57 protein-coding genes (2 of these 57 cut by a window edge) are annotated in these 55,767 nt (G+C 71.2%); 29 read left to right on the top strand and 28 right to left on the bottom strand.

The genetic code is table 11. The features are described from left to right. The 6 genes from O3438_RS04735 to O3438_RS04705 all read left to right on the top strand — a co-directional run. Positions 1–487 carry the 3' portion of an SAM-dependent methyltransferase gene (locus tag O3438_RS04735; RefSeq protein WP_269678761.1) on the top strand. The gene continues 257 nt to the left of window position 1, outside the view, so only the last 487 of its 744 coding nucleotides appear in the window; its start codon lies off the left edge, out of view; its stop codon occupies positions 485–487. Positions 488–524: 37 nt separating this feature from the next. After that, complete coding sequence (locus O3438_RS04730) at positions 525–1,334, top strand: CPBP family intramembrane glutamic endopeptidase (protein WP_269678760.1); 810 nt, start codon at positions 525–527, stop codon at positions 1,332–1,334. A 104-nt stretch (positions 1,335–1,438) separates the two neighbouring features. Next, entirely contained in the window at positions 1,439–2,152 is a 714-nt protein-coding gene (locus O3438_RS04725; RefSeq protein ID WP_269678759.1) for an alpha/beta fold hydrolase, read from the top strand. A gap of 62 nt (positions 2,153–2,214) precedes the next feature. Beyond that, entirely contained in the window at positions 2,215–3,165 is a 951-nt protein-coding gene (locus tag O3438_RS04720) for a hypothetical protein (protein ID WP_269678758.1), read from the top strand. 433 nt (positions 3,166–3,598) lie between these two features. Next, a complete protein-coding gene (locus O3438_RS34300; RefSeq protein WP_442929557.1) occupies positions 3,599–4,798 on the top strand; it encodes a ThuA domain-containing protein in 1,200 nt (399 codons plus the stop codon). A gap of 85 nt (positions 4,799–4,883) precedes the next feature. Continuing rightward, complete coding sequence (locus O3438_RS04705; RefSeq protein ID WP_269678757.1) at positions 4,884–7,715, top strand: PQQ-dependent sugar dehydrogenase; 2,832 nt, start codon at positions 4,884–4,886, stop codon at positions 7,713–7,715. A 69-nt stretch (positions 7,716–7,784) separates the two neighbouring features. Here O3438_RS04705 and O3438_RS04700 read toward each other — a convergent pair whose 3' ends face one another. The 3 genes from O3438_RS04700 to O3438_RS04690 form a co-directional block, all read right to left on the bottom strand. Then, the gene (locus O3438_RS04700; protein ID WP_269678756.1) at positions 7,785–8,729 is read right to left on the bottom strand and encodes an acyltransferase domain-containing protein; all 945 of its coding nucleotides are present in this window, start codon (positions 8,727–8,729) and stop codon (positions 7,785–7,787) included. 66 nt (positions 8,730–8,795) lie between these two features. Continuing rightward, entirely contained in the window at positions 8,796–9,380 is a 585-nt protein-coding gene (locus O3438_RS04695; protein WP_269678755.1) for a hypothetical protein, read from the bottom strand. 82 nt (positions 9,381–9,462) lie between these two features. Then, on the bottom strand, positions 9,463–9,891 hold the full coding sequence (locus O3438_RS04690) for a VOC family protein (protein WP_269678754.1): 429 nt from the start codon (positions 9,889–9,891) through the stop codon (positions 9,463–9,465). Positions 9,892–10,092: 201 nt separating this feature from the next. Between O3438_RS04690 and O3438_RS04685 the strand changes: the two genes are divergently transcribed. Next, positions 10,093–11,124, top strand: coding sequence for a trypsin-like serine peptidase (locus tag O3438_RS04685; protein ID WP_269678753.1), 1,032 nt, complete (start codon positions 10,093–10,095; stop codon positions 11,122–11,124). Between the two features lie 67 nt (positions 11,125–11,191). Next, a complete protein-coding gene (locus O3438_RS04680) occupies positions 11,192–12,136 on the top strand; it encodes an NAD-dependent epimerase/dehydratase family protein (RefSeq protein WP_269678752.1) in 945 nt (314 codons plus the stop codon). Here the strand turns inward: O3438_RS04680 and O3438_RS04675 are convergent. Both O3438_RS04675 and O3438_RS04670 read right to left on the bottom strand, forming a co-directional pair. Beyond that, positions 12,093–12,542 (bottom strand): GNAT family N-acetyltransferase, encoded by a 450-nt coding sequence (locus tag O3438_RS04675; RefSeq protein WP_269678751.1) that lies wholly within the window; start codon positions 12,540–12,542, stop codon positions 12,093–12,095. The genes O3438_RS04680 and O3438_RS04675 overlap by 44 nt on opposite strands. Positions 12,543–12,599: 57 nt before the next feature. Beyond that, positions 12,600–13,454: a LysR family transcriptional regulator gene (locus tag O3438_RS04670; protein WP_269678750.1), complete on the bottom strand. Its 855-nt coding sequence runs from the start codon at positions 13,452–13,454 to the stop codon at positions 12,600–12,602. Positions 13,455–13,591: 137 nt separating this feature from the next. On the opposite strand from O3438_RS04670, the gene O3438_RS04665 reads away from it, so the two are divergent. Further along, entirely contained in the window at positions 13,592–14,311 is a 720-nt protein-coding gene (locus O3438_RS04665; RefSeq protein WP_269678749.1) for an SDR family oxidoreductase, read from the top strand. A gap of 107 nt (positions 14,312–14,418) precedes the next feature. On the opposite strand, the gene O3438_RS04660 is transcribed toward O3438_RS04665, so the two are convergent. The 3 genes from O3438_RS04660 to O3438_RS04650 form a co-directional block, all read right to left on the bottom strand. Beyond that, a complete protein-coding gene (locus tag O3438_RS04660) occupies positions 14,419–14,859 on the bottom strand; it encodes a VOC family protein (RefSeq protein WP_269678748.1) in 441 nt (146 codons plus the stop codon). Between the two features lie 325 nt (positions 14,860–15,184). After that, positions 15,185–15,436, bottom strand: coding sequence for a hypothetical protein (locus O3438_RS04655; protein ID WP_269678747.1), 252 nt, complete (start codon positions 15,434–15,436; stop codon positions 15,185–15,187). 308 nt (positions 15,437–15,744) lie between these two features. Further along, positions 15,745–16,521 (bottom strand): hypothetical protein, encoded by a 777-nt coding sequence (locus tag O3438_RS04650; protein ID WP_269678746.1) that lies wholly within the window; start codon positions 16,519–16,521, stop codon positions 15,745–15,747. Between the two features lie 63 nt (positions 16,522–16,584). Here O3438_RS04650 and O3438_RS04645 point away from each other — a divergent pair, with 63 nt between their 5' ends. Beyond that, positions 16,585–16,995 (top strand): hypothetical protein, encoded by a 411-nt coding sequence (locus O3438_RS04645; RefSeq protein WP_269678745.1) that lies wholly within the window; start codon positions 16,585–16,587, stop codon positions 16,993–16,995. Positions 16,996–17,014: 19 nt separating this feature from the next. Here the strand turns inward: O3438_RS04645 and O3438_RS04640 are convergent, their stop codons facing one another. Together O3438_RS04640 and O3438_RS04635 are read right to left on the bottom strand one after the other, a co-directional pair. Then, positions 17,015–17,491: a hypothetical protein gene (locus O3438_RS04640; protein ID WP_269678744.1), complete on the bottom strand. Its 477-nt coding sequence runs from the start codon at positions 17,489–17,491 to the stop codon at positions 17,015–17,017. 105 nt (positions 17,492–17,596) lie between these two features. Continuing rightward, positions 17,597–18,004 carry a hypothetical protein gene (locus tag O3438_RS04635; protein WP_269678743.1) on the bottom strand — a complete coding sequence of 136 codons (408 nt, stop codon included), beginning with the start codon at positions 18,002–18,004 and terminating at the stop codon, positions 17,597–17,599. Position 18,005: 1 nt separating this feature from the next. Here O3438_RS04635 and O3438_RS04630 point away from each other — a divergent pair, with 1 nt between their 5' ends. Further along, positions 18,006–18,431 (top strand): DUF6924 domain-containing protein, encoded by a 426-nt coding sequence (locus O3438_RS04630; protein ID WP_269678742.1) that lies wholly within the window; start codon positions 18,006–18,008, stop codon positions 18,429–18,431. 78 nt (positions 18,432–18,509) lie between these two features. On the opposite strand, the gene O3438_RS04625 is transcribed toward O3438_RS04630, so the two are convergent. After that, positions 18,510–18,854 (bottom strand): hypothetical protein, encoded by a 345-nt coding sequence (locus O3438_RS04625; RefSeq protein WP_269678741.1) that lies wholly within the window; start codon positions 18,852–18,854, stop codon positions 18,510–18,512. A gap of 93 nt (positions 18,855–18,947) precedes the next feature. Between O3438_RS04625 and O3438_RS04620 the strand changes: the two genes are divergently transcribed. Further along, positions 18,948–19,445, top strand: a complete 498-nt coding sequence (locus O3438_RS04620; RefSeq protein WP_269678740.1) for an N-acetyltransferase — start codon at positions 18,948–18,950, stop codon at positions 19,443–19,445. A gap of 602 nt (positions 19,446–20,047) precedes the next feature. Here O3438_RS04620 and O3438_RS04615 read toward each other — a convergent pair. After that, positions 20,048–20,611 carry a dihydrofolate reductase family protein gene (locus O3438_RS04615; protein ID WP_269678739.1) on the bottom strand — a complete coding sequence of 188 codons (564 nt, stop codon included), beginning with the start codon at positions 20,609–20,611 and terminating at the stop codon, positions 20,048–20,050. Between the two features lie 163 nt (positions 20,612–20,774). On the opposite strand from O3438_RS04615, the gene O3438_RS04610 reads away from it, so the two are divergent. Beyond that, positions 20,775–21,416, top strand: coding sequence for a hypothetical protein (locus O3438_RS04610; protein ID WP_269678738.1), 642 nt, complete (start codon positions 20,775–20,777; stop codon positions 21,414–21,416). 101 nt (positions 21,417–21,517) lie between these two features. On the opposite strand, the gene O3438_RS04605 is transcribed toward O3438_RS04610, so the two are convergent. Both O3438_RS04605 and metH read right to left on the bottom strand, forming a co-directional pair. Beyond that, on the bottom strand, positions 21,518–21,976 hold the full coding sequence (locus tag O3438_RS04605) for a suppressor of fused domain protein (protein ID WP_269678737.1): 459 nt from the start codon (positions 21,974–21,976) through the stop codon (positions 21,518–21,520). A gap of 260 nt (positions 21,977–22,236) precedes the next feature. After that, the gene (gene metH, locus O3438_RS04600; protein WP_442929704.1) at positions 22,237–25,737 is read right to left on the bottom strand and encodes a methionine synthase; all 3,501 of its coding nucleotides are present in this window, start codon (positions 25,735–25,737) and stop codon (positions 22,237–22,239) included. Positions 25,738–26,014: 277 nt separating this feature from the next. Here metH and O3438_RS04595 point away from each other — a divergent pair, with 277 nt between their 5' ends. The 3 genes from O3438_RS04595 to O3438_RS04585 all read left to right on the top strand — a co-directional run bounded on the left by O3438_RS04595 (position 26,015) and on the right by O3438_RS04585 (position 29,267). Next, positions 26,015–26,884, top strand: coding sequence for a PAC2 family protein (locus tag O3438_RS04595; protein WP_269678735.1), 870 nt, complete (start codon positions 26,015–26,017; stop codon positions 26,882–26,884). A gap of 124 nt (positions 26,885–27,008) precedes the next feature. Then, positions 27,009–27,800 (top strand): GntR family transcriptional regulator, encoded by a 792-nt coding sequence (locus O3438_RS04590; RefSeq protein WP_088991689.1) that lies wholly within the window; start codon positions 27,009–27,011, stop codon positions 27,798–27,800. 285 nt (positions 27,801–28,085) lie between these two features. Further along, a complete protein-coding gene (locus O3438_RS04585) occupies positions 28,086–29,267 on the top strand; it encodes an alpha/beta hydrolase family protein (protein WP_269678734.1) in 1,182 nt (393 codons plus the stop codon). Positions 29,268–29,379: 112 nt separating this feature from the next. Here O3438_RS04585 and mshC read toward each other — a convergent pair whose 3' ends face one another. The 6 genes from mshC to O3438_RS04555 all read right to left on the bottom strand — a co-directional run bounded on the left by mshC (position 29,380) and on the right by O3438_RS04555 (position 35,127). Continuing rightward, entirely contained in the window at positions 29,380–30,618 is a 1,239-nt protein-coding gene (gene mshC / locus O3438_RS04580; protein WP_269678733.1) for a cysteine--1-D-myo-inosityl 2-amino-2-deoxy-alpha-D-glucopyranoside ligase, read from the bottom strand. Between the two features lie 66 nt (positions 30,619–30,684). Continuing rightward, a complete protein-coding gene (locus O3438_RS04575) occupies positions 30,685–31,503 on the bottom strand; it encodes an SCO1664 family protein (protein ID WP_269678732.1) in 819 nt (272 codons plus the stop codon). After that, the gene (locus tag O3438_RS04570) at positions 31,500–32,084 is read right to left on the bottom strand and encodes a DUF3090 domain-containing protein (protein ID WP_269678731.1); all 585 of its coding nucleotides are present in this window, start codon (positions 32,082–32,084) and stop codon (positions 31,500–31,502) included. The genes O3438_RS04575 and O3438_RS04570 overlap by 4 nt, the downstream gene beginning before the upstream one ends. Positions 32,085–32,241: 157 nt before the next feature. Next, positions 32,242–32,955 carry an MSMEG_4193 family putative phosphomutase gene (locus tag O3438_RS04565; protein WP_269678730.1) on the bottom strand — a complete coding sequence of 238 codons (714 nt, stop codon included), beginning with the start codon at positions 32,953–32,955 and terminating at the stop codon, positions 32,242–32,244. 286 nt (positions 32,956–33,241) lie between these two features. Beyond that, positions 33,242–34,078 (bottom strand): undecaprenyl-diphosphate phosphatase, encoded by an 837-nt coding sequence (locus tag O3438_RS04560; RefSeq protein ID WP_269678729.1) that lies wholly within the window; start codon positions 34,076–34,078, stop codon positions 33,242–33,244. Next, positions 34,075–35,127: an LLM class F420-dependent oxidoreductase gene (locus tag O3438_RS04555; protein ID WP_145782115.1), complete on the bottom strand. Its 1,053-nt coding sequence runs from the start codon at positions 35,125–35,127 to the stop codon at positions 34,075–34,077. The genes O3438_RS04560 and O3438_RS04555 overlap by 4 nt, the downstream gene beginning before the upstream one ends. A gap of 186 nt (positions 35,128–35,313) precedes the next feature. Between O3438_RS04555 and O3438_RS04550 the strand changes: the two genes are divergently transcribed. Then, on the top strand, positions 35,314–36,285 hold the full coding sequence (locus O3438_RS04550) for an aldo/keto reductase (protein WP_088989714.1): 972 nt from the start codon (positions 35,314–35,316) through the stop codon (positions 36,283–36,285). 36 nt (positions 36,286–36,321) lie between these two features. Here the strand turns inward: O3438_RS04550 and O3438_RS04545 are convergent, their stop codons facing one another. From O3438_RS04545 to O3438_RS04535, 3 genes are read right to left on the bottom strand one after another with little or no spacing between them, the layout of a single operon-like run. Then, entirely contained in the window at positions 36,322–37,230 is a 909-nt protein-coding gene (locus tag O3438_RS04545) for a hypothetical protein (protein ID WP_269678728.1), read from the bottom strand. Positions 37,231–37,251: 21 nt separating this feature from the next. Beyond that, on the bottom strand, positions 37,252–38,313 hold the full coding sequence (locus O3438_RS04540) for a WXG100 family type VII secretion target (protein ID WP_269678727.1): 1,062 nt from the start codon (positions 38,311–38,313) through the stop codon (positions 37,252–37,254). Beyond that, entirely contained in the window at positions 38,310–38,642 is a 333-nt protein-coding gene (locus O3438_RS04535) for a hypothetical protein (protein ID WP_269678726.1), read from the bottom strand. Before O3438_RS04535 ends, O3438_RS04540 begins: the two co-directional genes overlap by 4 nt. A gap of 93 nt (positions 38,643–38,735) precedes the next feature. Here O3438_RS04535 and O3438_RS04530 point away from each other — a divergent pair, with 93 nt between their 5' ends. From O3438_RS04530 to O3438_RS04520, 3 genes are all read left to right on the top strand, one after another. After that, on the top strand, positions 38,736–39,143 hold the full coding sequence (locus O3438_RS04530) for a YbaB/EbfC family nucleoid-associated protein (RefSeq protein ID WP_269678725.1): 408 nt from the start codon (positions 38,736–38,738) through the stop codon (positions 39,141–39,143). Next, a complete protein-coding gene (locus O3438_RS04525; RefSeq protein WP_269678724.1) occupies positions 39,140–39,856 on the top strand; it encodes an SseB family protein in 717 nt (238 codons plus the stop codon). Before O3438_RS04530 ends, O3438_RS04525 begins: the two co-directional genes overlap by 4 nt. 227 nt (positions 39,857–40,083) lie before the next feature. Further along, positions 40,084–40,275, top strand: coding sequence for a DUF5703 family protein (locus O3438_RS04520; RefSeq protein WP_088989720.1), 192 nt, complete (start codon positions 40,084–40,086; stop codon positions 40,273–40,275). A 119-nt stretch (positions 40,276–40,394) separates the two neighbouring features. Here O3438_RS04520 and O3438_RS04515 read toward each other — a convergent pair whose 3' ends face one another. Together O3438_RS04515 and O3438_RS04510 are read right to left on the bottom strand one after the other, a co-directional pair. Beyond that, positions 40,395–41,057: a hypothetical protein gene (locus O3438_RS04515; RefSeq protein WP_088989721.1), complete on the bottom strand. Its 663-nt coding sequence runs from the start codon at positions 41,055–41,057 to the stop codon at positions 40,395–40,397. A gap of 57 nt (positions 41,058–41,114) precedes the next feature. Next, positions 41,115–42,443 (bottom strand): M20/M25/M40 family metallo-hydrolase, encoded by a 1,329-nt coding sequence (locus O3438_RS04510; RefSeq protein WP_269678723.1) that lies wholly within the window; start codon positions 42,441–42,443, stop codon positions 41,115–41,117. A gap of 183 nt (positions 42,444–42,626) precedes the next feature. Here O3438_RS04510 and O3438_RS04505 point away from each other — a divergent pair, with 183 nt between their 5' ends. From O3438_RS04505 to O3438_RS04495, 3 genes are all read left to right on the top strand, one after another. Then, positions 42,627–43,235 carry a hemerythrin domain-containing protein gene (locus tag O3438_RS04505; protein WP_269678722.1) on the top strand — a complete coding sequence of 203 codons (609 nt, stop codon included), beginning with the start codon at positions 42,627–42,629 and terminating at the stop codon, positions 43,233–43,235. Positions 43,236–43,321: 86 nt separating this feature from the next. After that, complete coding sequence (locus O3438_RS04500) at positions 43,322–44,302, top strand: LysR family transcriptional regulator (protein ID WP_269678721.1); 981 nt, start codon at positions 43,322–43,324, stop codon at positions 44,300–44,302. 46 nt (positions 44,303–44,348) lie between these two features. Then, positions 44,349–44,594 (top strand): hypothetical protein, encoded by a 246-nt coding sequence (locus O3438_RS04495; RefSeq protein ID WP_088989724.1) that lies wholly within the window; start codon positions 44,349–44,351, stop codon positions 44,592–44,594. Positions 44,595–44,649: 55 nt separating this feature from the next. On the opposite strand, the gene O3438_RS04490 is transcribed toward O3438_RS04495, so the two are convergent. From O3438_RS04490 to O3438_RS04480, 3 genes are read right to left on the bottom strand one after another with little or no spacing between them, the layout of a single operon-like run. Continuing rightward, positions 44,650–45,000 (bottom strand): DUF3140 domain-containing protein, encoded by a 351-nt coding sequence (locus O3438_RS04490; protein WP_269678720.1) that lies wholly within the window; start codon positions 44,998–45,000, stop codon positions 44,650–44,652. Continuing rightward, on the bottom strand, positions 45,000–45,206 hold the full coding sequence (locus tag O3438_RS04485; RefSeq protein WP_269678719.1) for a hypothetical protein: 207 nt from the start codon (positions 45,204–45,206) through the stop codon (positions 45,000–45,002). The genes O3438_RS04490 and O3438_RS04485 overlap by 1 nt, the downstream gene beginning before the upstream one ends. Next, positions 45,203–47,761: an ATP-dependent Clp protease ATP-binding subunit gene (locus O3438_RS04480; RefSeq protein WP_269678718.1), complete on the bottom strand. Its 2,559-nt coding sequence runs from the start codon at positions 47,759–47,761 to the stop codon at positions 45,203–45,205. Before O3438_RS04480 ends, O3438_RS04485 begins: the two co-directional genes overlap by 4 nt. Positions 47,762–47,900: 139 nt before the next feature. Between O3438_RS04480 and O3438_RS04475 the strand changes: the two genes are divergently transcribed. The 6 genes from O3438_RS04475 to O3438_RS04450 all read left to right on the top strand — a co-directional run. After that, positions 47,901–48,293, top strand: coding sequence for a hypothetical protein (locus tag O3438_RS04475; RefSeq protein WP_269678717.1), 393 nt, complete (start codon positions 47,901–47,903; stop codon positions 48,291–48,293). Between the two features lie 152 nt (positions 48,294–48,445). Continuing rightward, positions 48,446–48,706, top strand: coding sequence for a hypothetical protein (locus tag O3438_RS04470; RefSeq protein WP_088989728.1), 261 nt, complete (start codon positions 48,446–48,448; stop codon positions 48,704–48,706). 6 nt (positions 48,707–48,712) lie between these two features. Further along, entirely contained in the window at positions 48,713–49,807 is a 1,095-nt protein-coding gene (locus O3438_RS04465) for a hypothetical protein (protein WP_269678716.1), read from the top strand. Further along, positions 49,800–52,475: an FtsK/SpoIIIE domain-containing protein gene (locus tag O3438_RS04460; RefSeq protein WP_269678715.1), complete on the top strand. Its 2,676-nt coding sequence runs from the start codon at positions 49,800–49,802 to the stop codon at positions 52,473–52,475. The genes O3438_RS04465 and O3438_RS04460 overlap by 8 nt, the downstream gene beginning before the upstream one ends. Beyond that, positions 52,472–53,134 (top strand): hypothetical protein, encoded by a 663-nt coding sequence (locus O3438_RS04455; protein ID WP_269678714.1) that lies wholly within the window; start codon positions 52,472–52,474, stop codon positions 53,132–53,134. Before O3438_RS04460 ends, O3438_RS04455 begins: the two co-directional genes overlap by 4 nt. A gap of 82 nt (positions 53,135–53,216) precedes the next feature. Further along, positions 53,217–55,767: the 5' portion of a CHAT domain-containing protein gene (locus tag O3438_RS04450; protein ID WP_269678713.1), read on the top strand. It continues 11 nt past the right edge of the window; 2,551 of the gene's 2,562 nt are visible here — the first part of the coding sequence; it begins with the start codon at positions 53,217–53,219; its stop codon lies beyond the right edge, outside the window.

The following is a 55,767-nucleotide window of genomic DNA, read 5'->3' as shown; positions in this document are numbered from 1 at the left end:
GGCCGGACGGTCCCTCGACCGGCACGTCGCCTTCGTGATGGGCGAGGCGGCCGCCTGGCAGGAGCCCGCCGACCGGGTCCTGTGCGTCGGGTCGGCGCATGCCTTCGGTGGCACCGGCGCCGCGCTGGACGCGCTCGCCACAGTGGTCCGACCGGGGGGCCGGCTGCTGTTCGGCGACGCCTTCTGGGAACGGCCCCCGACACCGGACACCGAGGAGATCTTCGGACCCGAGGTCCCGGACCTGCCCGGCCTCGTCGAGGTCGCCCGGGAACGCGGCTGGCGGGTGCTGCACCTGAGCACCGCCGACCAGCGTGAGTGGGACGACTTCGAGTCCACCTGGCTGGCCGGGCGGCAGGAGTGGCTGCTGAGGTACCCGGAGGATCCCCGGGCGGCCGACGTCCGCGTGGAACTCGACGACCGGTTGCGCCAGTACGTCGGTGGTTACCGGGGGGTGCTCGGCCTCGCCTACCTCGTCCTCGCCCGCTGACGGCCCACCGTGGACGCCGCTGGCTACGCTGCGCGTGGTGAACGCCGGACCTCGTCTCGCCCTGCCCTGGCGGATCCTCGTCGTATCCGCCGGCGCCGGGCCGGTGTGGCTGTCGCTGAAGGCCGTGCTCGACCGCGACTACGATCGCACCGCCCACGCCGTCGGAGCCGTCCTCACGACGGTGCTCGTCGTACCCCTGGTGGTTGTCGTCCGTCGCCTCCTGGACCGACGCCCGTGGGCCGGCCTCGGACTGCCGTCGCTGCGCGAGGGCTGGCGGCGTCTGCTGCTCGGGATGGCCTGCTGGCTGGTCCCCGCCGGGGTGGGGTTCGTGCTCTGCCTCGGCCTCGGTTGGGTCGAGATCAGCGTGCGGACGTCGGTCGGAGACGTGTGTCGCGTGGCGGTTCTGCTGGTGGTGCTCGTGTTCCTCAAGGAGGCGCTGCCGGAGGAGCTGATCTTCCGGGGGTACCTGCAGCGAAACCTCGCCACCCGGTTGCCGGCCTGGCAGGCCGCCGTTGGGCAGGCCGTGCTGTTCACAGTGTTCGGGTTCCTCGTCGGGGCCGCCCGGTCCGTCGACCGGCTCGCGCTCTTCTTCGTCTTCGCGCTCCTGCTGGGCGCCTTCCGGACCGCGACCGGCGACATCTGGGCGGGAATCGGCTTCCACGTCGCCTTCCAGACTGTCGCGCAACTGTTCGGCGACGTGGGGGCGGTCTTCGACGTGGTCGGCTCCGACGTCCTGGGAGTCGTGGCGATGGGGGCCATCCCGTTCTCGGCCAGCTGGATCGTCGTGCGACACCTCTACCGGCACCATCTGGACTGGCGGGCCGTCGCACCAGAGCCGGCACGGTGACCGGCTGAACCTCCGCTTTCGGCCCCCGACCCGGCCGGCCTGCGGAAGAGTGTCAGGCGAGAGTTGTCAGCGGTCGCACCGCGTCGTCTCCTGCGGAGGTCCGAATGAGCCCCGAGCCTGCCAGCAACGTCGTCCTGGTGCACGGCGCGTACGCCGACGGCTCGTCCTGGTCCGACGTGATCCCCATCCTCCAGCGGGCCGGCCTGACCGTCACCGCGGTGCAGAACCCGCTGACCACCCTGGCCGACGACGTCGCCGCCACCAACCGCGCCCTCGACCGCCAGGACGGGCCGACCGTGCTGGTGGGCCACTCCTGGGCCGGCACGGTCATCAGCGAGGCCGGCAACCATCCGAACGTCACCGCCCTGGTGTACGTCGCCGCCCGGGCCCCGGACGCCGGCGAGGACTACGCGGCCCTCGCGGCCCAGTATCCGACGCCCCCGGCGAACGCCGGTCTCGTCCACCACGGCGGGTACGGACAGCTCAGCGAGGCGGCGTTCCTCGACGACTTCGCCGGCGGAGTCGACGAGGTCCGCGCCCGTTCGCTCTACGCGGTGCAGGGGCCGATCGCCGACGGCCTCTTCAAGGGCCGCACGACTGTCGCCGCCTGGCGGGACAAGCCCTGCTACTACTCGGTTTCCACCCAGGACCGCACCACGGCACCCGAGCTGGAACGGTTCCTGGCGGAGCGGATGAACGCGACCACGATCGAGGTCGAGTCCTCCCACCTCGCCATGGTCACCCACCCGGAGACGATCGCCGACCTCATCATCATGGCCACCAGAGGGACGGACAGTCCTGCGTCGTCCGGCCGCTGACAACCGCACGGGCGCTCACCGCAGGTCCGCAGCGCGTCGTCCGACCTGTCATGATCTCGACGGTGAGCAGTAGGTCTACCGGTCAGGTTCGGCTGCGACAGCACGCGACGCTCGTTCCGGTGCAAGCGGGCCAGGTGCCGGTCAGCGTCTCCGTCGGTCCACACGGCGAGGCCATCGCGCTCTGGTCGAGCACGGCCGACCGAGAGACGCTCCTCGGCTCCACCCTGTCGGCGAACGGCGTGTCGCGTCCTGACTCGACCACCCGGGCGGGTGTCGCGGTCCAGGTCGCCACCTACTCTCCGCAGGTCCGGAGCGTGATCAGCGTCCCCGACCTGGCGCTGGCGCACTGTCACGTCCAACCCCTGCCCGGTGGGCGGATGCTCCTCGTCGGCGCCCGCTCCCGGCGGCTGGCCGAGGGTGCGGAGAACAACGCCGTCATCGTCGACGCCGACGGGACCACGGTCCGCCGGGGCGCTCTCGGCGACGGAATCGAATACGTGCAGACCACCCGCTCCGGCAGGATCTGGGTGGGGTACTTCGACGAGGGTGTCTTCGGGGGCAGCGACGGGTGCCCACCGCTCGGCGCCCCCGGCATTGTCAGGTTCACCAGTCGGCTCGCACCCGAATGGCATTTTCCGGACGACGGGGTCGACCCGATCCACGACTGCTACGCCCTCAACGTCACCGGCGAGACGGCCTGGGCCACCTACTACAGCGACTTCCCGGTCGTACGCATCGCCGAAGACACTGTGCGGTCATGGCCGGGTGGCCGCACCGCCGCCCGCGCCCTCATCGTCGACGACACGCGGTGCGCCCTGATCGGTGGCTACGGCGAACACCACGATCGGATCCTGGTGGGCGATCTCGATCACGGCCACTTCCGACGGTACCGACTCGTGCTGCCCGGCGGCCGGCCGTTGCCGCGTCGGAGCGTCGTGATCGGGCGCGGCGCCGAGTTGCACGCCTTCGTCGACACCACGTGGTTGCGCGTCAGTCTGTCGGACCTGCCGTGACGGGGACGGCGGCGGGAATACCCGCCTCCAGCGGTCGACGCCGACCGGGGTGGGCTTGACGGGGCGGAGACATCGGAGGTTTACTGCGTCAGCGATAGAAGTCGATGGGCTTCGTCCGTCCACTGTGGTCGGGCGGACTCCGCGGCGGTGCGATCGCGATCGGTCGACGCCGGTGCGCCAGCCGTCTCCTGGCACTGTCGGTAGCGACGCGATGCTCCCCCCTCGGCGGGCGGGGAGCACCGGCACGGCAACCCGCACGGCGCAGCGTCGCGCACACCCCCTGCGGGACGATTCCACCGGCACGGCACCACCCGCAGCATCTCAGCCGAGCATCGGCGGCCCGGCTCCGTACCACCGCCATCGCGGCCTCGGCGAGCTCGCACGCCCACGTGACGCGCGCGCCAGGGTCGACGCTCAGCAGAGGAGCACCCCCATGCGTTCCCGTTCCCGCCTGTTGGCACTCGTCACCGGCATGGCCGTGATGCTGGCCAGCTTGGCAATCCTCACGACGCCGGCCTCGGCGGCACCACTGACCAAGGTCCTGGTGTTCAGCAAGACCGCGGGCTTCCGCCACTCGTCCATCCCGAACGGCATCGCCGCGATCCAGCAGCTCGGTTCGGCGAACGGCTTCACCGTGACCGCCACCGAAGACTCCAACCAGTTCACCACCTCGAACCTGGCCCAGTACCAGGCGGTGGTCTTCCTGTCCACGACCGGTGACGTCCTCAACGCCAGCCAGCAGACGGCCTTCGAGTCGTACATCGCCGCCGGCGGCGGATACGTCGGCGTGCACGCCGCCGCCGACACCGAGTACAACTGGCCGTGGTACGGCCAACTGGTCGGCGCGTACTTCGACTCGCACCCGGCGATCCAGAACGCGACAGTGCGGATCGAGGACAACACCAACCCGTCGACGGCGCACCTCCCGGCGACGTGGGTCCGCTCGGACGAGTGGTACAACTACCGCACCAACCCCCGGTCCACCGCGCGGGTCCTGGCCAACCTCGACGAGTCGTCCTACAGCGGCGGCAACATGAGCGGCGACCACCCGATCACCTGGTGCAAGGCGTACGGCGGCGGTCGGGCCTGGTACACGGGTCTGGGCCACACCGAGGCGTCGTACACCGACCCGAACTTCACCCGGATGCTGCTCGGCGGCCTCCAGGTCGCCGCGGGTTCGGTGACCGCCGACTGCTCGCCGCGGACGACCACCCCGCCGCCCACCACCCCGCCGCCCACCACCAGCGGCTCCACCCTGAAGGCCCGGGCCAACAACCAGTTCGTCAGCGCGCCCAACTCCACCACCGCGCTGATCGCCAACAAGGCCTCCGCCGGCACCAGTGAGCGGTTCGACGTGGTCAACCTCGCCAACGGCAACGTAGCGCTGCGCGCCAAGAGCAACGGGCAGTACGTCGCGGCCGAGAACGCCGGTGCCGCCGCGCTGATCGCCAACCGCGCCTCCGCCGGCGCCTGGGAGACGTTCCAGCTCGTGCGCAACTCCGACGGCACGGTGAGCCTGCGGGCCACGGTGAACAGCCGGTACGTCGCCGCCGACAACGGTGGCTCGTCCCCGCTGATCGCCAACCGGACCTCCATCGGCCAGTGGGAGAAGTTCGACCTCGTCACGAACTGACCGCGTCGCGGCTCACTGATCACCACCCCTTCGGCCGTGGTGCGCCCCCGCACGCCCGGCCCCCGATCGTCGAGGAAGGACGATCATGTTCTCGAAATCCCGGCGCTGGTCCCGGGCCGTCATGGCGGCGCTCACCGCCGCCACGAGCGTGGCCCTGGCCGTTGCCGCCCCGTCCACCGCGCAGGCTGCGGTGATTCCCGCCTCCGACTACCAACAGGTCAAACTCGCCACCGGCTCGGCCGAGCTGGGTGAGGCCATGTCCCTGGCCGTCCTGCCCAACCGCTCGGTCCTGCACACCGCGCGCAACGGCGTCCTGCGGGTCACCGACGTGGCCGGCAACACCAAGACCTCCGGCACCCTGTCGGTCTACACGCACGACGAGGAGGGGTTGCAGGGCGTCGCCGTCGACCCCAACTTCGCCAGCAACCGGTGGATCTACCTGTATTACTCGCCGAGTCTGAGCACCCCGTCCGGGGACGCGCCGACCACCGGCTCGCAGTCGGACTGGGACCGGTGGAAGGGGCACCTGCGGCTGTCGCGGTTCACCCTCAACTCCGACGACACGCTCAACCTGGGCAGCGAGAAGATCGTGCTCCAGGTCGCCAATGACCGTGGACAGTGCTGCCACGTCGGCGGTGACCTGGACTTCGACGCCGCCGGCAACCTGTACCTGACCACCGGAGACGACACCAACCCGTTCGAGTCGTCCGGCTACGCGCCGCTGGACGAGCGGACCAACCGCAACCCGCAGTTCGACGCGCAGCGCACGGCGGGCAACACCAACGACCTCCGGGGCAAGCTGCTGCGGATCAAGCCGCAGACCGACGGCACGTACACCATCCCGTCGGGCAACCTGTTCGCTCCCGGCACGGCCAACACCCGTCCGGAGATCTACGCGATGGGTCTGCGCAACCCGTTCCGGATGAGCGTCGACAAGGCCACCGGTGTCGTCTACCTCGGTGACTACGGCCCGGACGCCGGGTCCACGAACTCCAGCCGCGGTCCTTCCGGGCAGGTCGAGTTCAACCGCATCGCCTCGCCGGGCAACTACGGCTGGCCGTACTGCACCGGCACCAACACCAGCACCGAAACATACAATGAATACACCTTCCCGTCCGGGCCGTCGCAGTCGAAGTACAACTGCACGGGCGGGCCGACCAACAACTCGTTCCGCAACACCGGGCTCGGCACGCTGCCCGCAGCGAGGCCGGCCTGGATCAAGTACGCGGGTGACTCCGGTTCGCCGTCGGAGTTCGGCAGCGGCTCGGAGTCGCCGATGGGCGGCCCGGTCTACCGGTACGACGCGTCGCTGAACTCCAGCATCAAGTTCCCGCAGTCGCTCAACGGTCAGTTCTTCGCCGGTGAGTACGGCCGCCGCTGGATCAAGGCCATCGCTGTCAACTCCGACGGCTCCCGCGGGGAGATCTCCAACTTCCCGTGGTCCGGTACGCAGGTCATGGACATGGCCTTCGGCCCGGACGGGGCGCTCTACGTGCTGGACTACGGCACCGGGTCGAACAACCAGGCGCTGTTCCGCATCGAGTACATCGGTGGTGGCAACCGCAACCCCATCGCTGTCGCCTCGGCCAACCCCACGTCGGGGGCCAACCCGCTGACCGTCAACTTCTCGTCGGCCGGCAGCTCCGACCCCGAGGGTGGGGCGCTGAGCTACCTGTGGACGTTCGGTGACGGCACCACGTCGACGGCGGCGAACCCCACCAAGACGTACACCACCAACGGCACCTATTCCCCCACGTTGCGGGTCACCGACCCGAACGGCCTGTCCGGCACGGCGAGCCTGGTCATCACCGTCGGCAACACGGCCCCGACGGTGACGCTCACCTCGCCCGCCGACGGGCAGCTGTTCAGCTTCGGTGACACGGTGTCGTACCAGATCAGTGTGAGCGACCCGCAGGACGGCACGATCGACTGTTCCCGGGTGAGCCTGACCTACGCGCTGGGTCACGACAGTCACGCCCACCAGATCACCTCGAAGAACGGGTGCAGCGGCTCGATCACCGTGCCGACCGACGGCGAGCACGACTCGGCGGCGAACATCTACGGGGTCTTCGACGCCGCGTACACCGACAACGGCGGGTTGACCACGCACAGCATCAAGACGCTGCAACCGAAGCACCGCCAGGGTGAGCACTTCGGCGCCCAGTCCGGCGTCCAGGCCACCGACCACACCAACGCCGAGGGTGGCCGCACCGCCGGGTTCATCGAGAACAACGACTGGATCTCGTACCAGCCGTACAACCTGGCCAACGCCAACCGCATCACCGTGCGGGCGTCGTCGGCCGGCGCGGGCGGCACCATCGAGGTCCGGGCCGGGTCAGCGACCGGCTCCCTGCTGGGCACCGTCACGGTGCCGGTGACCGGCGACTGGGAGACGTTCGTCGAGGCGTCCGCCACGATCAGCAACCCGCCGAGCGCGTCGACCACGCTGTACCTGGTGTTCAAGGGTGGCTCCGGCTACCTGTTCGACGTCGACGCGTTCACCTTCACGACCGGCACCGGTAGCAGCACCCCGGTGACGACCCTGCGGGCGCAGGTCAACAACCAGTACGTGTCGGCGGTCGGCAGCACCGCGTTGATCGCCAACAAGGCCAGCGTCGGCAGCACCGAGCAGTTCGACCGGGTGGACGGCGGCAGCGGCACCATCGCGCTGCGGTCACGCGCCAACGGGCTCTACGTCTCGGCCACGAACTCGGGCGCCGGAGCGTTGGTCGCCAACGCCGCGTCGATCGGATCGTGGGAGAGGTTCCAGCTCATCACGAACTCGGATGGGACGGTGAGCCTGCGGGCCACTGTCAACAACCAGATCGTGTGCGCCGAGAACGCCGGGGCCGGATCCCTGATCGCCAACCGTACGTCGGTCGGGGCCTGGGAGAAGTTCATCCTGACCACCGGCTGACCGGCGGTGGGCCCGGCCCGGTCGGTGACGGGCCGGGCCCACCGATCCATCGACTGTCGGCGCTGTCGGCTAGACCGGGAAGCGGCCGTGCCGCCAGTGCCAGTGTCGACCAGCCCTGAGGTGGTCGACGATCGCACGCTGGAGCGCGGTGCGGCGGGGCAACTGGTCCAGCGGGGTGCTCAGCGTGCGGAACACGAAACGCAGCACCTCGACGTCGGCGTCCGGGCCGTCCTTCTCCTCGTAGGGGACCAGCTCGAACATCTGCTGGAACCGGACGATGTTGGACCCCTCGGGCAGGTATTCCCGCAACTGCGGGTCGAGCAGCCACGAGCCGCAGGAGAACGCGGTGTAGGTCTCGTCGGGAAAATGGCGGGCGAAGAACACCCGCGCCTCGTCCAGCGACGCCGCGACCGCTTCCGGGGTCAACGGCCCCGCGTCGGGAACGTGCAGGCCGATGGCCGTGTCGCCGGGGTGGTGTTGCAGCCGGCCCAGCTCGTAGATGCTGCCGCGCACGTGCAGCGTCAGCCAGCTCTGCATGACCGGCCAGCCCTCACCGCGCATCCGCCGGTCGATCGCGAGGTTGCGGCCGAGGTCCGCGAGGCTGCGCCACGACACGTCGTCAGGGACGCCGTGGTCGCGATGGTAGCCCCGCGCGACGTCCACCAGGGCGAGGTACGCGTACACGTAGAGGTGCCGCCAGGCGGGACCCCGCTCGCGGGGCAACTCCGGACCGGGCGACAGCCAACCGTGGCCTGCGAGGTCGGCGTGGACCAGGGCGATCGACCGGTCGAGCAACCAGCGCAGCTCGGGCGTCCAGAGCGGCGAGGACGGGTCCGGCCAGCCCTGCATGATCTCGGCGGCGTCGTCGGGCCGGACCGCGAGCCGAGCGAGCAGCTCCGGAGCGTCGGCCCTGGCGGGCAGCGGAACCGACGGTCGGTCGCCGGCGAGCTGCGCGACGCGTGCGACCTCCTCGACGGGCACTGCGAGCCGAGCGGCGATGTCGTGCGGATCCACGGCGACGACCCTACCGGCGTTCGGCCCTCCGGTGGGTGCCCGCGATGTCGGCCGGGGCCCGGGACGTCAGGAGTCGGCGGGCACTTCGGTGTCGAGTTGCCCGATCATCGGTGCCAGAAGCTCGTTGAGCTCCCGGGTCAGCACCACGACCGCCCGACGCGCCGCGGTGGTGACGTCGTCGTCCGGCCCGGTGGGTGTCGGCGGCAGACCGTCGAGCGGCAGCGGCGCCTCCACCTGGAGCAGCGCGCGCAGATGCGGACTGCGCGTCTGGTCCTGCTCGGTGGGGGTGGTGAACTGGCCGAACAGCTGCGGCCAGTCCCGCCAGCCACGGTCGCGTTGCCACTGCTTGGTCCAGGTCAGCTCAGCGGGCCAGCGGGAGGCCACCGTGACCGCGCAGACCATGCTGCCGTCCCAGGGGCTGCGGGCGCAGGTCGCCGAGATGATCCGCCGGTGCCAGCGGACGAAGCCCGGCGACAGTTCGGTGGCCACCCGCCAGGCCGTCGCCGCGAATGCCACGGGCGCGAAGTCACCCCAGGTCTCGTCGAACTCGCCGATCCGACGAAGCACCTCCGCCTCGTACCGGCCGCGACCGTCGCTGCCGTGTTCGCGGTCGAACTGCTCGTCCAGCCAGAAGGCGCGCGGTTCCGGCATCCTCGTCCCCGTTTCCCGACGATGGTGTTCAGCATGTCGAACCTATGCCATACGTCGGGCGCGGACGGTGTCCTCGCCGCCACTACCCCACGAGAACACAGAACGGGTGACCGGCCGGGTCGGCGTACACGCGCAGCGGCTCGTCGGGATCCTCGATGCGGTCGTAGCGCAGCCGGCCACCGAGGCGCAGGACGCGCTCGTGCTGCACCAGCAGTTCCTCGACGGACGTCACGGTGAGGTCCAGGTGCAGTTGCTGAGGTACGTCGTTCTTCGGCCACGTCGACTCCGGCAGGTCGTCCACCTGCTGAAACGCGAGCTGGACGCTGCCGTCGGGGGACCGCACAACCAGCCAGTCACGACCACGCTCGTCGTCCTGTCCGGCCGCCGGCGGCTCGTCGCCGGACCGATAGACGTAGCCGAGCAGGTGTCGGTAGAACTCAGCCAACACCCGCGCGTCGGTGCCGTCCAGCACCACCGAACCCAATCGGGGAACGCTCTCCTGATCGCTCATCATCGATCACCTCCGAGCGCCCATTGTCGTCGCACCTCGCTGCGGTCGCACCTCGCGGCGCTTTTGTGCCGGCGCGTTTCGCAGTCAGCCACCCGTCACTGAACGCATACGACACGACCACTGTGGATCGACCACGGACACCTAGCGTGGACGGCGCGACGTCGGAGCGACCGTCTCCGGCCGCCATCCCCGGGAGGTCACGTGCGCAGGAACCTCGGATTCGCCTCGGTGGGCATCATGCTGCTGGCCAGCGTCACCGTCGCGCAGGCCCCCGCCCAGGCCGGCACCGCCGCGCCGAACGGATCCGCGACGGTCGCCGAAGGGCGCGCCACCATCAACGGACGGCCGTCGACCGACGCGGACATCGCGGCGGCCGTGGGCGACGCCTACTGGACGCCCGAACGAATGCGAGCGGCACGGCCCGCTCCCCTACCGGACGGGGTCGACGCCCCCGACGGGGAGGCTGCCGACCGCCCCGGCCGCGTCGGTGCGCCGCGCGACGTCGCGGAGCCCGCGGCCCCACGGTCGCCGGCTGCCGCCGGTCTGGGCGTCGCCGCCAGCGGCAGCAGCCACGCGACCCAGGCGGTGAACGCCTCACCCGGGGTCGGTCGGGTCTTCTTCCGGCACAACAACGAGGACTTCTTCTGCTCCGGCGCAACAGTCAACAACCCGCAGGCGAATCTGGTCTCCACCGCCGGCCACTGCGTGCACCCCGGCGACGGCGGGTCCGTGTGGTTCGACAACTGGGCGTACGCGCCGGAGTTCACCGACGGCGTCGCGGTGCACGGCCTCTGGTTCCCCAAGGAGTTCACCTCGGTCGAGGGGTGGGTCGACAACGGTTTCCTCTGGTGGGACTTCGCCTTCGTCACCATGCACCCGCGCGGCGGCAAGCGGCTCGTGCACGTCACCGGCGGGCAGGGGCTCAGCGTCAACCAGTCCAAGAAGCTCTCGGTGCTGCTGCTGGGTTACCCGGGCGAGCCGCCGTACGACGGCGAGTCGCAGTACTACGACCAGGGCACCACCAAGGCCGCCGGGGCGCAGCGGATCAAGCTGAAGGACTGCCCGCTCACCCGGGGCGCCAGCGGCGGCCCGTTCCTGCGCGCGTGGGACAACGACCTGCGCTTCGGGTTCGTCAACTCGGTGATGTCGTACAAGTTCTCCGGCAACATGTACGGCCCCTACTTCGACGACGACGTCCTGGACATCTACAACGTGGCGAAGAACAAGCAGTGACCGACGCTCCGCCGGCGGTGGTGGTCGTGGGTTGACAAGCACCGGTCTCCAGAGTGGACGATGTGGCGTGCGGATTCTCGTGGTGGGTGGGAGCGGTCTGATCGGCGCTCACGTGGTGGAGGTGCTGCGTGAGCGCGGTCACGCCACGACAGCTGTGGCGCGTACCTCCCATCCGGGGGTCGACCACCTGCTGGACGTCGGGTCCGCCTCCCCGGAGGAGCTGAGGTCGTTGCTCGCCGGTCACGACGGCGTCGTGTACGCCACCCGGACCGACGAGCAGCGGCCGCTGCCCAAGCCGATCTACCCGCAGTTCCGCCGGGACAACGTCGACCCGGTGGTACGCCTGTTCACCGCCGCCCGCGAGCAGGGCCTCACCCGTGGGGTGGTGATGGGTTCGTACTACACCTACTTCGACAGGTTGCATCCGCAGTGGCGGCTGCCCGAGCGGCACACGTACATCCGGTGCCGTGTCGAGCAGGCCCGGGAGGGACGGGCGGCGGCCGGTCCGGATCTGCCGGTCGCCGTCCTCGAACTGCCCTTCGTCTTCGGTCGGGCCGGCGACCGGCTGCCGAACTGGGCCGGTCCGCTGGACCGGTGGGCGCGCTCGCGTACACCTCTTGTCGCACCGACCGGCGGAAGCGCCGCGGCCTCGGCGCGCAGCGTGGCCGAGGTCGCGGCCGACGCTCTTGAGCAGGCCAGCGGGGCGGACATCCCGGTCGCCGACGAGAACCTCACCTGGCCCGACATGCTCGCGCGCATCGCCGAGGCGGTCGGTCGACGCCGCCGGGTCGCCCGGCTACCGGCCGGCGCGGCACGAGCCGCCCTGCGCCTCGGCGGCGCGTTGCAGGGCCTCGGGGGCAAGGAGTCGGGGGTCAACCCCACCTACGTCGCCGACCTGCTGCTCACCGACCTGTTCATCGAGCCGACGACCGGCCGGTCGCTGGACGTCGCGCTCCGCGAGACCTTCCCTAGCCGTCCGACGCCGGCGGGCGAGCGAGGTACGCCGTCTTGACGTCGGGTGCGAACCCGCAGGCGCGGTAGAACGCGTGGGTGGCGGGAGTGCGCGAGCCGGTCATCAGCATCGCCTTGTAGCAGCCCGCGTCCCACGCGGCCTGGAGCGTGCCGACCATGATCTGCCGACCCAAACCGGTGCCCCGCAGGGATTCCTCGACGACCACGTTCTCGATGACGGCGTACGGCGACGCCGACCGACTCAGGTTGGGGATCACGTTGAGGTAGGTCGTGGCGACGACGACGCCGTCCAGGTCGAGGACGAACAGACTCAGCCCGGGGGTGTCGAGGATCCGCTGGTAGGCCGCCCGGTCGGAGCCGTCGTCCAGCACCGGATCGTCCGGGTTCAGCTGCCGGTAGAGGTGGATGATCTGCGTGAGGTCGTCAGGCCCTGCCGCACGGAACACGCCCGGAGCCTAACCAGAACCCCCATCGGGGCCGGTGCGCGGGCTCGCGGTGCGGCGTCAGCGCGCGGCGATCTCGACGAACTCCCGCACCAGCGGTGACCGGTTGTCCTCGGCCCAGGCCAGACACACCTGGTTGGGCCCGAGGTCGTCGACCGGCACGTGGACGACGCCCGGCCTGGTGTAGAACGTCGCGGTCGACAGCGGCAGGATCACCACACCGGCGTACGCGGCGACGTGTTCCAGCTTCTCCTCGACGGAGTTCAGCTCGGGCCGGGGGCGGGGATCGGAGTCGACCGGCCGGTTCGGCAGGTCCCGCCACTCGGGCACCGCGTCCGGGTCCTGAAGCAGGCGCTCCTCGACCAGCTCGGCGAGGTCGACCGACTCCTTACCCGCCAGCCGGTGTTCGTCGGGCAGGACCACGACCCGGGGTTCGGTGAACAGCGGGCGTAGGCGCAGACCACGGTGGTCGACCGGAAGCCGTACGTAGCTGACGTCGGCGCGCCCCTCGCGGACCACCTCGGCCTGGTCGTCCCAGGAGGTGCGGAGGACACCGACGGCCAGATCGGGGTGCAGCTGGGCGATGGCGCGGGCCTCGGCGGTGACGATGATGCCCGGCATGAACGCGATGGTGAACGTCTGCCGGCCGTGCGCCGCGCGCTGCACCCGCCGGCGCAGCGCGTCGGCCGAGGCGAGCAGCGGACCGGCGTCGGCCAACAGTTGCCGGCCGGCCTCGGTCAGCACCGTGGAGCGGCGATCCCGGACGAAGAGCTCGGCGCGTAGTTCGTGCTCGAGCGCCCGGATCTGGCGCGACAGGACCGGCTGGGCGATGTGCAACCGGGCGGCGGCGCGGCCGAAGTGCAACTCCTCCGCGACCGCCACGAAGTAGCGGAGCTTGCGCAGATCGACGTCCACCGGCCCTCCGCCCGCCTCGTACGCACCTGACGATACCCGCCGGGTATCACAGCAGGTGAAAGAGGTCTTGGACGCGAGTGCCCGCACCGGCGCACGGTGGTAACCGTCAGCGAAACACCATCCGGAAGGACCCGATCATGACCCTCACCGACCAGCGCGTCGTCGTCCTCGGCGGCACCTCGGGAATCGGGCTCGCCACCGCCACCCGGGCCGCCCACGAGGGCGCCCAGGTCGTGGTCGCCTCCCGCAACCAGCGCAGCGTGGACCGCGCCCTCGCCAGCCTGCCGGGCGGCACCCAGGGGTACGTCGCGGACCTCACCGACCCCGCCGACGTGTCCCGCCTGTTCCAGGGGCTCGGCCCGTTCGACCACCTCGTCTTCACCGCCGGCGAACCGCTCGCGCTGATGTCCGTCGACGCCCTCGACCTCGCCGCCGCCCGTACCGCCTTCGACCTGCGCTACTTCGGTTCGTTGGCGGCGGTCAACGCGGCACTGCCCCACCTGCGACCCGGCGGGTCGATCACCCTCACCACCGGCACCGCCAACCACCGGCCGAACGCGGGCTGGTCGGTGGCGTCCAGCATCACCGGGGCGATCGACGCGCTGGTCCGCTCGCTCGCCGTCGAACTCGCCCCGATCCGGGTCAACGCCGTCTCCGCCGGCGTCATCCGCTCACCGCTGTGGGACTCACTGCCGGAGGAAGCCCGAGAGCAGATGTACGCGCAGCTCAGCGCATCACTGCCGCTCGGCCGGGTGGGCGAACCCGAGGAGGTCGCCGAGGCGTTCACGTACCTCCTCCGGTCGACCTACGCCACCGGCACGATCGTGACCGTGGACGGCGGCACGCTTCTCGCCTGACCCGCGACACCCGGCGCACGGATCTTGACGTCGGCGTCGGCGTCGGCGTCGGCGAGCTGCACGACGCCGACGCCGACGTTGTGGTTCATCGACGACTGCGGTGGCTCTCAGCGAAGCTCTTCGGCCAGCCCGACGACGATTCCCTCCGGACCCCGGACGTAGCAGAGCAGGAAGATGTCCTCGTACCGCTCCACCTCCCCGACGAGCTCGGCCCCGTGACCGCGCAGTCGGGCGATCGTGTCCTCGACGTCGTCGACGGCGAACATGATGCGACGGATGCCCAGTGTGTTCGCCGGCGCGTCCCTCGGCTCGGCGCTGATCGCCTTCGGCGTGTGGAACATCGCCAACTCGACCTTGCCGTGACCGTCCGGGGTCCGCAGCATCGCGACCTCCTGCCGCACGTCGGCGATCCCGATGACACGTTCCACCCACCGCCCCTCGACCGGCCCTCGCCCCTCCACCTCCATGCCGAGCTCGCCGAAGAACGCAATGACAGCGTCGAGGTCCTCGACCACGATGAGGACGTTGTCCATCCGCTGGATCGCCATGCTGGATCTCCTCGGGTGCGGTGCGGTCACGGTCGCCGCATTCTCCCGTGGGACGAAGCCGGCCGGCCGTTCTCGACACCCGAAACAGCCGGTCCGTCACGTGGGCCACGCGGCCGCCGTCATCCCACCCGGGACGATCGGCGTGCCCCTCGCGTCGTCGACCCGCAGCGATCAGGCCCCGATCCGGGAGGTACAGTCCGGCCGTGGACACCGGAGCCTTCGCTGGCATGGCCGCGCTGATCTGCTCGGGGCTCGGATGTGTGGTCCTGGTGGGTGCCCTGGCCACGATAGCGCTCTGGTGGGGCGGAAAGTGGTGAGCCGGGGCTCACCGGCTGTCCGGTAGGTCCGACGAGGTGGAGGCACCAGGCCCGTCCTCCTCGAAGCGGCGCTGCTCGGCCAGGTAGTCGGCCAGACGCGGATCCGCCTGCGGCGCGTCGCCCCGCAGGTAGCTCGCGACGGCTCGCCGGGTGGCCTGGCACTGGAGGTACTCCAGGGCGTCGACCCTGCCTCTGCCATACCGACGCAGAACCGCGATCACTTCTTCGGCGTCGACAGTGAAATCGTCGAGGAAGAGCAAGGAGTACGTCCGCCGCCCGTCGTGTCTGCTGGCTGACCGTCCCCGGAGCCGGAGCAATGAGGGAGAGAACGACAGTGACTGCGCCCAACAGCCCGTACAGCGGCGCCTTGTTGTGGAAATGGTGGCCGGGATCAGCCAATGCCGCAGACGCCGCCCAGACGACCCCCGCGCCGAACACGGCGAGACCGATCCGGCGTCGCCGCACCTTGGCGGTGTTCCGCAACAGCCGTTCGCGTCCCTCCACTGGCCCATGGATGCGGCTCGCCGGCAAATCCGGTACTGCCGCGCGTCCGGTCCCACAGCGCCCGTCAGCGCCCGGCCGACCAGTCCGTCGTCTCCAGAACGGGGTGACGCTCGATGGCCTCGATCAGCGAAACAGATCCGCTGACCTTGGTGCCCTGCAAGTCGCAGTCCGTCCACACCATCCAGGCCCGATCCAGCGGCCACAGATTCGTCGGTGAGAACCAGTAGCGTCCTCCACGCCCCTCGATCAGGCCGGGCACTGCCGACAACGGGCCGCGCCACACGTGGAGCTGGTCGAAGTCCCCGGTGGGCACGGATGCGTAGAAGGCGACGCACTCCGTGCCGGGGCCGTCGACCGAGTGCTGGCTCAGGGCGTCGAGCAGGGCATCGAGGCTCTCCTCGTCGAGAGAGCCCTCAGGTGGTGGCTGGATGTCAGCGGGCCAACTGCCATGGGGAAACCAGCTGTAGCTTGGCGGGAAGGTCCGATCCCGTTCCGGCCCCGACCCTCGGGCCAGGTACGTCGACCAGAGCACCCGTTGCCAGGGGCCACCGGGCCGGGACACGTAACCCAACGGTATGCCGGTCTCGGTCGTGTCCTCGTCGAGGTTGATGCCACCGACGACCAGCGGCGCAAGGTCTCCAGCCTCGAGCCCGCGGCGAAGGATGTCGACCTGCGTACCCAGACCCGCAAGGCCAGGATTCTCGTACATCGCATGGAGGATCCAGGTCGACGACTCCCACCCGACCGGGTCGTAACCGGTGAGCGCCTCGTGGTCAGGGCGGTCTGCGAGCCAGGTCAACAGGCTGGCGGGGTCCTCGACCCGTTCCATGGACACAGTCATTCTGCCGTGCTGCCAGCCGTCGCGGGCCTTCCGCCGTTCATCGACCGCTGGGACCATCGTCCGATGAACGAGCGGCCTCCAGCCACGAGCGCAGCTGACGACCCCGCCAGTCGACTGGGCGCCTCCCGGTCGATCGTGCCCCTCGCCACCGCCCTCCGGCGATGGGCCATTGGTCTGTCCATCGGAACTCTCCCCGTCCTGGCCCTGTCATGGTTCTACTCCGAGAGCCTCTTGCCGATGCTCAGCGCGTTGGGCTTCGTCCACGACCAGGGTGACCGACGCTCGGGCTGGGCTGTCGCCGCAGCCTGGCTGACCGCAGTGCCGGTGGCAGTGGGTGCCGCCTGGATGTTGCAGGGCTGGCTGCCCCAACCGTGGGACGGCATCCTGTACGCCGGGATCGGGTCCCTCCTCGGGACCGTCAGCTACGCGGCCGTGACCCGGGCCGGCCACCGGACGCCGCAGCCCCAGCCCTGACAGCAGCTCGCGCCGGCCGTCACACCGCCGCTGGTGGCGACAACCGCATCTTCTGCCAGTTGCGGAACACGAAGCGGTGCACCGACTTCAACCCGACCCACAGCGCCGGATAGAGAGCCACACGGCCGAACCCGCGTACCGTGACCGTCGTGGTCCGGGTGACCCGGGTGCCGCGCTCTGTCGGGGCCAACTCGAACACATCCCCGAGCTGGTCGACGAAGCGGTGGAACCCGAGGTCCGTCGACTCCATGTGGAACGCCAGTCGGGCCGGCGGTTCCCACGTCGTGATCCGCTGCCGCACCACGCCCTGCTCCGACACACACTGCCGGGCGGCGCCCACCTCACCCGCGCCGTCCGGCAGGCGACACGTCGTCGGCCGGGGCGTGCCCAGATAGAAGACCGGACACCGGGGCTGCAACTCCAGGCGCGAGTCGCACAGCGCCGGCCACAACACCTCCGGCGGGTGGGGCATCATCCAGCGCGTACGCACCATCATGCCGCTAACGGTAACTCCGGCATCGACAACGCACTGTCCGGTGAAGGGACTACCTGGCGTCGTCTCGGTCACCTGCGGCCGAAGGCGCTAGCGTCCTCCGATGAGCTACGACATGGTCGTCCAGCGGTTCGAGCAGGGCGAGGCGGCGCCGATGGTGGGCGAGGCGGCAGGGCCGACGTCTACGCCGCACTCGCCGACGGCACGCTCAGCGGTTTCGTGGTCAGCCGATTTTCCGCCGGTGCCATTCTCGACATGCTCGTCAGGTACATCGGGCTCGCTGATGCCGTCGTGCTTCCACCTGGCTGCCCCACTCTGCTCGCGCACGAAGGGCAGCGGCAGCATCTTCCCGAGGAACTTCGCGCCGATGCGGTGGTCGTCCACGCAGGCGCCGACGTGGAGCGCGTCCTGCGCAGCTGCTAGGCGATGTGCGGCAGAAGCAGGGGTCGCCAATGCCAGGCCGCCGAAGCTGACCCGGCTGGCCACGTCAGCGGAGGGGCAGGGAAGGATTCGCATCGTGATCGCTCTACCCCAGCCTGAGGACCTCACGTCGCTGGTGCTCCGTACGGACTTCACCAACGACACCGCCTGGGCATCGGTGCAGGCGGCGTTACGCACCGGGAAGGGCGCCGACTCCACCACCTTCGCCAGCGACCCGACGTACGCGGGCGTGAGCCTTCAAGAGCTGATCGACGCGGACAACGCGGCGAGCGACGACGACAAGCTCACGTACCTCTTCCTTGCCGACGCGACCACGATGGCCGACGTCGAACGCGGGCTGCTCGCACTCGACCTGGCGGACGAGCCCGGCCGCACCTTCCGGGTGCCACCCCGCTGGTACGCGGATGTCTCGACGAACCTCACCATCGCGAACATGGACTTCTCCGAGTTCGCCGACGCCGTTGACGAGTCAGGCAGGTACCGGGGCGTCACCGCAGATTGACGTCCTGGTCTGGGACCTCTTTCGGAGGCTCTGAGGTGACGGCCGAGTCCGCCGACGTCCAACCCGAACGTCACCCAGCTAGATCGAGCTGTCCTCCACCTTGCTGAGCATCACGTCGATGTCGCCGGTCCGGATCATCTCCTCCAGGGCCGCCACCATTGTCTCGACGCCGGGTCTCGGAATGATGACCAGGTCGGAGCACCAGAAGTAGTGACCACCGCCGGCCTCCCCGGTCTTAGCCCACCGTCGCAGGAGCCGGCCGATCTCAACCGTCGTCATGAAGGTGGCGTAGCGATGGGTGCCGTCGGCGAGGTAGACGTGAGCATCGATGTTGTCCGCCGTCGCAGGGTCGGTCCCCTCGCCGGGCATGAAGCTGACACGAGCGCCCTCGACCACGCGGTCCCATTCCACCGTCTGACTCACGGCAACCATCGTCGCAGCCTCGGACGCTCGGCGTGGGGATCGGATTGGTCACCTGGTGAGCAGTCGTACCCGCTGGTTGTAGCCTCGGCCGTTGTGACCTGGCTGCCTGCGGACTTCGTCCACCCCGTCTACGTGCCCGTGCCCGCTACCGCACTTCACCTGCGGCCGATCCGGGAGGCGGACACCGCGATCGACTACCCCGCCGTGATGGGCTCCCGGGATCGCCTGTGGGAGATCTTCGGGCCGGCCTGGGGTTGGCCGTCGGAGACGATGACCTATGAAGAAAACCGCATCGACTTGCTGCGGCACGAGAAGGAGATAGCCGCGCACCTGTCGTTCAACTACGCATTGCTGGACGACAAAGAGACGGCCATTTTCGGCTGCGTCTACATCGACCCGCCTGAGCGCGCCGGCTCCGACGGAGAGGTCTCCTGGTGGGTGGTGGACGACCTCGTCGGCGGCGAGGTGGAACACGCGCTCGACGCGCTGGTGCCGCAGTGGATCGCCGCTGACTGGCCCTTCCAGCAGCCCCGCTATCTGGGCCGCGACATGTCCTGGCAGGACTGGATCGCGCTGCCGCCTGCCTCGTGACACGGCGGCTGCCATCCCGATGCTCCCGTGGATGTCAACCCCGCGAGCCCTGAACCTGCACGCTTCGGGTACGCGACAGAAAATTGCCCCGCGGATCTAATCTCGCGTTATGACGCGTGCACGCCGCCAGAGCCTGTTCGCGCTCGTGGGCGGGACGCTCTGGCTCGCAGCGGGCATCGGGCTGTTGCTCCGCTGGCACGGCCTGGGAGTTTGGCTGCTGACGGGAGCATCTCTGCTCGCCCATCACTGGTCGCGTGCGTCTCGCGGTCCTGAGGTGGAACCGGCCCAGGTGGAGCCACATTCGACGGACAAGGCACTCGGCTGATGGCGTCGGTGATCCAGGCCGTGGGCCTCGTCGGTGTTGCTGGGGTCCTGGTCGCCGTGGTGGTCCTCGCGCTGATCTCCTTCTGGAGATCACGGCATCGCCGCGCAGACAATGACGCCGGGGACTTCCCGTTCAGCCCTCCACTGCATGGGGGCAGCGGTGGTGACACAGGTGATGGCAGCTGCTAGGCGTTGAGCCAGGGCGGCTTCGGAGCGCAGCCGGTCTGCGCAGCCGGTCTGGGCAGACCGGACCCCGGGCCGCCTCGAGGTCGGGGTGCTCAGCGTCTGGTCTCGTACCTGGTCAACACCACGCCGCCGGGGAACGTCCGAGTCTCCATCAGGGTCAGCTTCACCCAGTTGTCCAATGTCGCGAAGAACGGCGTGCCCCCACCCACCAGGACCGGATGGGTGACGACCGCGTACTCGTCGATCAGCCCGGCCCGCATGGCCGCCGCGGCGAGGGTGGCGCTGGCGATATCCAGCGGGCCGCCGTCCTCGGCCTTGAGCCTGCTGATCTCGGCAACCGCGTCGCCGGTGACCACGCGGGCATTCCAGTCGAGCGTGCTGGTCGTCGAGGAGAACACCACCTTCGGCATGTCCCGCCAGCGGCGGGCGAACTCGACCTCCGCCGGTGTGGCACCCGGCCGCTGGTCGGCGGTCGGCCAGTGGGAGCTCATCGCCTCCCACAGTTTGCGCCCGTAGAGCGCCGTGCCCGTCGCGCCCACCCGGTCGGACCACCACTGGAACAGCTCGTCGCTCGGCACACCCCAGCCCAGGTCGCCGTCCGGCGCATTGATGTAGCCGTCCAGGCTCAGGTTCATACCGAAGGTCAGTCTCCGCATGGTGATCAGCCTCCCGTACGCGACTCCTCGCCGTACAGATCACCACGCCGCAGACTGCCCAAGGCGGCACGACCATGGCTCAGGGCTCCGGAGGACCTCAGGCGTCCCACTCTCGCAAGCTACCGTCGTCAGCGCAGCAATGCCTGAACCCGGGAGGCGTGGGGTGGCAGAGCTTGAAGGCACCTATCGCGGACTTCTACTGACTGAGCCGGCGCTACGTAGGCAGTGGCTACTCGACCGCAAGCCTGAGGCGGTCAGTAACGAGTATTGGTGGCTCGCACTGATCGACTCAGCAACCTTGGATGTGCTCCGCCAGCACCGTGGCTGGCCCACCCGTCGGCCCCAAGCCGACATGCCACTGGCGGTCTTCCTGATCGACCTGGCATCAGACCACGGCTTTCCCATCGAGATGGCGGTCGCACGCCTCACCTCCCTCATCACGATCGCCCTCGACGCAGGTCAGCGAGTCCAGCAGCTACCAGCGAGCGCTCGGCTGGACACGGTCGCCCGGAAGGCTGTCGACAGGTTCGGCATGACACGGGAACAAGCTGCTGCCCGAGCAGCGACCCTCCGCGCAATCCCGCTCACCGAGGAGGATTTCGTCCAGCCAGGGGAAGACTGGCAGGCAAGATGGCAAGCCCTCACCGTGACCGACGACTACCAGGATTACCACCGGCTTCTCGCCATCGAACGGATCTTGACCGACCTCGCGCCCCTCGTCGAGCACATGACCGACGCCTGTCTCGTCGCTGACATCCGGGCATGGCTTCGGGTGCTGCCCGAATTGGACCCGTCCCAGAGGTGATCACACCATCCGAGCAAGCGCCGGAGGCGCCGCTCGCGTCACGGGACATGCCTCGCGTGCCACCACACGCTTGGCGGCTGCTGCCGGCAGTCGGGTGAGGGCTAGCGTGTCGGATCGGTGACGAGCAGAGGCGAGCGCTCGGCCAGCTCGCTCAGTACCTCGGCCGTCGTGGTGGCCTTCATACGGTCCAGTTCGTCTGCGGTGATCCCGACGACGGTCAGGAACCGTGCTGAGCCGTACGGGGAGTCGATGGGCGGCAGGTCAGGGTCGGCAGCGAAGGCCAGTGCGCGAAGCCGGGTGGTCGCCAGGCCCGTGATCGGGCCGCCCGGGTCCATGCGATGACCTTCGGTGAAGGACCTGCCGCTGGTGAACACGTAGTCGACCAGTCGTTCGAGCAGACGCAGGGACCACGCGGGAGGTTGGTCGGCGTCCACGGGTACGCGCATCGTCAGCTCGTATCCCCAGCCGCTGACGTCCAGCTCATCGCTGTTCTTCGAAAACAGGTCGGTCATCCCGAACGTAACCAGCAACCAGTAGCCGGCGGATCGGTACGCGCTCAAGCCGTAGAGGCCCTGACCTGGGAGGTTGCTGGTCCCCAGTGCAGGGGACGGTGATCCCTCGTCCTGGTTGCCACCGCCGCCTCAATGGCGGCCCAGCCAGGAGCCTCGTCTGCGACGTCGACCATGAGCTCCCTTGCCACAGCTCCGCAATCTCGATTACCTGGCGTAGCTAGGCTAGATCAACTGTCAAGCATGTGGTGGGACAGCGCGAGGCGATCTCCGTTGCCGCAGGACAGCCGGCCCTTTGACCGCCTCCGACGCTACTTGGCGTTGAAGTAGCTGGCCTCCGGGTGGTGGACCACGATCGCGTCGGTGGCCTGCTCCGGCATGAGCTGGAACTCCTCGGACAGCTCGACACCGATCCGGTCCGCGCCGAGCAGGTCGACGATCTTCGCCCGGTCCTCCAGGTCGGGGCAGGCCGGGTAGCCGAACGCGTACCGGCAGCCCCGGTAGTCGTTGCGCAGCAGACCGGCCAGGTCGGTCGGGTCGTCGTGGCCCAGCGGACGGCCGTCGGGCAGGGTCATCTCGGCCCGGACGCGCCGGTGCCAGTACTCGGCGAGGGCCTCGGTGAGCTGCACCGACAGCCCGTGCACCTCCAGGTAGTCGCGGTACTCGTTGCGGGCGAACAGCTTCGCCGCGTACTCGCTGACGGGTTGCCCGACGGTGACCAGTTGCAACGCGACCACATCGAGTTGGTCGCCCTTGGGCTTGAAGAAGTCCGCCAGGCAGAGCCGCCGCTCCTGCCGCTGCCGGGGGAAGGAGAACCGGGCGCGCTCCGCGTGCCCGTTCTCGTCGAGCACCACCAGGTCGTTGCCTTCGGAGTACGCGGGGAAGTAGCCGTACACCACGGCTGCCTCGAGCACCTGGTCGGCGATCAGCCGGTCCAGCCAGTACCGCAGACGCGGCCGACCCTCGGTCTCGACCAACTCGTCGTAGGAGGGTCCCTTGCCGCCCCGGGCGCCGTTGAGCCCCCACTGCCCGCGGAACGTGGCCCGCTCGTCGAGCAGCGCCGCATAATCCGCCATCGGCACGCCCTTGACCACGCGGGTGCCGAAGAACGGCGGGGTGGGCACCTCCACGTCCACTGCCACGTTGGAGCGGACCGAGGAGTCGTGCAGCTCGGGCAGCGACTCGGTGACCATCGTGCGCTGCCGTTCCCGGCGGGCGCGCCGGGCCGCGAGGGCGGCCTCCCGCTCCGGGTCGATCACCGGGGCCCCGCCGCGCTTGGCGGTCATCACCTTGTCCATCAGGGACAGGCCCTCGAACGCGTCCCGGGCGTAGTGCACCTGGCCGGGGAACATCGACCGCAGGTCGTCCTCGACGTACGCGCGGGTCAGCGCCGCCCCTCCGAGCAGGACGGGCCAGCGCTCCGCAACCCCGCGCGTGGCCATCTCAACCAGATTTTCCTTCATGATGACGGTGCTCTTGACCAGCAGCCCGGACATGCCGATCGCGTCGGCACGGTGCTTCTCGGCGGCGTCGAGGATGGCGTTGATCGGCTGCTTGATGCCGATGTTCACCACCTCGTAGCCGTTGTTCGACAGGATGATGTCGACGAGGTTCTTGCCGATGTCGTGCACGTCACCGCGCACCGTGGCGAGCACGATACGGCCCTTGCCGCCGTCCTCGGTGGTCTCCATGTGCGGCTCCAGGTAGGCCACCGCGGTCTTCATCACCTCGGCGGACTGGAGCACGAACGGCAACTGCATCTGGCCGGAGCCGAACAGTTCGCCGACCACCTTCATGCCGTCCAGCAGGATGTCGTTGATGATCGACAGTGGGGACCGGCCGCCGGCCATCGCGTCGTCCAGGTCGGCCTCCAGGCCGTTGCGCTCACCGTCGATGATCCGCCGCTTGAGCCGCTCGTCCAGCGGCAGCGCGGCCAGCTCCTGCGCCCGACTGGCCCGGGCGCTGGTCACGTCGACACCCTCGAAGAGTTCGAGGAATCGCTGCAACGGGTCGTACCCCTCGCGGCGCCGGTCGTAGACCATGTCCAGGGCGACCTCACGCTGCTCGTCGGGGATCTTCGACATCGGCAGGATCTTGCTGGCGTGCACGATCGCGGAGGTCAGGCCGGCCTGCACGCACTCGTGCAGGAACACCGAGTTGAGCACCTGCCGGGCGGCCGGGTTGAGCCCGAAGGAGATGTTCGAGATGCCCAGGGTGAAGTTGATGCCCGGGTAGCGCCGGGCGATCTCCCGGATCGCCTCGATCGTCTCGATGCCGTCGCGGCGGGTCTCCTCCTGCCCGGTGGCGATCGGGAAGGTCAGCGTGTCGATGAGGATGTCGGACAGCTCCATCCCCCACCTGCCGGTCAGGTCGTCGATGGTGCGCGAGGCGATACGGACCTTGTCCGCGGCGGTGCGCGCCTGCCCCTCCTCGTCGATGCACATCACCACCACTGCGGCACCGTGCTCCCGGATCACCGGCATCACCCGCCCGTAGCGGGACTCCGGGCCGTCGCCATCCTCGAAGTTGACCGAGTTGACCACGCACCGGCCGCCGAGCATCTCCAGCCCGGCCTCGATGACCGCCGGCTCGGTGGAGTCCAACATGATCGGCAGGGTGGACGCGGTGGCGAACCGGCCGGCCAGCTCCCGCATGTCCTGCGTGCCGTCGCGGCCCACGTAGTCGACGCACAGGTCGAGCAGGTGTGAGCCGTCCCGGGCCTGACTGCGGGCGATCTCGACACAGGCCCGCCAGTCGCCGGCGAGCATCGCCTCCCGGAACGCCTTGGAACCGTTGGCGTTGGTCCGCTCCCCCACCATCAACACCGACGCGTCCTGGGCGAACGGCACCGGGTGGTACACCGAGGAGACACCCGCCTCGTGCCGGGCCTCGCGGGCCGGGGCGACGCTGCCGTGCAGCCGCTCGGACAACACCCGGATGTGCTCCGGCGTGGTGCCGCAGCAGCCGCCGATCAGCCCCACGCTGTAGTCGGTGATGAACCGCTCCAGGGCCTCGGCCAGCTCCACCGGAGTCAGCGGGAAGTACGCGCCGTCGGCGGTCAGCACCGGCAGGCCGGCGTTCGGCATCACCGACAGGGGGATGCGGGAGTGCTGCGACAGGTAGCGCAGGTGCTCGCTCATCTCCGCCGGGCCGGTGGAGCAGTTGAGGCCGATCAGGTCCACCCCGAGCGGCTCGATCGCCGCCAGGGCGGCACCGATCTCGCTGCCCACCAGCATCGTGCCGGTCGTCTCCACCGCCACGTGACAGATGATCGGCACCGACTGGCCCAGCTCCGCCATCGCCCGCTTCGACCCGACCACCGCCGCCTTGACCTGGAGCAGGTCCTGGCAGGTCTCGATGATCAGCGCGTCCGCGCCGCCCTCGATCAGACCGGCCGCGTTCTCCTGGTACGCGTCGCGCAGGGTCGCGTAGGCGGCGTGCCCGAGGGTGGGCAGCTTGGTGCCCGGCCCGATCGAGCCGAGCACGAACCGGGGTCGCTGCGGGGTGCTGGCCGCGTCGGCGGCCTCCCGGGCGATCCGGGCGCCCGCCTCGGACAGCTCCCGGATGCGCTGCGGAATGTCGTACTCGGCGAGGTTGGCGAGATTGGCGCCGAAGGTATTGGTCTCCACGCAGTCCGCGCCGGCGGCCAGGTAGGCGTCGTGCACGCCGCGCACCACGTCCGGCCGGGTGACGTTGAGGATCTCGTTGCACCCTTCGAGACCGTCGAAGTCGTCGAGCGTGAGGTCCGCGGCCTGCAGCATCGTGCCCATCGCCCCATCGGCGATGAGAATCCGGTCGGCCAGCACATCCATCAACGAAGTCCGCACCCGTTCAGGTTAGTGCGGTCCGCATCGCACCCAGCGGTCCTCGGCGCGCGTTCCCATATTGTGTCGCCGGGATCACGCTGTCTGGTTCGTTCGTGTATGACCGGTCGCCGGTCCGGTGGACCGGCGCGGCCGACGGGCCGCATCCCTGCCCGGCACGTAGGCTGGCGGACGTGAAGGACAACAGGGACGCCACTGTGCCACACGGTACGACGACCGGGCGCGATCCCGGCGCCGACCGCGACGAGCAGGGTGAGGTGACGGCGTGACCGAGTTCGACGGACTGCCGGTGCTGCGGTCCCCGGTGGCGATCGCCGCCTTCGAGGGCTGGAATGACGCCGCCGACGCGTCCACCGCCGCGGTCGAGCACCTGGAGCAGGTCTGGAACGCCCGACAGATCACCGAGCTGGACCCGGAGGACTTCTACGACTTCCAGGTCAGCCGGCCCACCATCACGATGGCCGACGGTGAGACCCGCCGGGTGGAGTGGCCGACGACCCGGTTCATGGTGGCCAGCCCGGAGGGCACCGACCGTGACGTGGTGCTGATCCGCGGCATCGAGCCGAGCATGCGCTGGCGGACGTTCTGCGAGCAGGTGCTGGAGATCTGCCACAGCCTCGAGGTGGAACGGGTCGTGCTGCTCGGCGCGCTGCTCGCCGATGTTCCGTACACTCGGCCGCTGCCGATCAGCGGCAGCGCCTCCGACGCGCAGGCCGCCGAGCGTTACCAGCTCACCCCCACCCGCTACGACGGGCCGACCGGCATCGTGGGGGTGCTGCACGACGCCTGTGCCCGCGCCGAGGTGGACGCCGTCTCGTTCTGGGTGCACGTGCCGCACTACGCCAACAACCCGCCCTGCCCGAAGGCCACCCTCGCCCTGCTGCACCGGGTGGAGGAGGTCGTCGACCTGCCGGTGCCGATGGCCGACCTGGCCGAGGAGTCCGCCGAGTGGGAGCAGCGCGTACGCAGCGCCGCCGAGCAGGACGCCGAGTTGGGCGAATACGTTCGCGAGCTGGAGGAACGGGTCGGCGACGAGGGCATCACCCCGTTGACCGGTGACGAGATCGCCCAGGAGTTCGAGAAGTACCTGCGCCGACGGGGCGGTTCGGCCGGCCCCACCGCCGGTTCCTGGTAGCACGTCCCCCGCTGCGGGCCTTCGGACCTTTTGGGGTCCGGGGGCCCGTTTTGGCGTGTCCGGGGTAGCGCCGTCACACCCTCTAAGGCATCCTAGGAACCTAGATGTGATCAAGGAGGCGGGTGTGCAGATCAATCCCGGGGCCGCGGAGTTCCCGCACCGACAGATCGCCGCGCAGCTCAAGGCCCAGGTCCGCCGCGGCGACTGGGGGCCGGGCGAGCGCCTGCCGTCCATCCCGGCCATCGCCGAGATGTTCGGCGTCGCCAAGCAGACCGTGCAACGCGCCGTCGACCAGCTGCGGGTCGAGGGCATCCTGATCACCAAACCCGGCTCCGGTACGTACGTCCGGGGCACCCGCCGCCGACTCAACCGGCTTTCCCGAGGGCGGTACGGCGGCTTCCGCGGCTACCACACCGACCTGGCCGCCCGGTACCGCCAGCAGCTGGTCTCCGTCGGTCTCTCCCCCGCGCCCGCCGAGGTCGCCGACGCGTTCGGCGTCTCCGACGGCACCAACCTGCTCTGCCGCCGGCACCTCGTCCGCACCGACGACTCCCCTGTCGAGGTGGGGGCCTCCTGGTTCCTGCCCCGCGACACCACGGGCACGTCGTTGGAGCGCGCCGAGGCGTTCGGCCGACCCCTCTACCAGGAGGCCGAGGAGGTCACCGGCCGGCGGTACGTCTCGGCCACCGACACGATCAGCGCCCGCCAGCCCAGCCGGGAGGAGGCCGAGACCCTCCAGATCCGGCCGGACACCCCGGTGCTGCACCTGCTGCACATCGCGTACGACGCGCACCGCAAACCGATCGAGGTCGCTCAGGCCACCTGGCCCGGCCCGATGACCACCCTCACCGAGGAGTACAAGATCCCCGGCCCCACCCCCGACCCGGAACCCGACCCCGGCCTGGTCCTGGGCTAACCCCCACCCCCACCCCCCACACTTCTGGTCGATCATGGAGTTGTGGCGCCCCGCAAAAGGTGTGGAACACCGCACTTCGGCCACCACAAGTTCATGATCGACGAAAGTGTGGGATGGCGCGGACCGCAGCCGCGACCGCGAAGCTCCCGCCGCGCGACGAGCCGTTGCATCTATACACTCGGTATCTATACTGCGAGTGTAATCGATGGCCGGATCGCTCCGTTCCGGTGTCGAGCAACCTGGGGAGAACCCATGCCAACCATGAAAGCTCTCGGTGGACGGGGAATGACGCGCCGCGGCCTCGTCGGGGCCGCGCTGGCGGCCGGGGTCGGCGTTCCGATCGGCATGGCCGGCGTGGCCGGCCGCGCCACGGCGGCCACTGCCGCCTCGGGCCCGGCCCGGCTCACCCTGCCCGCGCCGACCGGACCGTACCGGGTGGGTACGGTGCCGCTGCACCTGGTCGACCGGTCGCAACCGGATCCACTGGCCGGCCCGGGGCGGCACCGGGAGTTGATGATCAACGTCTGGTATCCCGCCCGCGACGTGCGACGCTACCCACTAGCCCCCTGGATGACCGCCGCGTCGATGCGCACGCTGCTGGACTCCGCCGGGTTCGACCCCGACGCCGCGCGGGCGCCGCTCACCGCGGGGCACGAGGGTGCCCCGGTTCTGCACCCGGGCCGGCGGCTGCCGGTGGTCGTGTACTCGCACGGCGCCGGAAGCCACCGCTCGGACACCACCATCGTGGTGCAGGAGCTCGCCAGCCGCGGGTACGTGGTGGTCACTGTGGACCACACCTACGACGGGTACGGCGAGTTCCCCGACGGTCGGGTCACCGTCCAGGAGGACAACTACGATGCCACCCCGTGGACCTACAGCCGGGACCTCCGGTTCGTCCTCGACCAGATCGCCGAACTCGCCGCCGGGCGCAACCCCGACGTCGGACACGCACGGCTGCCGGCCGGGCTGGGAAGCGCCCTCGACCTGAACCGGATCGGCATGTTCGGCTGGTCGAAGGGTGGCACCGCGACGGCCCTGACCATGGGCACCGACCGGCGGGTCCGGGCAGGGCTGAGCCTCGACGGCCCGATGGTGTCGCAGCCGCGGCCCACCACCGACCTCTACCGGCCGTTCATGCTGATGACGGCGGAGCACACCCGGACCAGGGAGCCCGCCGTCGCCGAGTTCTACGCCCACCTGCGCGGATGGCGGCTCGACATCCACGCGGCGGGAGCGGTCCACGCGTCGTACGGCGACAACCAGTGGCTGGTGCCGCAACTGGCACGCATCATCGGGATGAGCGACGAGGAACTCGCCGCCGACTGGATCGGGACCCTCGACCCCACCCGGGCGGTCCGCATCGGGCAGGCGTACCCGTTGGCGTTCTTCGACAGGCACCTGCGGCACCGGGGTCACCTGCTGAGCGGCCCGAGCCGGTCCTTCCCCGAGGTGACGTTCGTTCCGTGACGCGGTCGCCGGAACCCTCTGCCGATCATGGAGTTGTGGTGCCCCGCCTGAGGGCGCAGCACCACTTGTCGCCACCACAACTCCATGATCGACGGGGCGGGGTGGGGCGGGGTCAGAGGCGGACGCCGAGGAGAGCGTCGACAGTCTTCGCGAAGAGGGCGGGGGCCTCGGGGTCGTCCGCCGCTCCGGCGAGGGTCGCCTCGGCCCAGCGGTCGGCGACCGCGAGGGCGCCGGGGGTGTCGAGGTCGTCGGCCAGGCGTGCGCGTACCCCGGCGAGCAGCTCGGCACCGGACGGCCCGGCGGGCGCGGCGGCGGCCTGCCGCCAGCGGGCCAGGCGCTCCTGGGCGGCGGTGAGCAGCTCGGCGGTCCAGGTGCGGTCGCTGCGGTAGTGCCCGGAGATCAACGCCAGCCGGATCGCCATCGGGTCGACCTTGTCGGCGCGCAGCCGGGACACGAAGACCAGGTTGCCGCGGGACTTGGACATCTTCTCGCCGTCCAGGCCGATCATGCCGGCGTGCACGTAGTGCTCGGCGAACGGCGCCTGGCCGGTGAGTCGCTCGGCGTGCGCGGCGGAGGCCTCGTGGTGCGGGAACAGCAGGTCGTTGCCGCCGCCCTGCACGTCGATCCGGTCGCCGAGGAGGTTCAGGGCGATCACCGCGCACTCGATGTGCCAGCCCGGACGCCCGGGGCCCAGGTCTCCGCCCGGCCAGGACGGCTCACCCTCGCGGGCTCCGCGCCACAGCAGCGGGTCCAGGGGGTCGCGCTTGCCGGCCCGGTCGGGGTCACCGCCCCGGTCCGGGAAGATCTCCAGCATCTGCTCACGGGTCAGGTTCGACTCGTAGCCGAACCGGCCGGTGGCGGAGATGTCGAAGTAGACGTCGCCGGTGCCGTCGTCGAGACGGTACGCGGCACCGTCCTTGACCAGCACCTCCACCTTGTCGGCGATGTCCGGGATCGACTCGACGGCGCCCACGTAGTGCGCCGGCGGGATGATCCGCAGCGCCTCCATGTCCTCCCGGAACAGGGCGGTCTCCCGCATCGCGAGGACCACCCAGTCCTCGCCGTCGCGGGCGGCCCGCTCCAGCAGCGGATCGTCGATGTCGGTGACGTTCTGCACGTAGCGCACCGGACGGCCGGCGTCGCGCCACACCCGCTGCACCAGGTCGAACGTGATCATGGTGGCGGCGTGGCCGAGGTGGGTCGCGTCGTACGGGGTGATGCCGCAGACGTACATGCTCGCCGCGTCGGCCGGGTCACTCGGGTGGACGCCCTGCCGCGCCGAGTCGTACAACGCCAACGGCTCGCCCGTGCCCGGCAGCCGTGGCACCTCGTGTCCCGCCCAAGACTCCATGGGATCAGCCTAACCAGCCGGGCGACGACGCCGGAGCACCCCACGGGTGATCAAGATGACAGCGGCTCACATGGGTGGCCAGGGCATCGCCGGCCAGTCCTCCGGTGGCTGCGGGAAACGGCCGGTCTCGCGCAACCTGTCGATCCGGGAGGCCATCTCGGCCACCTCGCTGATCGTCAGGTGGTCGGCCAACTCCTCGCCGAGCGCGCCGGTGACCTGCCCGGCGAGCCCGTCGAGCATCTCCACGGCGTCTGGGGGAAGCTGCCGACCGGCCCAACCCCAGAGGACCGTCCGCAGCTTGTCCTCCACGTGGAAGCTCACCCCGTGGTCCACGCCGTAGATCCGGTCGTCAGCGCCGACGAGAACGTGGCCACCCTTGCGGTCAGCGTTGTTGATCACGGCGTCCAGCACGGCGAGTCGGGCCAGCCGTGGGTCCTCGGCGTGCGCCAACACGTACGCCGCGCCGTCGTCGTCCCGGGCCGCGGCGATCGGGAACCAACGGGGCGGCAACTCGTCGGCCGGCAGGAACCCGACCAGCCCCTCGGCGTCCTCCGGCTCGTCGATCCACAGCTGGCAGGAGCCGGGGCCGAACGGACCGTCGCGCAACACAGTGGGCGGCACCAGGCCCCAACCGGTCGCCTCGGAGACCAGGTACGCGGAGACCTCCCGGCCGGCCAGGGTGCCGTCGGGGAAGTCCCAGAGCGGTCGTTCGCCACGCACCGGCTTGTAGACGCAGCGGGCGGTGACCCCGTCCAGGGTCAGGATGCCGCGCAGCGTCGTGTTCGACGCGTCGACCAGCCGACCTTCCAGGTCGAGCACGCCGTCGCGCAGCAGCCGAAGCGCGGCGTCACCGTCCTGGCGAGGCTGGAGGCCGGACGAGGTCACCGGTGATAACCGTTGTGCCGCGGGCAGAGGTGCCCGGCGGGGTCCAACGGTTGGCCGCAGAGCGGACACGGCGGCCGGCCCGCGTTGACCACTCGCCGGGCCCGCTCGATGAACTGGCGGGTCGCCTGCGGGGTGAGCCGGACCCGGAGCCGATCCAGGTCCTCGTCCGGCTCTTCGTCCTCGTCGTCGTCCTCGTCCTCGTCGTCCTCGTCGCCCAGCTCGACCTCGGGCTCCACCTCGCCGGCGGCGATCGCCTCGATCACCACTGTCGCGGTGTCCACGTCGAAGGCCAGGCCGAGGGTGCCGACCCGGAACTCCTCGTCGACCGGAGTGTCCAGCGGCTCGTTGTCACCGATCACCGGCGCCAGCTCGGGAAGGTCCACCCCGAAGCGACGCTGCGCCTCGGTGAGCAGCTCCTCCAGCTTCTCGGCGAGCAGTGACACCTGGACCTTCTCCAGCGCGACGCTGACCAGCCGACCGCCGCCGCGGGCCTGCAGGAAGAAGGCGCGCTCCCCCGGCGGGCCGACTGTCCCGGCGACGAACCGCTCCGGCGGCTCGAAGGCGTGCACCTGGTGGGTCATACCCACGACCCTATCCGGCCCGCCAGGGCACCGCGCACCCCACCGACCCGAATCGCCACAGCGGCGGCGCGCCCGGCGTACCAGCGGCTGCGCCCGGGCGTGGCGGCCTGCGCGCCGGTCCGGGGTGGGGCGGCCCGGCGGCCGCCGATCGACGTCGTCACGAGGCCGCACCGGCCCCGCCGCCGACCGCGGCGTCCGAATCAGCCGCCCGGGACGCCCGCCGACGCCGCTTGCGGGGCGGCGACACCAGGCCGGAGAGGTCGCCGCCGGTGTCGTTGAGCCGGACCAGGAAGGGCCGCAGCGGCGTGAACCGGATCGCCGTCACCGACGCCGGGTCGGCCACGACCCGCTGGAAGAGATCCAGGTGTACGCCGAGCGCGTCCGCCACGATGGCCTTGATCACATCACCGTGGCTGCACGCCAGCCACACCGCCTCGGGACCGTGCTCGGCGCTCACCCGGGCGTCCCACGAGCGAACCGCCGCCACCGCCCGCGCGGACATGGCCGCCATCGCCTCGCCGTCGGGGAACACCGCAGCGCTCGGGCGCTGCTGCACCACCGGCCAGAGCGGCTCCTTGGCGAGCTTCTTCAGCGGCTGCCCCTCCCAGCTGCCGTAGTCACACTCGATCAGCCCCTCCTCGACGACCGGCGTGGCCTGCGGCAGCGCCAGCTCCAGGGTTTGCCGGCACCGGATCAGCGGGCTCGTCACGACGGCGGCCAGCGGCACCGCCCGCAACCGCTCGCCCACCGCGACGGCCTGGGCGCGCCCGGTGTCGTCGAGCTCGACCGGTTGCCGGCCGGCCAGGCCGCCGTCGGCGTTCGCCGTGGTCCGGCCGTGTCGCAGAAGCAGAAGGGTCGCCACACCGACCACCCTATGACCTGCGCTCCCGGTCGGACCGTCGCGGGCTCCGGAGGCGCCACCCGGGATCGTCGCCGTCGGCGCGCGCCGAATGCCCGATCTTCGTGATCGACTCGGTTTTCAGGAAGTCGGGGTGTCGGGCCGTCCCGGACAGCGCGATTTCAAGGAAACCGAGTGGATCATGGGCGGGCGGCGGGCGGCGGGCGGCGGGCGGCGGGCGGCGGGCGGCGGGCGGCGGGCGGACGACTGCGGCCCCCGGGCCGCCTCGAGGGCGGGCCGGGGGCCGTCGACGGGTGGGTCAGGTGGCGCTGATCGTGCCGGTCAGCAGCAGGGCCAGGACCAGGGTGCCCAGCGCGACCCGGTACAGCACGAAGACGTAGAGGGTGTGGTGGGCGACATAGCGCAGCAGCCAGGCGATGGCCGCGTACCCGATGCCGAAGGCGATGACCGTGGCCACGATCATCTGGGCCACCGACGGCGTGGACGTGCCCGGGGCGGACGGTTCGAAGACATCCCCGAGGCTGAACACACCGGACATCACCACCGCCGGGATGGCCAGCAGGAACGAGTACCGTGCCGCCGCCTCCCGGGTCAGGTTGAGCAGCAGGCCGGCGGTGAGCGTGCCACCCGAGCGGGACACCCCGGGGACCAGCGCCATGGCCTGGGCGAAGCCCATCACGATGCCGTCCTTCATCCGGAAGTTCTCCAGGGTGCGGGTCTGCCGACCCCAGTACTCGGCGAACGCCAGCACGAACGCGAACACGATCAACGTGGTCGCCACCAGCCACAGGTTGCGCCCGGCCGTCTTGATCTGGTCCTTGAACAGGAAACCGAACAACCCGATCGGGATGGACCCGACGATCACGTACCAGCCCATCCGGTAGTCGAGGCTGGACCGCACGGACTTGTCCCGGATGCCGACCAGCCAGGTCCGGGTGATCCGCCAGATGTCCTTGGCGAAGTAGATCAACACGGCCGCTTCGGTGCCGAGCTGGGTGACCGCTGTGAACGACGCGCCGGCGTCGCGGTCGAAGAAGATCGCCGAGGTGATCCGCAGATGCCCCGACGAGCTGACCGGAAGGAACTCGGTCAGTCCCTGGACGATGCCCAGGACGATGGCCTCGACCCAGGTCACTCGCCAACTCCCGAAAGATCAAGTGCCTCGGCGACGGTACGCAGGGTCTGCACACCGCTCTCCCGGTCGGCCACGAACAGTGTCACCGACAGCGTGGTGACGCCGGCGGCGGCGTACTCCCGCATCCGCTCGGCGACGCGCTCCTTCGGGCCGAGCAGCGACGTCCGGTCGATGAACTCCATCGGCACGGCGGCGGCGGCGTCACGCTGCCGCTTGGCCAGGTACAGGTCCTGCACCTCGCGGGCGGCGTCGCCGTACCCCATCCGGGTGGCGAGCTGGTTGTAGAAGTTCTGCTGGCGGCTGCCCATGCCACCCACGTACAGCGCCGCGTACCAGCGCACCAGCTCCGCGCAGGACGCCACGTCGTCACCGATCACCACGGGCACCGACGGCACCACGTCGAACCCGGCCAGCTCCTTGCCGACCTTGGCCCGCCCGGCGCGCACCGAGGCAAGCTGCTCCTCGGCGAACTCCGGGGCGTAGAAGACAGCCAGCCAGCCGTCGGCGATCTCGCCGGCCAGCTCCAGGTTCTTCGGACCGACCGCGGCCAGGTAGATCGGTATGTGTTCGCGGGGCGGGTGGAAGCCCAGCCGCAGGGCCTTACCCGGGCCGTCCGGCAGCGGCAACGTGTAGTGCTCGCCGTCGTACGCCACCTCCTTGCGGGCCACGGCCAGCTTCACGATGTCGACGAACTCGCGGGTCCGGGCGAGGGGCTTGGCGAAACGCACACCGTGCCAACCCTCGGAGACCTGCGGGCCGGAGACGCCCAGGCCGAGGCGGAACCGGCCACCGGAGAGCGCGTCGATGGTGGCGGCGGTCATCGCGGTGGCCGCCGGCGTACGGGCCGGGATCTGCATCACCGCGGCGCCGACGTCGATGCGTTCGGTCTGGCCGGCCATCCAGGCCAGCATGCTGGGCGAGTCGGAGCCGTAGGCCTCCGCCGCCCACACCACCGAATAGCCCAGCCGGTCCGCCTCCTGCGCCAGAGCCAGGTGGTCGGCCGGTGTGCTCCACGCCGTCTGATATCCAAGACTGAGCCCGAGTCGCACTGGTCCTCCCCCATCCGTGGCACAGGTCGCACCAGGTTACGCAATGCCGATAACGGAGTCGATCACCGGCTCGACCCCTTTGGTCCCCCCTCCATCGGGACAGCACCGGGCGGCGGAACCGGCAGAACCGGCAGAGATACGGGAGCGAGGATATCCGTGGCGGCAGGTTCGAAATAAGGTTCACCCATGCAACAGCGACCGCTCGGCCGAAGCGGGCTGGCGGTTTCCCGGCTCGCGCTCGGCACCATGACCTGGGGCCGGGACACCGACGCCGACGATGCGGCCGCCCAGCTGAAGAGTTACCTGGACGCGGGCGGCAACCTGATCGACACCGCCGACGTGTACGGCGACGGCGACGCCGAGTCGGTGATCGGCTCGCTGCTGGGCTCCCTCGTGCCCCGCGAGGAGCTGCTGATCGCCACCAAGGCCGGGTTGCGGCCGGGCAGCGGCCGACGCCGGGACGGCTCCCGGGGGCACCTGCTGCGGACGTTGGACGCGTCGCTGCGCCGGCTCGGCACCGACCACGTCGACCTGTTCCAGGTGCACGGGTACGACCCGGACACCCCCCTCGAAGAGACCCTGGCCGCGCTGGACCACGCGGTGGCCAGCGGCAAGGTCCGCTACGTCGGTGTGTCGAACTTCTCCGGTTGGCAGACCGCGCGGGCCGCCGCCTGGCAGACCGCCTGGCCGGGCCGGGCGCCGGTGGTCGCCGCCCAGGTGGAGTACTCGCTGCTGGAACGGGGCGTGGAGCGGGAGGTACTGCCCGCGTGCGACGCGCTCGGCCTCGGCGTGCTGCCGTGGTCCCCGCTGGGTCGGGGGGTGCTGACCGGCAAGTACCGGCACGGCCGTCCGGCGGACTCCCGGGCCGCGTCGCCGCACTTCGAGCGGTTCGTCGCGACGTACCTGGAGCCGCGCTGCTCCAGCATCGTGGAGGCGGTGGCGACAGCGGCCGGCGGGCTGGGTGTGTCGCCGCTGGAGGTGGCCTTGGCCTGGATCCGGGACCGGCCGGGAGTGACCGCGCCGATCCTGGGCGCCCGGACGGTCGGGCAACTGCTCGGCGCTCTGCAAGTGGAACGCATCACACTGCCCGAGGAGATCACCACCGCCCTGGACGACGTGTCGGCGGTGCCGGTGGGATACCCCGAGCGCGACGGCTGACCGACCAGCCGGGTCGAGGCCGACCCGCCGGCCGCGTCAGGGCGACGGACGCCGGCCGGGAAGGTCGCCGAGCGCGCTGAAGAAGCGCGACTGGTCGTCGCGGAGAGCGGGCTGGGTGAGCCGCAGCCACGAGCCGTCGTCGAAGGCGATGGTGGACGTGAGCTGCACGAGACCGGTCGCACTGCGCTCGGAGTCGAACCGTGCCACCCGGCTGAGCGGCACACTCCAGAGCACCCGTGCTCGGCGCCGGTCCGGCCGGTCGGCGTCCGGGCGGGAGCCCAATCTGAGCAGGTGCAGGTGGGTGTCGGTCACCGCGAACGGGGTGCCGGTGTAGCGATCCAGGAAGAGCAGGAGGCTGCCGGCGAGGGTGGCGAGGTCGCCGCTGAAGACGTACCGACGTCGGTAGGCGATCTCGGCGAGCTGGTCGGCCAGGGGCCGGTACAGGCTGAGCCGGAACAGCGCCCGGAACGCCTCCTGTTCCTCGGTGAGCGGGATCGGCTCCCGCTGGACCGGCTGGTGCGGCAGGTCCGGCTCCGGTGCGACCGCCTCCGGCAGGCCGGCGGCGACGGCACCCGCCTTGCCCGGCAGCAGCAGCACGCCCGCCGCCATCCGCACCGGAGTGAGCACCGCATCGACCCAGACCACCGGGTTGACGATGTTGAGCAGGCCGAACAGCACCTTCGGGTCGAGGGAGTCGACGAACTTGTCGGCCATCACGTCGGCGAGCTGCCGGCCAGCCTTGTGCGTGTCCGGGCAGCGGACCGGGGCGAGGCCGACGTAGCGCAGCTCCTGCCCGGGCAGGAGCGGCGCCACCAGGGCACGTTCGGGTTCGTCGCTGGTGCGGAACTCCTCGCGCAGCTCGCGGGCCTTGTCCCGGGCCGCCCGCGCGCCGCCGAGCACCGCGTCGGCGAACCGACCCAGCCGACCTCGCTGCTCTGCCGTCACGCCGTACCTCCTCGACCGGGGCTAACGGCCCGCGGGTTGACCCGCGGGCGGCTGCCCGAAGACATTCTGGTCGATCCAGTCGGCGCCACCCTGCACCGCCTGGTCGATCTGGTCACCGACCTGCTCGGCGCCGGGGATGGACAGCCCGCTGGTGAACGCGACGGTCCCCCAGGTGACGCCGTGGACGACCGAGTTCGGCACGTTCCACGGAAGGTTGGTCGCCCAGTCCCGCGCGATCACCCGAGCCCCGTCGGCGACGCCGTGCGTCCGCAGCGCGGAGGCCCGGTCGAGGACACCCATGTCGAACGGCGTACCGGACTTGCCCAGCTTGTAGGTGCCCTTGGTGGGGTCGAAGATCTTGTGGAACCACTTGTCGGCCTTGCCCGCGGCGTGGCGCTTCTCGACGTACTTCCTGCCGGTGAGCAGCTTGTCCTGCATGGCGACCAGCTTGTCGAGGTGCGCCTGGAGCTTACGCAGGGACAGCATGACCCGTTGGAGCAGGCGGATGACCTTCTGCAGGTGCGCCGCCAACGGGCGTAGGGCCTTCAGCGCCCGGGTGACCACGATCAGGGCCCTGGTCAGTGTCACGCTCACGCCGGCGGCCCAGGACGCCCCCATGGTCACCGGCGCCATCAGGAACGCCGTCACCAGCGTCACGAGCATCCAGTTCACGAACTCGACGCAGAGGTCCACGAGGACGTCGTGGACGGTCTGCAGACCGTCGGCGACGCTGCGCAGGTACTCCGCTGTCGCGGCGAACTGCTCGGCCACGTCGAGCATCTGCTGTTCGACCTCGGCCAGCCGCTTCCCGTACGCCACGCCGGAGGGTGAGACCCAGCCGGCCTGCGCGGACTCCCGGGTGCCGCGGTGGCCCTGCGCCAGGTCACGTACCTGAGTGGCCAACGCGTCCCACTCTGCGGCCTTGGCGCGCAGGACCGCGGGCTCACCGTCGACCAGCTCGACGATCTGGATCAGCGGCCAGGCCAACGTCCGGCAGACGCTGTTGACGGCGTCCTCCACTCCGGAAAGCGCATTGTCGAGGCCGTTCCACAACTCGACGGCGCTGCCGGCCGGCCCGCTCATCCGGGCAGCCCCGACTGGATGGCCTTGAACCCGGCGTCGAGGTCCCGCTCGTTGCGCTCGTACGCCTCGACCGTGTCGCCCAACGCCGCGCCGACCCGACCGAACGCGGCGTGCGCGGCGCTGAACAGCTCGCGGCCGCCGGCGACCTGCTCGGCGTATTTGGCGCGCAGCAGGTCGCTGGCGAACGGCAGGTGGCCGAAGGCGTCCGACGGCACGTCACCGGCCGAGACGATCTGAGCCTCCAGCGCGGCGAGCGAACTGGCGACCTGTTTAGCGGCTGTCTCCAGTCGACGGACCGCCTGTACGTCGACATCGATGTCCGGTGGCATGCCGTTCCTCCCCCATGAGTCGAGCGATCCGACGATACGATCTCCCGGCCGCCGGGCACCACCCGGTCGCACGATCCACGGGGGAGGGATTTCATGACGGACCCGACGTCCGCGTTCGACGCGCTGGCCGGACGGATCGCCGACATCGAGCGCCGGTTCGCCGGGCTGGGCGACGACCTGACCGAGCTGTCGGGCACCGCGACCGACGAGAGTGGCCTGGTCTCGGCGACCGTCGACGCCACCGGGGCCCTGACCGGCCTCACCCTCGCGCCCGCCGCGCTGCGCGCCGGCACCGAGGGCGTGGCGGAGCTGGTGCTCGACGCCTACCGGCGGGCCCGTGCGGCCGCCAGCGACCGCGTCGAGGAGCACACCGAGGGGTTGGACGGCGCGCTCGGCGCGAGCCTGGGCGACCTGTTCGGCACGCCGGGTGACTTCTCGGCCCTGGGCCGCCTGGAGGAGACAGTGGCCCGGCTCGGCCGCCTGCCCGGCCCACCGGCGTGACGTCGCCGACCTGGCCGGAGATCGTCACGCGGCTACGGGACACGATCGCCCGCTGCGACCGAGACACCGACCTGGAACTCTCCGCCGGTCCGCGCGGCATCCGCCTGCTGGTGCGCCGCGAGGTGGTGCGGGTGGTCTGCCCCGGCCACGACGCGGCACGCCTGGCCGCACTCGGGTGGCACCGTCCGACCGGCGACGAGGGCTGGTGGTACGAGGTTCCGCGCACCCCGGAGCAGGTGGAGCGGCTCAGTGTGCTCCTGGCCCGTACCGCTGCCGAGGTGGTGACCGACCAGCCGGGTGCGCTCTCCTGCCGGGCGGTGCCGCCAGCCGCGAGCCCCGGCCCGCCGGCGGTCGTGGCGCTACTCGGCGCGGCCGTCGACCGGCGTGACCTGCCCGGCTACCTCGGAGTGCTGGCCGGCGCGACGGTGTGCGTGCCGCTGGCCGGGGAACCGACGCCGGATGCCGACTTCCCGTGGACAGTGGTCGCCGACGCGACCGGCGCGCCGCTGCTGCCGGTCTTCACCTCGCCGAGGGCGCTCGCCGCGTTCGCCGGGGACGGGGTGCCGTTCATCGCGCTGCCCTGCGCCGACCTGTTCGAGGACTGGCCGGACCCCTCCTGGGGGCTGGCGGTCGACCCGGGCAGCGCCCAGGCGGTCGCGCTGTCCGCGCCGGCGCTGACGACCCTGCTGACGGCGAACGCCCCCGCAAGCTGAGTTCCGGGGGCGGCGACGACGCTTTGCGCCGCCGATCATGGAGTAGTTGAGTGTCAAAAGATGCCTCAACTAAGCGAATCCGGACGCAACAACTCCATGATCGGCGCGGAACTGTGGGGCCTGTTCACCACGGGCTGGGGGTTTGGCGCGACGGGAGGGCGCATCAGCGGCGTCGGTCACCCCCGAGGGGGTGGCAAATGGCCGCTGGGCTGGGCAGCATGGATGGCATGGACTACGAATACGCGCCGCTGCGGTTGCCGCCGAACGTCGACCGGTTGACCGCCGCGGCGCAGTTGGCGATCCAGGCGGAGTTCTCCGGATGGGAGCTGGCCCGGGTGCGGCTCTACCGCGACGGCACGCGGCAGGTGGTGCTCCGCCGTCGACTGGTCAACCAGCCGCAGCCCGGCCTGTCGTACTGAGCGGGCCGTGCCGTCGGTGAGCGATATACCTCAGAGTCATATTCATGCCTCTGAGGTATATCGCTCACCAGCACCTCGACACGGCGAGCGCAGCCCGTCCCGGGTGCCGGCGTACTCGTCTAGTGCTGGTGCCCGGCGTGGTCGTGATCGTCGTCGAGCTCCATGAACGGGTGCTCGTCGAGCCGGCCGACGAGCCGGTCGTCGGCCGCCGGTTGGAACGGGCCGACCGCGTCGTCGTCGTCGAACGACTCCAGGTCGACGGGGGTGCCCACCTCGCTGACCATGACCACCCCGTCGAGTGGCTCCAACTCCGGGACGTCCAGCGCGCCGAGCGAGCCGTCGCCGCTCTGCAGCAACTCCAGCACCGCCTCGCCGACGCCCTCCACCGGTGCCGGCTCGTCGTCCTCCGGGGTCCCCTCGCGCCGGGCGGCCTCGGCCACGCGCAGCAGCGCGGCCACGCTCGGCACCCGGTAGTCACGGCGCTGGCGCACCGAGATCACCCTCGGGTGCGGGTCGCTGGCCTCGGCACCGTCGACGCCGCCGAAACGCTCGTCGGCCTCGTCCGGGTCGATCGAGTCGACATCCCACGGCGTCACCTCGCCGAAGGCGTCGAGCAGCCGCTCGTCGTACGCGAAGGAGGCGTTGTTCAACGCCACGTACGCCTGCCAGACGTCGTCGTCGTCGACGCGGCCCTGAGCGGCGCGTACAGCGGCCAGGTGGTGGCGGGCCGCTTCGATCACGCGCTCGAGAGCGGCGTCCAGCTCACCGTGCTGGTCGGTCATGTGGGGCAGTCCCTTCGGATGGGGAGGTCGCGCGCCGACGGCAAGTGCCGGACACGGCTAGCAGGTGCGCAGGAACCGGTCGAGCACCCGCACGCCGAACTGTAGTCCGTCGACCGGAACGCGCTCGTCGATGCCGTGGAACAACGCCGAGAAGTTCAGGTCGGCGGGCAGCCTGAGCGGGGCGAACCCGAAGCAGCGGATGCCGAGCTGGGAGAACGCCTTGGCGTCGGTGCCGCCGGAGAGCATGTACGGAACCGGCCGCGCCCCCGGGTCCTCGGCGCGCAGGGCGGCCGACATGGCCTCGACCAGGTCACCGTCGAAGGTGGTCTCCAGCGCTGGCTGCCGCTGGATGTACTCGATGGCGATGTCCGGGCCGACCAGTTCGCGCAGCTGTCGTTCCAGCAGCTCGGACTGGCCGGGCAGGCTGCGGCAGTCGATGGTGGCGGTGGCGCGGCCGGGGATGACGTTGTCCTTGTACCCGGCGCTCAACCGGGTCGGGTTGGCGGTGTTGCGAATGGTCGCGCCGATCAGGTTCGCGATCGGGCCGAGCTTGGCGATGGCCGTCTCCGGGTCCTCCGGGTCCAACTCGATGCCGAGCAGGTCGGAGACCTCGGTGAGGAACGCCCGTACGGTGTCGGTGACCACCACCGGGAAGCGGTGCCGGCCGATCCGGGCGACCGCCTCGGCGAGCGCGGTGACCGCGTTGTCGTCGTGCACCATCGAGCCGTGCCCGGGGCGGCCCTTGGCGTGCAGCCGCAGCCAGTCGATGCCCTTCTCGGCGGTCTCGATCAGGTAGAGCCGCTGGCTGTCGTTGACCGAGTAGGAGAAGCCGCCGACCTCGCCGATCGCCTCGGTGCAGCCGTCGAAGAGGCCCCGGTGGTTGTCCACCAGGAAACGGGCGCCGTAGTCGCTGCCCGCCTCCTCGTCGGCGGTGTACGCGAGCACGATGTCACGCGGCGGTCGTACGCCGGTGCGCTGCCAGTGCCGCACGACGGCCAGGACCATCGCGTCGAAGTCCTTCATGTCGATGGCGCCGCGACCCCACAGGTAGCCGTCGCGCAGCTCGCCGGAGAGCGGGTGCACCGACCACTCGTCGGCGTCGGCGGGCACCACGTCGAGGTGGCCGTGCACCAGCAGCGCGCCCCGGCTCGGGTCGGTGCCCGGGATGCGGGCCACCACGTTCGCCCGGCCCGGCGCGGACTCGTGCAGGACGGACTCCACGCCCACCTCGGCGAGCTTCTCCGCCACGTACTCGGCCGCGCGGCGCTCACCGACGCTGGTGTCGTTGTCCCCGGTGTTGGTGGTGTCGATGCGCAGCAGGTCGCGGCAGAGGTCGACGACCTCTGCGGTGGGGTCGATGCGGGGGGAGGCGGCGTCGCTCGTCATCGCCTCTTCATACCAGCCCGAGGTGGCCGACGGACCGGCGCACCGGCGTGGCCGGGCCGGCGCGCCGACGCGCGTGGGTCGACACATCGACGGGTCGGTTTCGCCGTGAGCGCGTTCGGGTACCGCCGCCCACGACCGAACGTCCCCTGCCGGAGCTTCCGCCCGCCAGTCGAGGAGGGCACCATGTCCGCCGTTCCCCTGCCGCCGCTGCCGCCCACGCCCGCACCCGAGGAGGGCTACCGGCCCGCCGGTCGCAGCATCGCCGACATCGTCGACCGGGAGCATCAGCAACTGCTGTCGCTGGTGGAGCAGTTGACCGGCCCGGAGGCCACACCGCAGGAGGCGCTGGCGGTGCTCACCGCCGCGTTGTCGCGGCACCTGTCCGCCGAGGAGCAGTACCTGCTGCCGGCGGTGCGCGCGGCGCTGCCGGCCGCCGGCGAGCGGGTGGACGCCGAGATCACCGCCGACGCCGGCCTGCTCAACGCCCTGAAGGGCCTGACGGACGAGGCGCTGACCGACGTCGCCGGACGGGTTCGTCAGCACGTGGACGGTGTCGGCGCGCTCGTCACTGAGCTGCGGGCGGTCGCGACCGAGGAGGAGCTGATCCGCCTGGGCAACCGGTTGGAGATCGCCGAGGAGGCCGCGCCGACCCGCCCCCACCCGAGTACTCCGGCCACCCCTCCGTGGAACCGGATCGTGGAGCCTGCGGTCGGTGTGGTGGACAAGGTCCTCGACGCGGTGACCCGGCGACCGACCTACCTGGCGGACCTGCCGGAGCCACCCCGCGAATGAGCCCGGACCCCGTCCGGTAATGCATTCATTATCACCGATCCGCTCGGGCTATTCCGCAGGCTGACGCGTAGTCCTACCGTCACCCTATGAACCTGGAGCTGCGTCACCTGCGGGTGGTCTGCGCGATCGCGGAGACGGGGAGTGTGACGAAGGCGGCGTCGGCGCTCGGCCTGGCCCAGCCGGCCCTCACCGCCCAGCTCCAACGCATCGAGCGGACACTGGGCGGCCCGCTGTTCGACCGGGACCGGCGTGGTGCCCGGCCCACCGCCCTCGGGGAGCTGGTGCTGGCCCGCGCCCGGGTCCTGCTGCCGGCCATGAAAGGGCTGCAGGACGAGGCGGCCCGGTTGGCCGGGGCCGGCGGCGCCCCCACCTGCTACCGGTTCGGTGGGGTGAACAGCCCGATCCTGGGTCGGTTGGTGCACCGGTTGGCCGCCGAGCAGCCTCCGGCCCAGATCACCACGTTCGCGTCCTGGTCGGTGGACGAGTTGGCGCAGCTGGTGGCCGGCGGCCGGCTGGACTTCGCGCTCACCGGCGTGTGCGGCGACGCCAGCCCATCCGCCGGTTTCGGTTTGAGCTGGCAGGAGGTGGCCATCGACCCGGTGCTGGTGCTGCTGCCGGAGACGCACCCCCTCGCCGCCCAGGACGAGGTGCGCCTCGCGGACCTGCGCCACGAGCAGTGGGTGGCCGCACCGGGTGACGGCTGCTTCGGCGACTGCTTCGCCGCCGCGTGCGCCCGTGCCGGTTTCACCCCCCGCAAGGTGTACGAGACCGACATCCGCGGTTGCATCGACCTGGTGGACGCCGGTGTGGCGGTGGCGTTGTGCCAGGCGACGTTCCGCCCGGTGGCCGGGTTGGTGACCCGACGGCTCGCCGGGACACCGCTGCGCTGGCGGCTCCTGCTCGGCTGGCACCCGGACTCCCCCGCCGCCCAGGGCGCCGACCTGGTGGTGGAGACGGCCAAGGCGGCGTACGTCGACTCGTTGGCCCCGCATCCCGCGTACCTGGCCTGGCTGATGAGCAACCCCGGGTTCGGGGTGCGGCAGCCCAGCGGGATCCGGCCGGTCTGAGCGCGGGGTGGGGTGCGAACCGCCGTTGTCCGGGTATCTGGCGGACATGACGGACCTCTACCCGCCCGCCGACGACCGCGAGTTGCTGCGCCAGGCGGCCGCCGCCCACACCGCCGCCACCCGCGACGTCGAGGCGTTCCTGCGCCGCCTGCCCACGGTGCCCGACCCGGCCGACGTCACCGAGTACGCGAACCTGCTCACCCGGGAGGACCAGACCCGCGGTGACCGGGACGCCGCGGCTGACGCGGCCGGACTGACCATCGCCAGCCTGGAATCCGACCAGGGCCAGTAGCGGCACGTGTCGACGGTGCCGTCCCGGAGCGGGGCGGCACCGTCGAGTGGCGTGGTCAGCGTTCGACGAGCGGGTCGTGTCCCAGGTCGAGCAGCGAGTGCCGCCAGTCGTCGTCGGCGTTGCCGCGCGACGGCTTGGCGTCCATCAGCTCGCGGATGCGGTCGACCGCCTCCCGCATGACCTCGATGTCCTCCGGGGTGAGGTCGACCTTGCGCTTGTTCAACACCTTGAGGATCTCCCGGCCCGGCTGGGGCAGGTCGAGGTTCGGGTTCGGGCTGAACGACTCCTCCCCGGAGCCCCGGGTCAGCAGCCAGGTGCGTAGCTGCTCCGACGGGACGTTCACCTCGGCGTGGAAGTCCTCCCAGAGCACTTCCACCTCGGGGTCGAGCCGCGCTTCGCGTACCATCAGGTCTCCTCTCGCCGGCGGTGCCCGGACGTCTCCGGGTCGTCCTCCTGGTCGGTCTTCGGATGCAGGCCCTCGGCGGGCACCCGCGTTCGGCGGGGGTTCGCTGTGGGCGGCGCCAGGATCGGGTCGGGATGGTCGTCCTCGTCCCGGGGTTTCGCGGGCTCGCGTGGGTCCTCGTTCTCGTCTCGTCGTGCCGGCCCGCTCATCGTGGGTGTGTGGTCGTGGCGGGGGTGTACCCGCGCTCACCGGCGCCCACGTCGAAGGTGAGCGCGCCGTCGCGGACGTCCACCGTGACCTTCTGCCCCGGGGAGATCGCCGACTCCAGCAGCATCCGGGACAGGTGGTTGTCCACCTCCCGCTGGATCACCCGACGCAGCGGGCGGGCGCCGAACTCCGGCTGGTAGCCGTGTTCGGCGAGCCAGTCGATGCCGGCGGTGGTGAACTCCACCTGGAGGTCCTGGGCGTGCATGCGGCGGCGGGTCTCCTCCAGCAGCAGCGCGGTGATGTCGCGCAACTGCTCGGCCTCCAGTCGGCGGAAGATGATGACCTCGTCGATGCGGTTGAGGAACTCCGGGCGGAAGTTCTCCTGCAGGCGACGCATCAGCCGCTCGCGCAGCTCGTCGTTCTCCTGCTCGCTGCCGACGTCGCCGGCGCCGAAGCCGACCGCGCGCTGGGCGCCGGTGATCAGCTCGGAGCCGAGGTTGCTCGTCATGATCAGCACGGTGTTCTTGAAGTTCACGGTGCGACCCTGGCTGTCGGTCAGACGCCCGTCGTCGAGCACCTGGAGCAGGATGTTGAACACGTCCGGGTGGGCCTTCTCGATCTCGTCGAGCAGCACCACCGCGTACGGGCGGCGGCGGACCGCCTCGGTGAGCTGGCCGGCCTCCTCGTAGCCGACGTATCCGGGCGGGGCGCCGACCAGCCGGCTGACCGTGTGCCGCTCCTGGAACTCGCTCATGTCCACCCGGACCATCCGGTCCGCCTCGCCGAACAACGCCTCGGCCAGGGCGCGGGCCAACTCGGTCTTGCCCACCCCGGTCGGGCCGAGGAACAGGAAACTGCCCATCGGCCGGTCCGGGTCGGCCAGCCCCGCCCGGGAGCGGCGGACGGCCTCGGCGACCGCGGTGACGGCGTCGTCCTGGCCGACCACCTTCTGGTGCAGGTGCCCCTCCAGGCGCAGCAGCCGGTCGCGTTCCTCCTCGGTGAGCTGGCTGACCGGGATGCCGGTGGCCCGGGACACCACCTCCGCGATCTCCTTCGGACTCACCTCCGGCACCTGCGATGAGGACATCCCGTCCTCGCCGTTGGCCCGGCGGATCTCCTGTTCCAGCTCGGAGATCCGGTCGCGCAGCGCGGAGGCCCGCTCGTACTGCTCGTCGGTGACGGCCTGCTCCTTGTCCCGGCGTACCTCGTCGAGCTCCTGCTCCAGCTCCCGCACGTCGGACGCCGGGGTCCGGGTGCGCAGCCGCACCCGTGCGCCGGCCTGGTCGATGAGGTCGATGGCCTTGTCCGGCAGGAACCGGTCGGTGACGTACCGGTCGGACAGCTCGGCGGCGGCGACCAACGCCTCGTCGGTGAAGCGCACCTGGTGGTGGGCCTCGTACCGGTCGCGCAGACCGCGCAGGATGGCGATGGTGTCGTCGACGCTGGGCTCGGGCACCAGCACCGGCTGGAAACGCCGGGCCAGCGCGGCGTCCTTCTCGATGCTCTTGCGGTACTCGTCCAGCGTCGTCGCGCCGATCACCCGCAACTCGCCACGCGCGAGGGCGGGTTTGAGCATGTTGGACGCGTCCATTCCGCCCTCGCTGCCGGCGCCACCCGCGCCGACCAGGGTGTGGATCTCGTCCAGAAAGATGATCAGCTCGTCGCGGTGTGCCCGGATCTCGTCGATGACCTTCTTCAGTCGCTCCTCGAAGTCGCCCCGGTAGCGGGTGCCGGCCACCAGGCCGGCGAGGTCGAGTTGGACGACCCGCTTGCCGAGCAGGGTCTGCGGGACGTCGCCGTCGCAGATCCGTTCGGCCAACCCCTCGACGATGGCGGTCTTGCCGACTCCGGCCTCACCGATCAGCACCGGGTTGTTCTTGGTGCGCCGGGACAGGATTTCCACGGCCTGCTCGATCTCGTCGGCGCGTCCGATCACCGGGTCGATCTGGTCGTTGCGGGCCAGGTCGGTGAGGTCCTGCCCGTACTGGTCCAGAGTGGGGGTGCCACGGTCCGGCTTCGGGCCGGTCATCGGCCCGCGTTCGGCGTTGGCGGCCTGCAACGACTCGGGTTGGATCCGTCCGGCGGCCAGCATCCGCCCGGCCGGCGACTCCGGGTTGAGCGGCAACGCCATCAGGATGTGTTCCGGGCCGATGTAGTTGGCGCCCATCGCCCGGGACAGCTGGTGGGCGTCGAGCAGCGCCCGCTTGGCGGCCGGCGTCAACGACAGGTTGGGCGGCACCTCCCCGCGCGGCGCGCCGTCACCCTTGCCACCGAGGGCGTTGAGCAGGGTGTCCGGGTCGGCGCCGGCCCGGCGTACCAGGTCACGCAGGGGTTCGCGTTGCAACGCCGCCCAGAGCAGGTGGTCGGTGTCCAGGTCGCTGCTCTGGCGTTGGGCGGCCCGGCGGGCCGCGTCGGCCAGCATCTCCCGGGCGTCGGCCGTCATCAGTCGGGTGATGTCGACCCGGTGCGGTGGCCGGCGTCCCCCCTCGCCCCGGCCGAAGTACCGGGCCAGGAATTCGTCCCACGGGTCGGAGCCGATGTCACCGGGTCCCATCATGTCTGTCCTCCGCAGTCGGCGCGGCACGGTCGGCAGGGGCTACCCGGCGCGCGCCCCGACAAACGCCGCACGCGGTGGCGCACCGGCGTCCCGGGTGTGGCGTCCGGCCACGGCCGGCCGGTGGTGGCAGGCTGGTGGGATGAACGAGACACCGCTGTTGATCGTGGACGGCGCCAACGTGGTGGGCTCCCGCCCGAACGGGTGGTGGCGTGACCGCGCCGGCGCGGCGGCACGGTTGCGCGACTCACTCGCCCCGGTGGCGACCGTCGGGTTACCGGCTCGCCTGCCCGCTCCGGTGGAGGTGGTGCTGGTGGTCGAGGGAGCCGCGCGGGACGTGCCGGGCACCGAGGGCGTCCGGGTGGTCTCCGCCGCCGGGTCCGGCGACGACACGGTTGTCGAGCTGGTGGCCGACGCGCCGCAGCGCCGCCGGCTGGTGGTCACCGCCGACCGGGAGTTGCGCGGCCGGGTGACAGCGCTGGGCGCCGAGGTGTACGGCCCGCGCTGGCTCCGGGAGAACCCGACCGACAACTGAGAAGTTCTCGCACTGGGACTCCCACAGAACGGACTCCCGGCACTTCCGGGTGCCTTCCGGACAGGCGGGCAGGAACACCGACAGGGCGGATGTTCTTTCGGAACCGCCGATAGGCTCTAATGGAGATCTCCCCGCCCCCAGGAGGTTCCGCCGTGGCGAGCGTCGCCGAGTTGAAGGCTGCCATCGATGTCGCCCTCCAACAGATCGGGGACGGGCAGACAGCCGTGCAGGCGGCCGGCGAGAAACTGACCGAGGCGCAGCAGACCCTCGCCGGTGCCCTGGAGGGCAGCGGGCACGAGACTGTGGAAGCGGCCCAGGCGTCGCTGACACAGGCCAGCCAGGAGCTGGAGGAGTGTCTCGCCGCGACACTTGTCGCGGTGGAGCAGGCGCAGCTCTACGTCGCCACCCTGTAGGCCGTCATGTCCATCATCGAGGACGTCGGTGGGCAGGTCCGTGCCGCCGCCGAGGAGTTCCCGCTGGCCCTGCTCGGGCAGGCGCTGGAGAAGTTCGGCCTGGCCGCGGAGCGGCTGCGCTGGGTGCGTCAGGAGTCCGCCAACCCGATGGGAGTGCCGGAGCTGAGCGCCGCCACCGAGCACGCCGAGAGCGCCGGCTACGCGCTGCGGGTGGCCCAGGAGCAGCTGTCGGCGTACCTGGCGGCGATCGGTCTCGCCGGGGACGGCGGCCCGGCGCCCCGCCCCGAGCAACGCGCGCCTCGACACGACACGCCGCCGGAGGCCGGGCCCACCGCCGTGCCACCGGAGCCGGCCGAGCAGGTCCGGATGCGCCGCTGGTGGTCGGTGCGGGTGGCCGAGCTGACCGGCGGTCGGGCCGGCGCCGACGACGAACCCGACGAACAGCTGGGCGACTCCCAGGAGTTGCTGCGCCGGGTCGTGGGCGGCGTCCGCTCCGGCGACCGGGACCGGCTGCGCAAGGAGCTGCGCCGGGCCCCGGCCGACGTCGGCCTGGGCATGGCGGCCCTGGCCCCGCCGCTGCTGCGCGAACTGGCCGGTGAGCTGCTCGGGCACCCGCCCCGCGCCGCCGACCTCGGACGGCTGCGCGGGGAACTGGACGGGCGCGTGCGCGACCTGCTGCCCGGGCTGCCGCCCCCGGTGCTGGAGACCCTGCTCACCCGGGTCTGCCGGATGCCACCACCGCGCGCCTCCGGGGAGCCGCCGCACGCCGCCGACTCCGCGGTCACCGCCGGTGTGGCGACCGGGCTGCTGCTCGCCCGTCTCGGTCGGGACCTCCCCTCGGGCGGCGCGGGCCAGCCTGCGGGCGCGGGCCGCCCGGCGGCGGATGCGGGTCAGTCGACGGGTACGGGCCGACCGGCCGACGCACGCCAGCCGACGGGGTCCGGCCGACCGACGGCGGGGCGCTCGGGTGGTGTGGGCGCACGCCCCGCCGGTGTCGCCGGGCGGCCGGGCACCACCGGTGGGCAGCCCTCCGGTGGGCTGCCGCCCCGCTCGGGAAGCCCGTGGCGGGACGCCCCGGCCCGACGGAGCTCCGATGGCTGACCGGCGCGGTCAGTTGGCCAGCCGGGTCCGCGACACCCTCGCCGAGGCGCTGGGCGCCACCCGTACCCGCCTGTCCGCCGCCCAGGCCGAGCTGACCGCCGGACGGGAACGGCTCACCCGGATCCAGCGGGCGGCGGCGGCCGTGCCGGCACGGGTGGGCGCCCAACGGGACCGACGGGTAGCCGAGATCGACGCCCGCTACGCCACCCGGATCGCCGAGCTGGCCAGACGCGCCGCCGAGGCCGCCCGCCAGGAGGCCCCGGGTTGCGCGGGGGCCGACTGGGCGGGGTGGACGCCGACGCCGACCAGGCGGGCGGAACCACCCGGCGCGCTGCGGGTGGGCACGGTCCACCTCGACGGCGTCGAGCCGGTGCCCGCGCTGGTGCCGCTGCTCGACGCCGGGCACGTCCACCTCTCCGGCGACGACCGCGCCGGCTGCGACGCGGTGGTGTCCGCGTTGCTGCTGCGGGCCGCCGGCCGCGCCCACCCGGGGGCGGTACGACTGATCGGGTACGACCCGGAGCAGCTCGGCGGCGGTCTGGCCGGGTTCTCCCCGCTGGGAACGGCGGGGCTGCTCACCTTCGTCGGCCCCGGCGGCTTGGGCCCCCTGCTCGACGACCTGGTGGAGCAGATCCGCCGGATCAACGAGACGGTGCTCGCCGGCGAGTACGCCTCCCTTCGCGAACTGGCGGCGGCGACCGGCCGCCGACCCGAGCCGTGGCGGGTGGCGGTGCTGCTCGGCGGTGACGACCTGAACCGGCACGAACGCGGGCAGTTGGACCGGGTGGTACGAGCCGGCGCCGCCTGCGGCGTGCACCTCGTGGTGCACGGTGTGCCGTTGCCGGAGGATCCGACGGTGACCCGGGTGGTGGCCGAGGTCGACGGCGCGCGGATCGGCGGGTCGGCCGGGTTGCCGGTGCGCCTCGATCCGCCGCCGCCGGCGTCGCTGGTCACCGAGACCTGCCGGGAGATCGCCGCCCGGGTGAACGCCGGCCCACCGCCGACCCCGTTCACGGACCTGCTGCCCCCGCCGGATCTGATGTGGCGGGAGAGTTCCGCCGACGGGCTGACCGCGCCGATCGGCGAGGGAACACAGGGCCGGCCGGTACGCCTCACCCTGGGCGACTACCCACCACACGCGCTGATCGGCGGGCCGTCCGGCACCGGCAAGACCAACCTGATATTCGCGTGGATCGGCGCGCTCGCCGCCCGCTACTCCCCCGCCGAGCTGGAGTTCTACCTGTTGGATTTCAAGGAGGGGGTGTCCTTCGCACGGTTTGCGCAGGGCCGGCGCGACCCGAGCTGGTTGCCGCACATGCGCCTGGTCGGCATCAACGTCAACACCGACCGGGAATTCGGGTTGGCGCTGCTGCGGTTCCTCACCGAGGAGCTGCGCCGGCGCGCCGACGCGGCCAAGAAGCACGAGGTGACCAAGCTGGCCGAGCTGCGGGCCGTCGACCCGACCGGGCACTGGCCCCGGATCGTGGCGGTGGTCGACGAGTTCCAGATGCTGCTGGCCGGCCGGGACGTGGTGGCCCGGGAGGCGGCCGACCTGCTGGAGGACCTGGCCCGGCGCGGCCGGTCGCAGGGCATCCACCTGGTGCTCGCCTCGCAGGACGTACGGGGCATCGAGGCGCTGTGGGGTCGCCCGGCGCTGGTCGCCCAGTTCACCCTGCGCATCGCGCTGCCCAAGGCGCTGCGGATCCTCGCCGAACGCAACGACGCGGCCCAGTCGCTGCCCCGCTGGCACGCGGTGGTCAACGCCGAATCGGGCATGGTGGAGGGCAACGAGGTCGCCCGGATCCCGTCGGCCAGCGACTGGGAGACGTGGAGCGGGTTGCAGCACCGGCTGTGGCGGATGCGCCCGGCCGACGCCGCGCCGGCCCGGCTCTTCGACGGCGACGCGATCCCCCGACTGGCGGACGCCCCAGACTTCCGGGCGCTCGCCGCGCCCCCGGACGGGACAGCGCCCCGCAACCCGGTGGCACTGCTCGGCGAGATCATCGACGTGCAGTCCCGCTCGGCGGCACTGCGGCTGCCGCGCGCGCCGGGGCGCAACCTCGCGGTTCTCGGCACCCGGGTGGACGAGGCGTGCGCCGTGCTGGACGCCGCCGCCCGGTCGCTGGCCCGCCAACACCCGCCGGGCACCGCCCGGTTCTCCATCGCCTGCCTCGACCCGGACGCCGACCCGATCGCCCGGGCGCTCTACGACGACCTGGCCGACGACGCCGCCTGGTACGACGAGGAGACCGTCGGCGAGCTGATGGTCGAGACGGCCGACGGGTTGACCGGTCCGGGGAGCCCGCACTACCTGCTGCTGTTCGCCGTCGACGCGGCAGCCGGCGCGCTGGCCGCCCGCGCGGGCGGGCGCACGGGGCTGGAGCGGCTACGCCGGATCCTGCACGACGGGCCGGAACGACGCACACACGTGCTGGCCTGGTGGCGGGGAGTGGCCCGGATGCGCGCCGACCTCGGCGGGCCCGCCGCGCGTACCGACCAGATCGGCGCCTGGGTGGCTCTGGACACCCACGGCGGGGAGCTGGGTGCCTCGCTCTACCCGGGCACCGGCGGCCCGGACTGGTATCCCCGCCCCTGGCGTGGCCTCTTCTTCGACCGGGCGGTCCACCGCACCGGACAGGTGATCATCCCGTATGGACCATCCCGGTGAACCAACCAGTGACCAGTGAGACGTACACGGCGCAACTGCGGCGGTTGGCCGAGCTGACCGCGCGGGTGGCCGAGCAGCGCGCCGAGGCGCACACCTGGTACGAGCGGCAGTGCGAGGCCGCCGATCGGGCCGTCGCCGAGGCCGCCGAGCAACTCCAGGACGCCGAGGTGGAGTTGGTCGCCGCACGTGAGCAGCAGGAACGGGTCGACGCCGAGGTGGCCCACCTGTGGCAGCAGGCCCGCTCGCGCCTCGGCGTCCGCCGCCTCGGTGGCCCACCCGCACCCGCGAACGGCGTCACGGCCACCGACCCCGTACCGATGCTCGCGAAGGTCCGGGACCTGCTCGACCGGGCCGGTCAGCCGGGCGAGTTGCCGGGCTCGGTCAACCCGCTGCTGGCGCTCTGCGGCGTGGCGGGCGCCGTCCTGGCGTACGCGCTGGGGGCCGGCGCGCGGGCGCTGGGCGTCGGGTACGGCGGCGACCTGGCGGTCGGAATGCCGGTGCTGGCGCTGGTGGTGACCCTGCTCGGCCCGTTGATCGGTCTCGTGCCGGCGCGGATGCTGGCCGACCGCCGGCACGCGATGCTCGGCCCACGACCGATCATCGTGGTCCTCGGCGCGGGCCTGCTGACCACCGCGCTGCTGTTGGCGCTGGGCCGCTGAGTGATCGGTCCACTATGGCTGTCGAGAAGCTGACCCCCGGCACGGCCACGAGCAGGGCGCGGTCTTCGCTACGGTACGTCCGATGGTCAGCGTCTTCCTGAGTTACCACGCCGGCGACGACACCGGTGTCGGGCGCCTGCTCGACGACATGCTGACCGCTCGGTTCGGCACCGAGAGCGTCGTGCGCGACGAACAGAGCGCGACCCTGTTCACCACCGAGCTGCGGCGTCGCCTGGCAGCCTCGGCGGCGCTGGTCGTCGTGCTCGATCCGGCCGCGCCGGAGGTGGTCCGCCAGACCTTCGCCGTCGCCCTCACCACGTCCGTTCCGGTCGTCGCGGTGCTGGTGGACGATGCTCACCTGGCACCGAACGTCAGTGCGCAGCCCACGCTCCGCACACTGACGGTGCGGCGCTCCGAGGTCCGTACGGCCAGCGTCCGTCGGACCTTCCGCCGGCTGTGTGACCACCTCGCCACAAGTCTGGTCTCCGGGGACGCGACAGTCGGGCCCACGATCCCGCTGATCCTCCGCACGCAACCGGTGCGACAGGTCATGTCGCCGGCCAGTGGCCATCCGTCGGTGACGATCGTCTACTCGACGCACCAGGGTGGTCTGGAGGTCGCCGACGCGGGCCGGCACCATTCGGGGCTCGCGGCCCGGTACGAGACGCGCTACGAGGTGGACACCAGCGTCCACCAACGGGTGTTCGGCCTTCGGCTACCCGTGACCGGCGGCGCGGGCCACGTCGAGTCGTCCATCGCCGTTGACGTCTGGGTGACCGACGCGGTCCAGGTCGTCCAGGGCGCGGTCACGGATGCCGCGGTAGTGGTCCGCGAAATCCTGCTGGGCGTGTGCCGACCGATCGCGTCGCGGTACACCGTCGACGAGGTGTCCCCGGCCGAGAGAGCCCTCAACCGACAGCTCGCCACCGACACGTTCACCCTGGACGGCGTCACCGTCCGGGTGAGACACGTACTGCTGTTCGCCGACGACCGCGCCAGCGTGGGCGAGCGAGCCGAGCAGCGGCGGCGGGAGAGGCTCCGCCGGGCCGGTGTCCTCTGGGATGACGCGGACATACCCGACCCCCTGGTCCGCTACCTGTCCAGGCGTGTCGTACGCCGTGTTCCGCTCTCCGCGGAGTACGCCGACGGATGGGCCGGTACGCCACCGCCGATCCCCGGACCGGAGGCCTCGCCACCGCCGAACGACACCCCGGCGCCGACGCGACTGCTGGTGGCGCGTGCGCCCACCCGGGTCCCGGTGGGGCAGGACCTGAGCGTCGAGGTTCGGATCGTCAGCGAGGAACGATCGGTTCACCTGGACGCGAAGGTGGCACCGATGCCGAGGCTTATCGTCGCGGACGGCGGCACGCCGGTCACGGTGACCGTGCACGCGCCCGCCGGTCTGCACGCTGACGGCCCACTTCAGCAGACCGTCCTGGTCCTGCCGGACGGCGATCCGCATCCGATCCGGTTCGGCTTCGGAGCGCGTACCACTGGTCTGCATCGCGTCGACGTGACCGCCTGGGCCGGCGGCACGTTCCTGGCCGAGGTGTCTGTCGAGGTCTCCGTCGCCGACGGTGGGTCGTTCCGCGACGGCCAACCGAAGACCGCGCCGATCGGTGCCCCGCAGGCACGACCGGGCGAGGTCACGATGGAGGTTCGCTTCGACGGCAGCCGCCACACCTTCCAACTGCGCTCCGACGCCGCGTTGTTCGCTCCGGTCGTCGAGTCGGTCACGAACACGCCGAACGCCGCGGTGGAGAACACCATCCGGGAGTTGCAGCAACTGGCTGGCGGCGGTTCCCGCTACAGCCCCGCGATGACCCGCGAGGTCATCCGGTCGGCGGGCATCCAACTGTGGTCGGAGCTGGTGCCGGCCGACGTGCGGGACCAGTTCTGGGAGGTCCGCGCCGACATGAGCGCCTTCACGATCGCCACCGACCACGACGTGGTCCCGTGGGAACTGCTCCACCCGCTCAGCGCCCAACAGGACAAGGGGTTCCTCGTCGAGCAGGTCCCGGTGGTACGCCGCACCTACGGGCAACACCGCACCGCGAAGGTCGGCCTGCGCAACCCGCGCTTCGTGGTGCCGCCGAAGGCCCCCACCGGCGCGTACGAGGAGGTCGCCACCATCCGCGCGATCCTCGGCGCGGCCGACAGCGAGCCCATCACCAGGGCGGACGAGCTCCTCAGCCTGATCAATTCCGGGGAGTTGGGAGCGACCCACTTCGCCTGCCACAACACGTTCTCGGCGGACGGGTCGTTCATCGACATGGACGGCGGCCGGTTCAAACCGGCCCTGCTCGCCGAGGCCAGCATCCGGAAACTGCTGACGGAGACCGGTCCCCTCGTGTTCATCAACGCGTGCCGGAGCGCGGGCGTGGCACCGACGTACACCAGAATGCTCGGCTGGGCGCAGCAGTTCATGTCGTCGGGCGCGGGTGCGTTCGTCGGCACGCTCTGGGCGGTGCGCTCGGACAGTTCGGCGCGCTTCGCGACGGCGTTCTACCAGTCCCTGGCCGGCGGCGCCACGCTCGGTGCGGCGGCCCTCGCCGCACGGGTCGGGCAGCAGGATGATCCACTCGACCCGACCTGGCTGGCCTACACGGTGTACGGCGACCCGTTCGCCACCG

It is taken from the genome of Micromonospora sp. WMMC250, assembly GCF_027460215.1.
In the GTDB taxonomy this organism is placed as follows: domain Bacteria; phylum Actinomycetota; class Actinomycetes; order Mycobacteriales; family Micromonosporaceae; genus Micromonospora; species Micromonospora taraxaci.
This window is presented reverse-complemented; position numbering and strand designations above follow the sequence as displayed.

Excerpts from the sequence above, each read along its gene's own strand:
- O3438_RS04725 (WP_269678759.1), top strand. The coding sequence starts at position 1,439 with ATGAGCCCCGAGCCTGCCAGCAACGTCGTCCTGGTGCACGGCGCGTAC.
- O3438_RS34300 (WP_442929557.1), top strand. The coding sequence starts at position 3,599 with ATGCGTTCCCGTTCCCGCCTGTTGGCACTCGTCACCGGCATGGCCGTG.
- O3438_RS04705 (WP_269678757.1), top strand. The coding sequence starts at position 4,884 with ATGTTCTCGAAATCCCGGCGCTGGTCCCGGGCCGTCATGGCGGCGCTC.
- O3438_RS04695 (WP_269678755.1), bottom strand. The coding sequence starts at position 9,380 with ATGCCGGAACCGCGCGCCTTCTGGCTGGACGAGCAGTTCGACCGCGAA.
- O3438_RS04690 (WP_269678754.1), bottom strand. The coding sequence starts at position 9,891 with ATGAGCGATCAGGAGAGCGTTCCCCGATTGGGTTCGGTGGTGCTGGAC.
- O3438_RS04665 (WP_269678749.1), top strand. The coding sequence starts at position 13,592 with ATGACCCTCACCGACCAGCGCGTCGTCGTCCTCGGCGGCACCTCGGGA.
- O3438_RS04660 (WP_269678748.1), bottom strand. The coding sequence starts at position 14,859 with ATGGCGATCCAGCGGATGGACAACGTCCTCATCGTGGTCGAGGACCTC.
- O3438_RS04650 (WP_269678746.1), bottom strand. The coding sequence starts at position 16,521 with ATGACTGTGTCCATGGAACGGGTCGAGGACCCCGCCAGCCTGTTGACC.
- O3438_RS04645 (WP_269678745.1), top strand. The coding sequence starts at position 16,585 with ATGAACGAGCGGCCTCCAGCCACGAGCGCAGCTGACGACCCCGCCAGT.
- O3438_RS04640 (WP_269678744.1), bottom strand. The coding sequence starts at position 17,491 with ATGATGGTGCGTACGCGCTGGATGATGCCCCACCCGCCGGAGGTGTTG.
- O3438_RS04635 (WP_269678743.1), bottom strand. The coding sequence starts at position 18,004 with ATGCGAATCCTTCCCTGCCCCTCCGCTGACGTGGCCAGCCGGGTCAGC.
- O3438_RS04615 (WP_269678739.1), bottom strand. The coding sequence starts at position 20,611 with ATGCGGAGACTGACCTTCGGTATGAACCTGAGCCTGGACGGCTACATC.
- metH (WP_442929704.1), bottom strand. The coding sequence starts at position 25,737 with ATGGATGTGCTGGCCGACCGGATTCTCATCGCCGATGGGGCGATGGGC.
- O3438_RS04585 (WP_269678734.1), top strand. The coding sequence starts at position 28,086 with ATGACGCGCCGCGGCCTCGTCGGGGCCGCGCTGGCGGCCGGGGTCGGC.
- mshC (WP_269678733.1), bottom strand. The coding sequence starts at position 30,618 with ATGGAGTCTTGGGCGGGACACGAGGTGCCACGGCTGCCGGGCACGGGC.
- O3438_RS04570 (WP_269678731.1), bottom strand. The coding sequence starts at position 32,084 with ATGACCCACCAGGTGCACGCCTTCGAGCCGCCGGAGCGGTTCGTCGCC.
- O3438_RS04550 (WP_088989714.1), top strand. The coding sequence starts at position 35,314 with ATGCAACAGCGACCGCTCGGCCGAAGCGGGCTGGCGGTTTCCCGGCTC.
- O3438_RS04540 (WP_269678727.1), bottom strand. The coding sequence starts at position 38,313 with ATGAGCGGGCCGGCCGGCAGCGCCGTCGAGTTGTGGAACGGCCTCGAC.
- O3438_RS04535 (WP_269678726.1), bottom strand. The coding sequence starts at position 38,642 with ATGCCACCGGACATCGATGTCGACGTACAGGCGGTCCGTCGACTGGAG.
- O3438_RS04530 (WP_269678725.1), top strand. The coding sequence starts at position 38,736 with ATGACGGACCCGACGTCCGCGTTCGACGCGCTGGCCGGACGGATCGCC.
- O3438_RS04520 (WP_088989720.1), top strand. The coding sequence starts at position 40,084 with ATGGACTACGAATACGCGCCGCTGCGGTTGCCGCCGAACGTCGACCGG.
- O3438_RS04515 (WP_088989721.1), bottom strand. The coding sequence starts at position 41,057 with ATGACCGACCAGCACGGTGAGCTGGACGCCGCTCTCGAGCGCGTGATC.
- O3438_RS04510 (WP_269678723.1), bottom strand. The coding sequence starts at position 42,443 with ATGACGAGCGACGCCGCCTCCCCCCGCATCGACCCCACCGCAGAGGTC.
- O3438_RS04505 (WP_269678722.1), top strand. The coding sequence starts at position 42,627 with ATGTCCGCCGTTCCCCTGCCGCCGCTGCCGCCCACGCCCGCACCCGAG.
- O3438_RS04500 (WP_269678721.1), top strand. The coding sequence starts at position 43,322 with ATGAACCTGGAGCTGCGTCACCTGCGGGTGGTCTGCGCGATCGCGGAG.
- O3438_RS04495 (WP_088989724.1), top strand. The coding sequence starts at position 44,349 with ATGACGGACCTCTACCCGCCCGCCGACGACCGCGAGTTGCTGCGCCAG.
- O3438_RS04490 (WP_269678720.1), bottom strand. The coding sequence starts at position 45,000 with ATGGTACGCGAAGCGCGGCTCGACCCCGAGGTGGAAGTGCTCTGGGAG.
- O3438_RS04485 (WP_269678719.1), bottom strand. The coding sequence starts at position 45,206 with ATGAGCGGGCCGGCACGACGAGACGAGAACGAGGACCCACGCGAGCCC.
- O3438_RS04480 (WP_269678718.1), bottom strand. The coding sequence starts at position 47,761 with ATGATGGGACCCGGTGACATCGGCTCCGACCCGTGGGACGAATTCCTG.
- O3438_RS04475 (WP_269678717.1), top strand. The coding sequence starts at position 47,901 with ATGAACGAGACACCGCTGTTGATCGTGGACGGCGCCAACGTGGTGGGC.
- O3438_RS04465 (WP_269678716.1), top strand. The coding sequence starts at position 48,713 with ATGTCCATCATCGAGGACGTCGGTGGGCAGGTCCGTGCCGCCGCCGAG.
- O3438_RS04460 (WP_269678715.1), top strand. The coding sequence starts at position 49,800 with ATGGCTGACCGGCGCGGTCAGTTGGCCAGCCGGGTCCGCGACACCCTC.